Source organism: Bradyrhizobium sp. 132, assembly GCF_023074185.1.
In the GTDB taxonomy this organism is placed as follows: Bacteria; Pseudomonadota; Alphaproteobacteria; order Rhizobiales; family Xanthobacteraceae; genus Bradyrhizobium.
Map to the genome: position 1 here is coordinate 1 of NZ_JADPKY010000006.1, position 55,582 is coordinate 55,582.

Genomic DNA, 55,582 nt, shown 5'->3' on the forward strand with positions numbered 1-55,582 from the left:
GGGGGGGGGGGTTGCGTCGAGGGGTGGGTGGGCAGGATGCGCCTACAGGCGTCATGGCCGGGCTTGTCCCGGCCATCCACGTTCTTGCCACACGGAAGCGAAGACGTGGATGGCCGGGACAAGCCCGGGCATGACGAGTGTGGAGCTATCGCCCCTTCAACGCTCCGCGCATTCGCGGAGACCCCCTACTCCGTCACCGGCTTGTCGGACACGGCCCAATCCTTGCCGTTGAAGGTCGAGATATAGAGCGTCTTCATCGGTGTGTAGTCGCCGGGCGTGTAGTTGTAATTGACGCCGTCGAGGAAGAACGGCGAGTGGAAGCCGTTGAGGTTCGCGGCCTGCTTGAGCACGCTTTCGCGCGTGAGCTCATCGCCGCAGCGGCGCAGAATCTCGCCCATGGTCACCGCCTGGCCGTAACCGGCATAAGCGATGGTGTTGTCGGGATCGACGCTCGGCAGGTAATTCTTGCGCAGCGTGTCGAACGCGATCACATCTTTATCGTTCTCCCAGGGGCCGGGGCCGGCATCCTTGGAATAACGGATCGCGACGATGCCGGTGGCGTTCTCCAGCCCCGCGGCATTGAGGATCGAGCGGCCGGTCGATCCGGCCGACAGCAACTGCAGCGGCTTCCAGCCGAGTTCGGCGACCTTGCGGATCGACTGCGACGACGCCTTGCCGGTGGAGATGTTGTAGAAGACGTCGGCGCCCGATTTCGAGAGATTGATGAGCTGGGAATCGACGGTCGGATCGGTGAGATCGTAGGTCTGCTCCATGATCACCTTTGCGGTGCCGCCGGAGTCTTCCAAAACCTTCTTGAAGGGCCCGAGGAAGTCGCGGCCAAAATCGTCGTTCTGGTAGAGGATGCCGACCTTGGCATTCGGCTTCACGCTGAGGACGTGCCGCGCCAGGATGCGCGCTTCCGTCGGATAGAGCGGCAGGCCCGCCATCGTCCATTTGAACTCTTTCGGATTGTTCCACTTGGAGGCGCCAGTGTTGAGCAAAAGCTGCGGCACGCCCTTTGAATTCAGGTATTTGTGCACAGCCGTCTGCGGCGCGGTACCGAGCGAGCCGTAGAGCGCCAGCACCTCCTCCTGCTCGACCAGGCGCCGCGTCGCCTCGACACATTTCGGTGCGCTGTAGGCATCGTCCATGGTCAGGAATTTGACCTTGCGTCCGTTGATGCCGCCCTTCTCGTTCAGCATCTGGAAATAGGCCTCGCCGATGCGCCCGAGCACGCCGTAGAGCGAGCCGGGGCCGGAATGCGGCACGGTCTGCCCGATCTTGATCTCGGTGTCGCTGGCACCGGCATCGTATTTCTTCTCCGCGGCCCAGACGTAGGGCGCGGGCAAGGTGGATGCCGCGATGGTCGCAAGCGCGGCGGCGCTGAAATCGCGCCGCGATGGATTCCTGGTCATTGTTTGTTTCTCCCTTGGCGCGCGCATTGTGCTGGCATCGCCGCACGGCTCGCAAGCGGGAAGTCGCCGCTTTGCGACGCAATGACGTCCAAAGCGTCGCGTATAGCGCCTAGACTCAAGTTTTCTCGGCGACCACGACGAGGCCACGCACCGGCTCGTTATTCTCGATGCGTGGCGAGGCCGGCTCCAGGGTGAGGAGCTTGAGGCCGGCCTTCGCCAGCGCATCGCGCGCATATTCCGCCGAATGGGCATAGCGCAGGCCTTCGCCGAGAACGATGCCACTGCCGTCATGCGTCTCCAGCGTGAAGGCGAGCACGCCACCGGGCGCGAGCAGGCGCCTGGCTTCGCCGAGCACCGGCGCGAGATCGGGCAGATAGACGAACGCATCGGCAGCGACGACGAGGTTTGCACTCGCGTCACTCTTGGCGCGCAGGCCTTCGATCATGTCGGCGACTTCGAGCTCGGCATAGAGGGCGGTGGCTCGCGCCTCCTTGATCATGCCGGGCGACAGATCGATGCCGATGAAATGATCGACCTGCTTTGCGAAGGCCGCGGCCGCCAGCCCCGTACCGCATCCGAGATCGATGGCGCGCTTGAACAGGGCGGGCTTCTTCGCGGCCACGCGGGCAGCCACCACTGCCTTGAAGATCAGCGACGGTGCGCGATAGTCGAGATCGTTGATCAGGACATGCTCGAAACGCGGCGCGTATTGATCGAACAAGGCCTGCACGTAGGCCTTGGGCATCTCGGACAATTGCGCGGCGCCGAGGCGTATCAGATGCAGATGAGCACCATGCTGATCGCTCGCATCGCACTCGCGCGATTTTCGAAAGGCCGCAATGGCCTTGTCGCGCTCACCGAGCTGCACGCGGATTTCGCCGAGCGTGAACCAGGCCGAGGTGAAATTCGGCGCAAGCTCGATCGTCTGCTCGAGCAGGTCGGCGGCGGCCGGCAGATCGCCCTTGAGCTGGAGGTCGCGCGCGAACTCGAAGCGGCGGTCGGCCATGAGATCGCCGGAGGTCAGGAACAGGCGCAGGGGCATTGGGGGAACCAGAAAGCGAAGCGGGCGGGTGACTCGAACACGCGGTGGCGCAACCTATATAACAGGCATGCGTCCGCAAGACATCCTGCTGCCCGTCGCGAGCGGCCTGTGCTGCAAGCCCGGCGGCTTCCACATCGACCCCATCCGGCCGGTCGAACGCGCCGTGATCACCCACGGCCATTCCGACCATGCCCGCGCCGGTCACGGCGCGGTGCTGGCGACGCAGGAAACACTGGACATGATGCGGCTGCGCTATGGCGAGAATTTCGCCGGCTCGACGCAGGCGATCCGCTATGGCGAGGAGATCTGGCTCGGCGAGACCAGCGTGAAGTTTCATCCGGCCGGCCATGTGCTCGGTTCGGCGCAGGTCGCGGTCACCTGCAAGGACACCTGCATCGTCGCCTCCGGCGACTACAAGGACGCGCCCGACCCGACCTGCACGCCGTTCGAGCTCGTCCCCTGCGACGTCTTTATCACCGAGGCGACGTTCGGGCTGCCGGTGTTTCGGCATGGCGACGCCGCCGACGAGGTGAAGAAGCTGCTGGCGTCGGTGGCGCTGTTTCCGGAGCGCGCGCATCTCGTCGGCGCCTATTCGCTCGGCAAGGCGCAACGCGTGATCGCGCTGCTGCGCCAAGCGGGCTACGACGCGCCGATCTATCTGCATGGCGCGATGGAGAACATCACACATTACTATCAGAGCCGCGGGATCGCGCTCGGCGAGTTGCGGCCGGTGAAGGGCGTGAAAAAGGCGGCGCTTGCCGGCACCATCACGCTGGCGCCGCCTTCGGCGACCTCGGATATCTGGACGCGGCGGTTTCCCGATCCGGTCACGGCATTCGCCTCGGGGTGGATGCGGGTGCGCGCTCGCGCCCGGCAGCGTGGCATCGAGCTGCCGCTGGTGATCTCGGATCACGCCGATTGGGATGGCCTCACCGCCACGATCGCGGCGACCGGCGCCGGCGAGATCTGGGTCACGCATGGTCAGGAAGATGCGCTGGTGCATTGGTGCCAAAGCAAAGGTTTGCGGGCAAAGCCGCTCGATCTCGTCGGCTATGGCGACGAGGAGGAGACCGAGACACCGCTCGCTGACGAGGCCGAAGCATGAACCGCTTCGCCGAACTTCTCGACCGCCTCGCCTACGAGCCCGGCCGCAACAACAAGCTGCGGCTGATCACCGGCTATTTTCGCGAGGTCGCCGATCCCGACCGCGGCTATGCACTGGCCGCGCTGACCGGCGCGCTCAGCTTCAAGCACGCCAAGCCCGCGCTGATCCGCGACCTGATCGCGTCGCGCACCGATCCGGTGCTGTTTGGATTGTCCTACGACTATGTCGGCGACCTCTCGGAGACGGTGGCGCTGATGTGGCCGAAAGCGGCCATGGCCGCCCACAACAACCCACCGCCGCCGACACTGACCGAGGTCGTCACCACGCTGCGCACGCTCGGCAAGACCGAGCTGCCAAAGCAGCTCGAGCGCTGGCTCGACGAATTGGATGAGACCGGCCGCTGGGCGCTGCTGAAGCTCGTCACGGGCGCGTTGCGCATCGGCATCTCTGCGCGCCTGGCAAAGACCGCGGCTGCCGCGCTCGGCAACAAGGATCCGCATGAGGTCGAGCTGATGTGGCCCGGTCTCGCGCCGCCCTATCTCGACCTGTTCGCCTGGCTGGAAGGCCGCGGCGACAAGCCGGTCAACCGCGATCCCGCGCCGTTCCGCCCCGTGATGCTGGCGCATGCGATCGAGGACACCGATTTCGCACCACTCGATCCGGCCGACTACATCGCCGAATGGAAATGGGACGGCATCCGCGTTCAGGCAGTCGCCGGCCGCGACGAGCACGGCCACATCACAGCCCGGCTCTATTCGCGCACCGGCGAGGACATCACGGGCAGCTTCCCGGATCTGGTGCCCGCGCTGCGCCTGCCGGGCGCCATCGACGGCGAGCTTCTGGTCCTGCGCGAAGGACGGGTGCAGAGCTTTAACGTTCTGCAGCAGCGGCTCAACCGCAAGGTTGTGTCTCCGAAGCTGATCAAGGAATTTCCGATTCATCTGCGCGCCTACGATCTGCTCGGCGACGACGAGAACGATCTGCGCGAGTTGCCGTTCGCGGAGCGGCGCGAGCGGCTTGAGACATTCATCGGGAAGCTCGGCGATCCCCGCATCGATCTCTCGCCCACCGTCCCGTTTGCGAGCTGGGAGGCGCTCACCGCCGCACGCGCCGATCCCGCCGGCGCCGGTGCCGGGGACGACGCGGACGCCGTCGAAGGCGTGATGCTGAAGCGGCGCGATGCGCCCTATTTGCCGGGACGGCCGAAGGGCCAATGGTGGAAGTGGAAGCGCGACCCGCACATCATCGACGCCGTGCTGATGTATGCGCAGCGCGGTCACGGCAAGCGCTCGTCCTATTATTCCGACTACACCTTTGGCGTCTGGACCGCAGGCGCGGGCGGCGACGAGCTGGTGCCGGTCGGAAAGGCCTATTTCGGCTTCACCGACGAGGAGCTGTTGCAGATCGACCGCTTCGTGCGTCGTCATACCACCGAAAAATTCGGCCCCGTCCGCCACGTCGTGCACGAGGGCGACAAGGGGCTGGTGCTGGAGGTTGCCTTCGAGGGGCTGCAGCGCTCGCCGCGGCACAAATCCGGCGTCGCGATGCGCTTTCCCCGCATCAGCCGCCTGCGCTGGGACAAGCCGCCGCGGGAGGCCGACCGGCTGGAAACGCTGGAAAAGATGCTGAAAGCGGAGGCGGCAGAGCTTGATGCGTGAGGGGAGACGGAAGACGGTGCGCCCCCTCGCCCGCTTGCGGGAGAGGGCTGGGGAGAGGGTAGCTCCGCAGTGGGATTCCCCAAGAGGCGAGAGCCCTCACCCGCGCCTTCGGCGCGACCTCTCCCGCAAGCGGGAGAGGTTGCAGCGAGCCTGCGGCACGATCATCCCACAACCAAGGCGAACCCGCCCGCCCGAATTAAAATCCCGTAAACCGATTGACGCGCCGTTGCGGGTTCCCCATGTCCCCCGCCGTGCCCTATGATACGGTCGAATCCGCCCAAGGAGTTTGAGATGGCTCACGACGTCAGAGATTTGCCGGCCGGCCGCAGTGACGGCCTGAACCGCTTTCTCGGCGGCTCGCCGCTGGCGGTCGCGTTTCGCCTGGTCCTGCTCTCGATCCTCGTCGGCGTCGTGCTGGCGGCGATCGGTTTCGATCCCTGGAATATCATCACCAGCATTCGTCTCTTGTTCCAGCGTTTGTGGGATCTCGGCTTCGACACCGTGAACTGGCTGTGGCGCTACTTCCTGCTCGGCGCGGTCATCGTGATCCCGATCTGGCTGCTGATGCGCGTCTTCGGCACGCCGCGCAGGTAAGTCGTTGTTTTGAGCATGATCTTGTCGGAAACCCGCTTCACACTTTTCCGGATCACGCTCTAGGGAGCTAGCGGCCGATGCAACTGCGCTTTGTCGGCTGCGGCGACGCCTTCGGATCCGGCGGCAGGCTCAACACCTGCTTCCACGTCTCGGGGCGCGAGGTCAACTTCCTGATCGATTGCGGCGCGTCGGCTCTGCCGGCGCTGAAGCGACTCGAGATCGACCGCAACGATATCGATCTCATCCTGATCACGCATTTCCACGGCGACCATTTTGCCGGGCTGCCGTTTGTCCTGCTCGACGCGCAATTCTCGCGGCGGACGCGGCCGCTCACCATCGCGGGCCCCAAGGGCATCGAGACGCGGCTGCGTGCGGTGATGGAGGCTCTGTTCGAGCACTCATCGAAGATGCAACAGCGCTTCGAGCTGTCCGTCGTCGAGCTCGCGCCCGAGCAGCGCCGGAGCTTCGGCGCGGTGACGGTGACGCCCTACCCCGTCGTGCACGGCGAATCCGGCGGCCCCTTCCTCGCCTATCGCGTCGAGGCCGAGGGCCGCACGCTGGCCTACAGCGCCGATACCGAATGGACGGAGACGCTCATTCCGCTGGCGCATGGCGCGGACCTTTTCATCGCCGAAGCCTATATGTACGAGAAGGTGGTCAAGAATCACCTCAGCCTGAAGACCTTGGAACAGCATCTGCCGGATATCGGCGCAAAACGCCTCGTCCTCACCCATATGAGCGAGGACGTGCTGTCGCGCCTCGACGACATCGCCCATCTCGCCGCCGAAGACGGCATGGTGCTCGTGTTCTGACATGCACGCCCCCGTTCACTTAGGGATCGGCTCCCGCCAGGTCTTCGCCATCGCAGGTCCCGCGATGGTCGCGAACCTCACCACGCCGCTGATCGGCGTGGTCTCGACCACCGCGATCGGACGGCTGGACGATGCCGCGCTGCTCGGCGGCGTGGCCATCGCGTCCGTCATCTTCGATTGCCTGTTCTGGCTGTTCGGATTCCTGCGCATGAGCACGCTCGCCTTCACGGCGCAGGCGCTGGGCGCCGGCGAGACGCGCGAGCTGACCGCTATCCTGGTGCGCGGCTTCATCGTGGCCGGCCTGATCGGCGTAACGCTGATCGTGCTGCAACTGCCACTGGCCGCCGTGCTGTTCAACCTGATGGGCGGCAGCGAAGGCGTCACGCGCGCGGCGAAAACCTACTTCGTAATCCGGATCTGGTCGGCGCCGCTGGCGCTCGCGAACTACGTCATCCTCGGCTGGCTGGTCGGCCAGGCCCGTGCCAATCCGGCGCTCGCGCTCCAGGTCGTCATCAATCTCGTCAATGCGGCGGCGACGATCCTGCTGGTGCTGGTCTACGACACCGGCATCGCGGGCGCTGCGATCGCGGCGCTGCTGTCCGAAGCGGCCGGATTCGGGCTCGGCCTGATCGTCTGCCGCCGCCATGCGGACAGTGGGTTCGCGGTGCCATACGCGGCCCTGTTCGACCGGGCCAAGCTGATGCGGCTGCTGGCGGTGAATTCCGACATCCTGATCCGCACCGCGGCGCTGATCGCCGTGTTCCTGTTTTTCACCGCCAAGGGCGCGCGGGCCGGCGACGTCACGCTGGCCGCCAATTCCGTGCTCAACAACTTTCTGCTGGTCAGCGCCTTCTTCCTCGACGGTCTTGCGAACGCAGCCCAGCAGCTTTGCGGCCGCACGCTTGGCGCACGCGACGCCAAGGGATTTACGGATTCGACCCGGCTGGTGCTGCTATGGGGGCTCGGCTTCGCGTTGGTCGTGTCCGCGCTGTTCGCGCTGTTTGGGCCGAGCTTGATCGATTTCATGACGGCGAGCGAAGCCGTCCGTCGCGGCGCGCGGGAATTCCTGCCGTTCGTCGTGCTTGCACCCATTCCCGGCGTGTTCGCCTTCGGCTTCGACGGCATCTATATCGGCGCGACCTGGGCGCGCGAGATGCGCAATCTGATGCTGGCCTCGCTCGCGATCTTCTTCGCCGCATGGTGGGCGCTGCAATCGTTCGGCAATGCCGGACTGTGGAGCGCGCTGATTGCCTCCTACGTCTCGCGCGGTGGCTTGCAGGCCGCGCGCTATCCGGCGCAGTTCAGGAAGACGTTTCCGAAGCCGTAGCCCGATTGGCTACATCCCCGGCCAGTCTTCCGCCGTCAGCGTCGCGGCGTCGGCGCCGACGATCTCGGAGAGAGAATCCCTCCCGGTGCGCAAGAGCGTCGAGGTGAGGTCGCGCTTGATCTCGTCGACGAGGCCGAGGCCCTTGTAGATCAGCGACGAATAGAGCTGGATCAGGCTCGCGCCGGCGCGGATTTTCGTCAGCGCGGCGCCGCCCGAATCGACACCACCGACACCGATCAAGGGGAATGCGCCCTCGACCCGCACATAGGTCTCCGCGACCATCCGCGTCGACAGCCGGAACAGCGGCCGGCCGGACAGCCCGCCCTGCTCCTTTGCGCGCATCTCCTCGCGCAACGTGCTCGGCCGCGCGATCGTGGTGTTCGACACGATCATGCCGTCAACCCGGCGCGAGCGCGCGACCTGCACGACGTCGTCGAGCTGGGCGAGGCTGAGGTCCGGCGCGATCTTGAGCAGCACCGGCGTGTCGCCGGCCTTCTGGCGCACCCGCTCGCGCGCGTCGATCACCCTGGCGAGGAGATCGTCGAGCAGCGCGCCTTCCTGCAAATTGCGCAGGCCTGGCGTGTTCGGCGAAGAGACGTTGACGGTGAAATAGCTCGCCACCGGCGCAAAAGTCTCGATCAGCTTCACGTAATCATTGACGCGGTCCGGCGAGTCCTTGTTGGCGCCGACATTGACGCCGACGATACCGCCATGCTGCGCGCGCGCCGCGAGCCGGCGCAACGCGACTTCCGCGCCGTCATTGTTGAAGCCCATGCGGTTGATGACGGCCTCGTCGCGCTCCAGACGAAACAGCCGCGGCCGCGGATTGCCGCTCTGCGGTTTCGGCGTCACCGAGCCGATCTCGACGAAGCCGAAACCGAGCCGCAGCAGCGCATCCGGCACTTCGGCGCTCTTGTCAAAGCCCGCGGCCATGCCGATCGGATTGGAAAAATTGAGCCCGAAAGCGCGCACCGCGAGCTTGGGATCGTCAGCGCGCGGCTTGACCGGCGGCAGGAAACGCAGGCCCTGGATGGCGAGTCGATGGGCATCCTCCGGATCGAGCCAGCGCAACACCGGCAGCGAGAAAGCGTCGAAAGCGCGGATCACGGGGCAAGCTCCGGGACGTCGTGGCCGCCATCGGAGCGCGTGTTGAGGTTGATCACCGCAATCACCGCGCCGAAATCGAGCTCGCCATAAAGATGCGGAAACAGCTCCTCATTGCGCGATCGCTCCCAGCGCAATTCGCTGCCGAGCGCATCGCCGTCAACCTCGACCAGGAACAGCGCGCGCTGCCCAAAATAATGCTTGCGCAAGGTCTCGGGAACCTGGGCCGCGGTGGAGAAATGGATGAATCCGTCGCGCGCATCGTCCGCGCTGCCGCGGTAGACACCCTGCCGTTCCGCCTCGCGCCAGGCCGAGGCCGGACAGATTTTGTAGATCTTGACCACCGCTTACGGAGCCCTTTGAGTTGCTTGGGTTTTTTCGTCTCTTGCGGGTCTTAAAACCCGGGCGCGACCGTAATGGCGCCCCCGTCCGAACTCAAGAGTTAGAGCCATTTCCGGTCCGATGAAATCGAACCGGGACTCTAAATTCTTGTTTGACGCGTTTTCTTTGCGCGAACCGGCATCTACTTCGCTTGAAAACGCTTTCCCGCCCCTTGCGCGAAAAACGGAAAACCGGTTGATTTGAGGATAGTTTTCCTGAGTTGCGACGGGCTGGACCTTCCATGGTCAGGCAGGCCAATGCGCAGAGGATGCTCACTCACGACCAGATCTGGGTCGCACTGGATCGGCTGGCGGCGCGCGCCGGCTTGTCGCCGTCCGGCCTCGCCAAGCGCGCCGGGCTCGACCCCACCACCTTCAACAAGTCCAAGCGCGTCACCGCCGACGGCCGCGAGCGCTGGCCCTCGACCGAATCGATCGCGAAAGCGCTGGCGGCGGCGGATTCGTCGATCGACATTTTTGCCAGGCTGGTCGGCGACGAGACCGGCGACGGCCGCTCGGTACCGCTGCTCGGCTTCGCGCTGGCCGGCGCGAGCGGCGCCTTCGACGAGGCCGGCTTTCCCATCGGCAAGGGCTGGACCGAATTTGCGCTTCCCACCGCCGAGGACAGCCGCAGCTTCGCGCTGCACATTTCCGGCGAAGCGCTGCAGCCCGCCTATCGCGACGGCGACGTCATCCTGGTCTCGCCGGGCGCGCCGATCCGCAAAGGGGATCGCGTGGTGGTGAAGACAAGAGCGGGCGAGGTGACGGTCGCGACGCTGAAGCGCCGCACGGCAAAGACGCTGGACTTGCAGCCGCTCGATGCCTCACAGGCCGAGCGCACGATGGCGGCGAGCGACGTGGCATGGGTCGCAAGGATCGTATGGGCAAGCCAGTGAGGGAGCGTTATGCGCCGCACACTCGGCGTCGTCCTGGCGAAAGCCAGGACCCATTACCCCAGGGAGCAGTAGTCACGAGAGGTGGTCACTCCGAATCCCCGTAACCACATCCGACGGTGGTTATGGGTCCTGGCTTTCGCCAGGACGACATTGTGGAGAGATCACGCAAACAACAAATTGGACACCCTCACGCACTCCGCGCCAGCGCGCCGTCGATCATGTTCATCGCGTTCTGCACGCCATACACCGCGACAAAGGAGCCGAAGCGCGGGCCCTTTTCCTGGCCGAGCAGCACCTGGTAGAGCATGTTGAACCAGTCGAGTGTCACGCCCGGACGACCGTCCTTGCCCTTCTTGACCTGGTCGAGGAACGGCTCGCGGCGGCCGATCTCGTAGACGACGTTCTGGATGTCCTCCGGCGTTGCGTCCTGGGAAAGCTGCGATAGCGCGTCGCGCAGATCCTGGAGCGCTGCGCGCTCCGTCTCGGTCGGTTCGCGGAACGTCTTCGTCGGCGCCACGAAGTCGCGATAATAGTTGATGGCATAGCCGACCATCGCATCGAGCTTGGGATGCGTCTGCGGCGACACGCCCGGACGATAGCGGCCAATAAAACCCCACAGCGTCTCGGCATTCTCCGCGTTCGACGACGACACCAGCGTCAGCAAGAGCTGGAACGTGACGGGCATATCGAACTTCGGCGGGTTGCCACTGTGGACATGCCAGACCGGATTGCCGAGCTGCTGCTTGGCGTCCTGCTTGGCAAAGCCGTCGATGAACTGCTGGTAGTCGTCGACGTTGCGCGGGATGACGTCGAAATACAGCCGCTTGGCCGCCTTCGGCTCGCGATACATGAACAACGACAGCGATTCCGGCGAGGCGTAGCGGAGCCATTCGTCGATGGTGAGGCCGTTGCCCTTCGACTTCGAGATCTTCTGGCCCTTGTCGTCGAGGAAGAGCTCGTAGTTGAAGCCTTCCGGCGGCGTGGCGCCGAGCGCCCTCGCGATCGCGCCGGAGAGTTTTACGGAATCGATCAGGTCCTTGCCGGCCATCTCGTAATCGACGCCGAGCGCGACCCAGCGCATCGCCCAATCGGCCTTCCATTGGCACTTGACGTTGCCGCCGGTCACGGGCGTCTCGACTTCCTGGCTGGTATCGGGGTCGACATAGGTCACCGTGCCGGCCGCAACGTCGCGGCGGATCATCGGCACCTGCAGCACGACACCCGTGGTCTTGCTGATCGGGAGGAACGGCGAATAGGTCGCGCGGCGGTCGGGTCCGAGCGTCGGCAAGATGATCGCCATCACCTTGTCGTAGGCCGCCAGCATCTTGAGCAGCGTCGCGTCGAAACGGCCGGACGTATAATATTCGGTCGAGCTCGCGAATTCGTAGTCGAAGCCGAAATGATCGAGGAAGGCGCGCAGCCGCGCATTGTTGTGGTGCCCGAACGACGGGTACTCGTTGGAGAACGGATCCGGCACGCGCGTCAGCGGCTTGCCGAGATGCGCGGCCAGCATCTCCTTGTTGGGGACGTTGTCGGGCACTTTCCGAAACCCGTCCATGTCGTCGGAGAACGCGAGCAGGCGCGTCTTGATCTTGTTTTCGGTCAGCACATGGAAGGCATGCCGCACCATCGATGTGCGCGCGACCTCGCCGAAGGTGCCGATATGCGGCAGGCCGGACGGGCCGTAGCCGGTTTCGAACAGCACCTCGTCCTTCGGGCTTTTCTTCAGCCGCGCGACAATGGCCTTCGCCTGCTCGAACGGCCAGGCATTGGATTGTTCGGCGAGCGCACGCAGATCGCTCGGATTCGCGGCAAGATCGATAACGGACATCTAGGAGCCTCCGGGCCGCGGAAAATAGCGATTTCCGGGCAGAATGCAATTTTGTGAGACCCTCACCCTGAGGAGCGCGCTCTTCGCGCGCGTCTCGAAGGGCGAGGCCACCAGCGGGGCCTTCATCCTTCGAGACGCTTGCTGCGCAAGCTCCTCAGGATGAGGAATTGGTAACGACGCGTGGGACTAAAACGGGCTCACCGAGAAATACCGCAGCCACAGATCCGTGTAGCGGCCTTTTTCCCAGACACGGAACATCGCCCAGTTCAGGGCCTGGCGCAGCACGTCGTTGCCCTTGCGCACGGCGATGCCGATGCCCTCGCCGAAGAAGCGGCTCTCGACGAAGGGGCCGCCGGAGAAGGCGCAGCAATCGCCGGAATCGGAGCCGTTGATCCAGAACGCGAGCGAGATGGCGTCCCCGAAGATGAAATCGACCTCACCCTTGCGTAAAGCACTCCGCATAACGTCGTCGTTGGGATACGGGTGCAGCTCGGCATCGGTGAACATCGCCTTGAGATAGGCTTCATGCGCGGAGCCGGCGATGACGCCGACCTTCTTGCCCTCGAGATATTCGGGCCGGATCTCCGGCATCACCGCGTCCTTGCGCGAGGCGAAGCGCGCCGGCACGCGGTAATAGGGATCGGTGAAGTCGACGCGGGCGCGGAGCTGCGGGCTCACCGCCATCGAGGCGATGATGGCATCGCCCCGGTTGGAGGCGAGCGCGTCCACCAGCGTCTCGAAGCGGCGCATCTGCACCGTGCAGGTGACCTTGATCTCCTCGCACAGCGCGCGGGCGAGATCGACGTTGAAGCCGGCCGGATTGCCGTCGGCGCCGGTGTAGTTGAAGGGCGGATAGTCGGTCTCGGTCAGGAAACGGATCACGGTCAGACGCGACAGGTCCGGCCGCTCCGGCCGCCGCCGCGGGTCCCAGAAGCCGGGCACGGCCTGCGGGGCCGCCTGGGGTCTCACCTGCGGTGTGGCTTCGGGCACCGCGGAAGGCTGCTTGGCCGGAGTCTGGGCTTTTGCGCCGGGCAGGCTTGCGAGCAGACAAACGCCGGCCGCCAGCCCAAGCAGGACACGGCGCACGGTCTGAAGCGGTTTTACCTGTCGCGATGCGGCCATCGGCGGGAAATGAACGAATTTCGTTGAGATCGGAGGGCCTTATAGACCATCCGGCCGGGAACGCGAGCGCCGATTGCGTTTAGACGGGGGACCTTCAGAGATACCGCTTCAGCTCCACCGCGGCCTCTTCCGGCGTGCGCTTCAGGTTGAACGGCGAGACGAAGCGGCCGTCGCGGTCCATCAGATAGATCAGCGCGGTGTGGTCCATGGTGTAGTCGCCGTCCTTGGTCGGGACCTTCTTGGCGTAGACCCGGTAGGAGGTGATCACCTTGGCGGTCTCGGCGGGATCGCCAGAGAGGCCTTCGAGGTGCGGGTCGAAGCTCGACAGATAGTCCTTCATCGCCGCGATCGTATCGCGCTCGGGATCGACCGAGATGAAGACCGCGTTGACCTTGTCGGCATCCTTGCCCAGCGCGCGCAGCACTTCCGAGATCTCGAACAGCGAGGTCGGGCAGACATCGGGGCAATGGGTGTAGCCGAAGAAGATCAGGGTCGGCTTGCCCTTCAGGTTCTTGTCCGTGAAGGCCTTGCCGTTCTGGTCGGTGAGCTGGAACGGGCCGCCGATCGCGGCCGGCTGCGCCACCTTGCTGACTCCGCCCATGGCCCAGAATACGATCAGGAGTCCGAGAACGAGGCTTGCAGCGAAGGCGGTCGCGATTACCAGCGGACGGGCGGCTGAACTCATGGGCGGAAAACTTCCTGTCGCGGGTCAGAAGCAGGCGGCAAAGCCAGTCCTGATCATTTCGAAGAACACCTGGCTGCCATAGTGGAACCAGAGCGCGAGCACGCCGAGCACGACCAGGCCGCCGACGCCAGCACCTGCCAACAGCAACACGAACGGCGTCCGGCCGGCAGTGGGCGAATTGTCCGATACAGGATGGGTAGGGTGCAGTGGTTGAGCCATGACAACGATCGGGGCGAAGGCCCTGGTTCCCAGGCTTTCAGATAGGCTTTGGGCCGCCTGGGGGCAAGGCGCCGCTGGCGACCCAAAAGGATCCCGTCATGCTGAGGGTCTCAGTGAAAGACCTGGCCCCGAGCGGACTCGAGCTGTTCCGCTTCCGGCAGAGACCGGCGCGACGGCGGCTTGATCGCCGACGCCTGCGCGTCCAGGTAGCAGGGCTTGTACATGGCCTGGAGCTGTCTGCCCCTCAGGAACAGCATATGCGGGGTGAGGCCGCCGCGCTGATTGATCCAGCGTTTCACCTGCGACGGATACATCGCATAGAGCATCTGGGTCGCTTCGGAATTGGTGACGGCGCGGCCATTGGTGCCGAAATCCCAGGCGGCGTGGAAGCCCAGCGTCGCATGCGAGGTCACACAGATACGGTCATGCGGGATGGCGCCGAGGACGATGGTGCAGGCCGAGGCGCAGAGGCCGTCGATGATGACGGTATCACCGGACTGGCGCAGGTCCTGGTATTTGTCGACGTAGGTCCCGATCCGGCCGCCGCGGTCATCCGCGATCCGGACCACCGCGTGAGAAGCCCCCATGCTCGCGATCAGGAGAACCGCCGCGAGCAACCCCGTCAGAAATTTCATTATCCCCCGCCCCAGTCGAATTCGAATCTGTGTGTCAGGTGGTGATGCCCTGCTAGGGTCCGTCGTAACCGCGGTTTTGTCTAGGCATGCCGGCTCGCTCAAAACAAATTCAAATCCAGTGTTGCGCCCGCGCTGCACTCGGGCGGTCTTTTCCCGAAGTGGAACAAGTTAACGATGGCTTCCGCGCCATACTCTTGATCTCAGTTGCAACCGCTGGCTTCAATCCGGGCAACTACAGGGGGAACCGATGGAGGGGGAACACTTGGCTAAACACTTGGCTGAAGAGACAGACGTCATCGTCGTCGGCGCAGGATTGTCGGGCCTCGTGGCCGCAACCGAGATCGCCGATGCGGGCAAGCGAGTGATCGTGGTCGACCAGGAGGGCGAGCAGTCGCTCGGCGGCCAGGCGTTCTGGTCGTTCGGCGGATTGTTTCTGGTCGATTCGCCGGAGCAGCGCCGGCTCGGCATCAAGGATTCCTACGAGCTTGCGCTGCAGGACTGGCTTGGCACCGCCGGCTTCGACCGCGACGAGGATTTCTGGCCGCGCCAATGGGCCGAGGCTTATGTGGGATTCGCGGCCGGCGAGAAGCGCGACTGGCTGCGTGCGATGGGCCATCGCATCTTCCCCGTGGTCGGATGGGCCGAGCGCGGCGGCTATGACGCGATGGGCCACGGCAATTCGGTGCCGCGCTTTCATGTCACCTGGGGCACCGGCCCCGGCATCGTCGAGCCGTTCGAGCGTCGCGCGCGCGAGGCCGTCAGAAGCGGCCGGCTGAGCTTCAGGTTCCGCCACCGCGTCGATGCGCTGTCGGTCACCAACGGCACGGTGGATGGCGTCAGCGGCGCCATTCTCGCCGCCGACAATGTCGAGCGCGGCAAGAGTTCGTCGCGCAGCGTCGTCGGCGAGTTTGCGTTGAAGGCGCAAGCCGTGATCGTGGCGTCCGGCGGCATCGGCGGCAATCACGAGCTGGTGCGGCAGAACTGGCCGAAGCGGCTCGGTACACCGCCGAAATTCATGATCTCCGGCGTGCCCGAGCATGTCGACGGCCGCATGATCGGCATCACCGAGACATCGGGCGCGCGGCTGATCAACCGCGACCGCATGTGGCATTATGTCGAAGGCATCCAGAACTGGAATCCCATCTGGCCGCGCCACGGCATCCGCATCCTGCCCGGCCCGTCCTCGATGTGGTTCGACGCCACCGGCACGCGATTGCCGGCGCCGCTCTTCCCCGGCTCCGACACGCTCGGCCAGCTCCAATACATCATGTCCACCGGTTATGATTATTCCTGGTTCATCCTGACCCAGAGCATCATCAAGAAGGAGTTTGCGCTGTCGGGCTCGGAGCAGAACCCCGATCTCACCGGCAAGAGCTGGCGGATGACCTTGCGCCGCGCCATCAACAAGGGCGCGCCGGCGCCGGTGGAAGCGTTCAAAAGCCATGGTGTCGACTTCATCGTGCGCGACAAGATCGAGGATCTCGTTACGGCGATGAACAAGCTCGCTGGCAGCGACCTCCTCAAGCTCGAGCACATCAGGATGCAGATCGAGGCGCGCGACCGCGAGATCGCCAATCCTTACGTCAAGGATGCGCAGGTGATGAACATCCACAATGCGCGGCGCTATATCGGCGACAGGCTGATCCGCACGGCTCCCCCGCACCGCATCCTCGATCCCGCGCAGGGACCGCTGATCGCGGTCAAGCTCAACATCCTCACCCGCAAGACGCTGGGCGGTTTCGAGACCGACCTCTCCTCGCGCGTGTTCGGCGAGGAGGGCAGCGTCATTCCGGGCCTCTACGCAGTGGGCGAAGCCGCCGGCTTCGGCGGCGGCGGCGTGCACGGTTATCGCTCGCTGGAAGGCACGTTCCTCGGCGGCTGCCTGTTCTCGGGCCGCAATGCCGGACGCGCGGCGGCGAAGGCGGTGAGCTAGATCATGCGGCGGTGGATGCGCATCGCGGCGCTTGTTGCGGCATTGGCCGCCGCCTCGGCTGCGTCCGCCGATATGATCGACATCGACGGCGTGAAGCGGTCCTACACCGCGCAACTGCCGGCGAAGCGGCTTGTGCCGCTCGTGGTCGTGCTGCATGGCAAGACCCAGCGCGGCGCCGACATGATGACGCGGACGGCATGGCCGCAGGTCGCAAAGCGCGAAGGGTTTGCCGTGGTCTTTCCCGATGGCCTCAACCACGCATGGGCCGACGCGAGGACCAAGGCGGGACCCGCGCTCCGTGGCCCGCCCAAAGGCACCGACGACGTCGCCTTCATCGCAAAGCTCGTCGAGAAGCTGGTGGCGAACGGCACCGCGGACCCTCGCCGCGTCTATGTCACCGGCATCTCCAATGGCGGCGCCATGGCGATGACGCTGGTCTGCGCCCGCGCCGATCTGTTTGCTGCCGGCGCGAGCGTGATCATGAATCTCACCGACGAGGCCGCCGTCACGTGCCATCCGTCGCGACCGCTGCCGATGCTGTTGATGAACGGTACGGCCGACCCGCTGGTCCCCTACGAGGGCGGCCGCGGATCGAGCTATTATGCCGCAGACGGGTTCTGGTCCACCGACGAGACGCTGGCGTTCTGGCGCAAGCTCAACGGCTGCGAGACCGACAACGCCGACATGACCGATTTGCCCGACAGGGCGCCCGCAGACCAGTCCACTGTCACACGGATCTCCTCGCGCTGTCCTGATGGGCACGACGTCGTGCTTTATCGCATCAATCGAGGCGGTCACCGCATGCCCGGATTTTCTCCGGATGCCCGCTTTCCGAAGGTCGCAGCCGGCCTGCTCGGGCCGCAGAACGGCGACATCGACGGTGCCGAGACGATCTGGACTTTTTTCAGCCAGTTTCCGTAGGGAGTGCATGCATCGCCGGGCACGCATGCGCCGCGGGCAACGCATGCGTGCCCGGCAACACATGCGTGCTCGGGGTGGCAGGGAGCAAGCCGCTGCGCTAGACAGGGCCGCCATTCAAAGGAGATCCCCCAATGAGCATTCAGCGTCTTGAAGCCGGCCCGCGCATGAGCCAGGTCGTCGTGCACGGCAACACCGTCTATCTCGCCGGTGTCGTCGCCAACAACGCCGCCGGCGAAAGCGTGACCAAGCAGACCCAGGACATCCTGGCGACCATCGACAGCCATCTCGCCAAGGCCGGCACCGACAAGTCGAAACTGCTCTCGGCCACGATCTACATCACCGACATGAAGACGTTCGGCGAGATGAACGCGGTGTGGGACGCCTGGGTCTCGCCCGGCAATACCCCGGCGCGCGCCACCGTCGAAGCCAAGCTCGCAGCGGCGCAATACACCGTCGAGATCATGGTCACCGCGGCGAAGTAAGCTTACGACAACATTTACGCGCGGCTGAAGCGCGATGAAATATCATCGCGCTTCAGAGCGACCGCCGCAATCACGCCAACCGATACGCAGCCTTCGCATTCACGCCGAACGCCTTGTCGCGCACATGCGCGCCGAGCCTTATCAGGCACGCCTCCAGCGCCCCCTTGATCTCGCCGTAGCTGCCCGCAAGCAGGCACACCGGCCAATCCGAGCCAAAAATCAGGCGATCCTCGCCAAAGCATTTCGCGGCGTGCGCGACGAACGGAAACAGCCGCTCCGCATCCCAATCGTTCCACACCGCTTCCGTCGCCAGCCCCGAGACTTTGCACCAGACATTGCCGCAGACCCCGATTGCGGCGATGCGATCGGACCATTCGTTGCTTCCACCGTCCGCGATCGGCGGCTTGGCGGCGTGGTCGAGCACGAAGCGCGCCTGCGGGAAGGCCTGTGCGGTTGCGATCGCCGCCGGCAACTCGCGGGCTCGGACGAGGAAATCGTAGGCGAGATCGTGTGCGAACACCGCCGTGAGGCCACGCTGAACGTCCTCGCGCAGCAGCCAGTCCGGATCGGCCTCGTCATGCACCTGGTGGCGGATGCCGACCAGCTTGTCGCCGCCGGGCGAAGCGCGCAGCCGGTCCAGCGTTTCACCAAGTGCAGCATCGGTCAGATCAGCCCAGCCGACGACGCCAACGACAAATGGGTTTTCATGCGCGATCCGCAAAAAATCCTCGGTCTCCTCCAGCGCCGAGCGGCATTGCACCACGATGCTGGCGTCGATGCCGTTCGCTTCCAACAACGGCGCGAGATCGGCCGGACCGAGGGCGCGGCGAATCGGCGTGAGCTCGGGCGCGTCCATCCAGGGATAGTCGGCGCGCGCCGGGTCCCAGAAATGCTGATGTCCGTCGATGATCATGCCTTTACGCTCCGCCCGGCAATGGTGCGTGGACGTCGACGAGGTTTCGCGCACGCAGCTCCTGCCAGAACGCCGCCGGCACCGCCTTTTCCGACATCGCGATGTTGTCGGCAACTTCCGCGGCATTGCGGGCGCCCATCACGGCGACCGTCACGGCCGGATGGGCCATGCAGAACTGCAGCGCGGCGGCTTTCAGCTCGGTGCCGTGCTTGCGGCAGAGCTCGTCGAGTGCGAGCGCACGGGCAACGAGTGCCGCATCGGCGTCCTGATAGTCGAACTTCGCGCTCGAGTGCGGATTGGCCAAAATGCCGCTGTTGTAGATGCCGCCGAGCAGGATGCCGATGTTCTTGGCGGCGCAGACCGGGAACAGCGCATCCAGCGCGCCCTGATCGAGCAGCGTGTAGCGGCCGGCGAGCAGGAAACAGTCGACCGGAACGGCCTCTGCAAACCGCACCAGCATTTCCGACTGGTTCATGCCGGCGCCGATTGCCTTGACCGTGCCGTCGGCGCGCAGGCGCTGGAGCGCGCCAAAGGCACCGGCCACGGCGTCGTCATAGTGATCGTCGGGATCATGCACCAGCAAGACGTCGACGCGGTCGAGCCCAAGACGCGCCAGGCTCTCCTCCACCGATCGCATCACGCCGTCATAACTGAAATCGAACACCGGCCGCTCGCGCGACGTGCCCTTGTAATGCGCGTCCTCGGCGGCAGCGCCATCGGGCGCACGCAGCAGACGGCCGACCTTGGTGGAGATGGCGTAGGAGTCACGCGGCTGTTGTCGCAGGAATGCGCCAAGGCGTCGCTCCGCGAGGCCAAAGCCGTACAGCGGCGCGGTGTCGAAGAAGCGGATTCCGAGCGACCAGGCGCGGGCGATCGTCGCTTCCGCATCGGCATCGCTGACGGGGGTGAACAATCCGCCGAGCGGGGCGGAACCGAGGCCGAGTGACGTGACGTCGAGAGAGCCGAGCCGCGACCTTTTCATTCCCATTGCCTTCCAAGAGCCTGCTTTCGAAAGTCCCGCTTCCGAAAGTATCGGTTCCAACAGCCAAGATCATCTCTCCCGCTTGCGAAAACCGCAAGCGGGAGAGGCACGCAGGAGCGCGGGGCTGGGGCCGCTCCTATTTCAACATCTGCGCAACGTTGTCCTTGGTCACGAGATCGAGGCCGGTATAGACGATCTCCGGCACCTTCTCGCCTTTCTTGATGGCGAGCAGCGTATCCATCGCCTTCTCGCCCATCTCCAGGGGACGCTGGCCAACCAGCGCATTGGCATAGCCATCGCGCAACAGCTCGAGCTGCATCTTCAGCGTATCGGCGACGACAAGCGTGAACTTGCCGGAATCGATATCCTTCTTGTACCTGGAGGCGAAGGCCTTGAAGCCTTCGGGGGCGAACATCGGCCAGCCGCCGATGGGAACGATCGCGGCGAGGTCGGGCGTTGCAGTGCGCATGTCGGTCATCTGCTGAACCGCCAGCGCGGGATCGTCGTTGCAGAACGTCGGAGAGCCGGCGACTTCGATCCATTTCGAGCCCTTCAGCGCCTCGCGGACGCCGTCGACGCGTTCGGCGAGGTTCTTGGCGCCGGGACCACCCGAGACCATGGCGTATTTGCCGCCGTCGGGCCGCAGCTTCAACAGTTGCTTGCCGAGTGCGACGCCGAACTCCTTGTTGTTGGTGCCGATATAGGCGATTCGCTTGGAGCCAGGTGCATCGGCATCGAAGGTGATGACCGGGATGCCGGCCGCGGTCGCCGCCTCGATCGACTTCGACATGGCCGCGACGTCGGCGACCGAGATCGCGAGGCCGTCGACCTTCTGAGTGACGAAGTCCTGAATGATCTGGGCCTGCGTCGCCGGCTCGTGCTCCACGGGCCCCTTGTAGATACACTCGATATTGCCGAGCTCCTTGGCACGCTTCAGGCAGCCGTCGCGCGCGAAGTCGAAGAACGGATTGTTCATCGCCTTGGGCACGATCACGAAACGGTAGTTCGCAGCAAACATCGGCGTTGCCATCATCGCGACGGCGATGCCGGCAAGAAGAAATTTCTTCATCGTCTCCTCCACCCTTCTTTGGCGCCCATCCTCTTAAGATTGTCCGGGAAGCGGACAGGCGGCATTTTCGTTGGCTTCCCGGAACGACGTCATTTCAGATCATCCGCGAACGGATGCGGTCGACCAGCACGGCCAGGATGATGATCACGCCCACCAGCGTCTGCTGCCAGTAGGAGCTCACCTGGGCGAGCACGAGGCCGTTGCGGATCACCTCGAGCAGCACGCAGCCGACGATGGCCCCTAACGGACCGCCGATGCCGCCGGCGAGATTGGCACCGCCGATGACGGCCGCGGCGATCACGTTGAGCTCGTAGGACGTCGCCATGTTGGCCGGCGCCGACCCAAGCCAGCCGGAGATGATGATGCCCTGGAGGCCCGCGGCGAGCGCGCAGGTCACATAGACCTCGATCTTCACCCGCACGACAGGGATGCCGGTGAGTTCGGCCGCCTTCTCGTTGCCGCCGAGCGCGAACACGTGGCGGCCGAAGCCCGTGTGGTGCAGCACCACAGCCATCGCCAGCGCGAGGACCACGAGATAGATGAAAGGCACGGGCACGCCGAGCACGTCGCCCGAGGTGAGCGCATAGAAATAATCGGCATCCGGTCCACCAGGAAAGCTGCCGCGGCCGTTGGAGACGACATAGCCGAGCCCGCGCACGATCGAGAGCATGCCCAGCGTGGTGACGAAGGGCGACAGGCCGAGCACGGCGATACAGAAGCCGTTGACGAGACCGGCGAGCAGCGCGACGCCGAGGCCGGCGAGGATCGAGAGCAGCAGGATCAGGCCGGGGACATTGGCCAGCACAGTCTTGCCGTCGGCCGCCATGTGGACGAACAGGGAGCCTGCGGCCGAGCCGGGTGACGACAGCTCGGTCATCACCATCGAGGTGATCATGGCGGAGAAGCACATCATCGAGCCGACCGACAGATCGATGCCGCCGGTGATGATCACGAAGGTGACGCCCAGGGTGGCGATGGCGATGAAGGAAAAGTTCTTCGCCACGTTCTGGATGTTGCCTTCGGTAAAGAAATACGGGCTGGCGAAATGCATGACCACCAGCAGCACCGCCAGCGCCAGCAGGACATAGCCGGTCTGGGAGGCAAAGATGCCGCGCTGCCACCATCTGATCCGGCCGACATTGGTGAAGCTGATCGGAGATTCCATGGGCATGGCCATCATGCCGCCTCCTTCGCGCCGGTGATCAGGGCGGTGACCTCCTCGGGGGAGGTTTGGTGGATCGGCTTGTCGGCCCGTTTCTCGCCGCGGCGCATGACGACGACGCGATCGCACACCGCGAACACGTCGGGCATGCGGTGCGAGATCAGCATCACGGCAACGCCCTGCTCCTTCAGCCGGTGGATCAGGCCGAGCACCTGCTCGACCTGGCGGACCGAGATCGCGGCCGTAGGCTCGTCCATCATCACCAGCCTGGCGTTGGAGAGCCGCGTCCGCGCGATCGCAACCGCCTGGCGCTGTCCGCCCGACATCTGCTTGACGAGATCGTCGGGGCGCGTCTCCGAGCGCAGCTCGCCGAACAGCTCCAGCGCACGCGCCGCCATCGCATTGTGATCGAGCAACGCGAGCGGGCCGAACCTGCGCTTCAGCTCGCGGCCGAGGAAGACGTTGGCGGCAGCCGTCAGATTGTCGGCGAGCGCAAGGTCTTGGTAGACGACCTCGATGCCGACGCCGCGGGCATCGACGGGCCGGTTGAAATGGACCGCGCTGCCGGCGAAGCGGATTTCGCCGTGGCTGGGGCGGAAATTTCCGGCGATGATCTTGACCAGCGTCGACTTGCCCGCACCGTTGTCGCCCATCAGGCCGACGACCTCGCCGGGGAGGACCTGCAGGTCGACGCTGTGAAGCGCGCGGATTGCGCCGAACTCCTTGCCGATGCCGGTCAGCTCGAGGACCGGTGTCGCTTCAGTATTTGTCATCAGCGGCCTTCCTCAGACGTAGCGGTTGACCAGGGATTCCAGATATTCCTGCCGGCCCGAGCGCGGCTGCGGGTCGAAGCCCGGGCCGAGCGCGCGGTCGGCAAGTTCGGCGAGCGAGCGCTGGCCGCCAAGAATGGCGCGGCCCTCGGGCCCGGCCCATCCCTCGTAGCGTTTCGCAAGCGGCGCAGTGAGGGCGCCGGCGTCGAGCATGTCCGCGGCAGCGAGGAGGGCGCGCGCGCAGGCATCCATCGAGCCGACATGGGCATGGATCAAATCATCAGGGTCGATCGACTGGCGGCGGATCTTGGCGTCGAAATTCAGGCCCCCCGAGGTGAAGCCGCCACGGTTCAGCAGCTCGTGGAACACCAAAGCGAGCTCCGGCACGTTCATCGCGAACTGGTCAGTGTCCCAGCCGAGCAAATCGTCGCCACGGTTGATGTCGAGCGAGCCGAACACACCCAGCGCCTCGGCAAGCGCGACCTCGTGATGGAAGGAGTGACCGGCGAGGATCGCGTGGTTCTGCTCGATGTTGAGCTTGACGTCCTTCAGCAAATCGTAGCGCGCGAGGAAGCCGTAGCAGGTGGCGACGTCGAAATCATATTGATGCTTGGTCGGCTCCTTCGGCTTCGGCTCGATCAGGATCGGGCCCTTGAAGCCGATCTTGTGCTTGTGCTCGACGACGAGCGAGACGAAGCGGCCGAGTTGGTCGAGCTCGCGCTTGAGATCGGTGTTGAGCAGCGTCTCATAGCCCTCGCGCCCGCCCCACAGCACGTAGTTCTGGCCGCCGAGCCGGTGCGTCACCTCCAGCGCGGCGCGGACCTGGCCGGCGGCATAGCTGAATATCTCCGGGTCCGGATTGGTGGCCGCGCCCGCCATGTAGCGGCGATGCGTGAACAAATTGGCGGTGCCCCAGAGCAGGCGCACTTTGCTTGAGGCCATCTTTGCTTCGAACAGGTCGGCGATCGCGTTGAGGTTGGCGGCGGACTCGCGGAGCGAAGCGCCTTCCGGCGCCGCATCGACGTCGTGGAAGGTGAAGAAGGGCACGTCGAGGAGGCGGAACAGCTCGAAAGCGACGTCGGCCTTGGCGCGCGCCTGCGCCATCGCATCGGTGCCCTGGTGCCAGGGCCGCAGGAACGTCTCGCCGCCAAAGGGATCGCCGCCCGGCCAGCACAACGAGTGCCAGTAGCAGACCGCAAAGCGCAGATGGTCCTCCATCCTGCGGCCATGGACGAGGCGGTCCTTGTCGTACCAGCGGAAGGCGGGCGTGTTTCCCGCATCCTTGCCGGCGAAGGCGACAGGCGCGCTTGCATCGAAGAATTTCACTGACGCGTTCACTCAGGCACACTCCTTCAACGCCGGATAAAGCTCCCGCCAGCGGCGATAGGCCTCGTCATAGGCTGCGCTGACGGATGCGCGAGGCGTAAAGCTCGCAAGCCGCCGCGGACGGGTGCAAACCGCAGCAGCGTCTTCGCCGGTGGCGGCGAGCCGGCCGAGCCTGGAGGCGCCGAGCGCCGCGCCGACCTCGCCTTCCTCGACGCGGTGGACGGGAATGCCGAGCACATCGGCGCAGATCTGCGCCCACAGCGGCGAGCGCGAGCCGCCGCCGACGAGATCGACCTCGGAAAGCGGCCCGCTGGCCGCGCTCAGCGCCGCCAGATTGTCGCGCGCGGCGAAGGCGACGCCTTCGAGCACGGCCTGGACGATCTGGGAGCGGCCGGTCGCACCGCGCAGGCCGACGAGGGCGCCGCTGGCGGCGGCATCGTTGTGCGGCGTGCGCTCGCCGTCGAGATAGGGCAGGAATTTGACCGGGCTCGGTCCATCGACACGCTCGCCGAGCGGCGCCAGCAGCGCAGGCGCAGGCGTCTCCATCACGCCCGCGAGCCAGGCCAGCGACGCCGCAGCCGACAGCATCACGCCCATCTGATGCCAGCGGCCGGGCAGCGCGTGACAGAACGCATGCACCGCCGAGGCCGGCGCCGGCGCGAACCGATCGGTAACGCGGAACACCACACCTGAGGTTCCCAGAGACAGGAACGCATCGCCCGGCGCGATTGCGCCGAGCCCGATCGCGCTCGCGGCGTTGTCGCCGGCTCCTCCGGCCACCACGACCTCGCGAGCCATGCCCCAGCGTTGCGCGTAGTCCGGCGCGAGCACCGCGCTGACATCGCTGCCGTCGACGAGGCGCGGCATATGGTGCAGATCGAGCCCCGTGGCATGCAGCAGCAGGGCCGACCAGCGGCGCAGACCGACGTCGAGCCACAGCGTGCCAGCCGCGTCCGACATGTCCTCGGCCATCTCGCCGGTCAGGCGATAGCGCACATAGGCCTTCGGCAGCAGCACCTTTGCTATCCGCGCGAAGATTTTCGGCTCGTGCCTGGCGACCCAGAGCAGCTTCGGCGCGGTGAAGCCGGGCATGGCCAGATTGCCTGATATCGTGTGCAGCGACGGGCAGCGACGCTCCAGCGCAACGCATTCGGCGTGCGAGCGGCCATCGTTCCAGAGGATCGCGGGACGCAGCGGCCGTCCATCCTCATCCAGCAGCGTCGCGCCGTGCATCTGGCCCGATAGCCCGATGCCGCGCACCTGCGCGACCTCACGCGGATGGCGGGCGGCAAGATCGTCGACCGCGCCGACCGCCGCATCGACCCAGGCATCGGGATCCTGCTCGGACCACAGCGGCGCAGGATGCGACAGCGACAGCTCGCGCGCCGCCGTCGCGAGGACCGCGCCGGCTTCGCTCACGAGCACCGCTTTCACACCGGATGTGCCGATGTCGATTCCGAGATCCACGCCATCCTCCCTGTCGCCTGTTGCGGTGCGCGAGCTCAGAGTCGCCTTGCCACAACGGGTCGTTTTGAATCCACTTGCCGCTAAGGCAGATTGTCCCGCATCACGATGTCGATCCTGATCTTCTCCTGTTCGCGCAAGATCGGCTCACCACGGGCGAGCGCAAGCAGCACGCGCACGGCGGCGCGCGCTTCGTGTCCGGGGTTTTGCGAGATCGCGGCATCCATCAGGCCTTGCAGCAGCAGCCGGCGCGTCAGCGCGGTGACGTCGTGTCCGACGAATACCACCTGCCTGTCGCGGCCGGCATCGCTCAGCGCCTTCTCGCTCAACGCGTTGGCCACGCCCTGCGTGCCGGCGCCGACATTATAAAGGCCGACAATGTCAGCATGCCTGCCCAACAGCCGCGCCAAGACCTGTTCCGAACGCGCATCCTCGTCGCGCCCTTCCAATACCGGCAGCACGCTCAGCCCAGGGAATTCCGATGCCATCACCTGGATGAAGCCAAAAATGCGCTCGGCATGGTCGCGCAGGCCCTGCGATCCCGCGATGATCGCGACCTTGCCCGACCTTTGTCCGACCAGCCGCCCGACCAGCGCGCCTGCGGTGCGCCCCGCGGCGATGTTGTCGATGCCGATATAATGGTGGCGGCGCGACGACGGCACGTCCGAGACCAGCGTCACGACCTTGGTCCCGGCATCAACGAGATCGTCGATCGCGGCGCGGACGCCAGGATGATCCAGCGCCACCACGGCAATGCCGTCATAATCGTCCGAGAGCCCTTCCAGGGAAGCAGCGAGCACCGACGGATCGAACACGTCGGTTGCGACCATCTCGACGCTCAGCCGCCGGGATGAGAGCCAGGCCGACATCTCGCCGAGATAGGCCTCGATCTGCTGCATGAACGGGTTCGGTCCCGACGGCATCACGAAGGCGAAACGGCGGGCGCGGCCGCGGGCGAGCTCGGCGGCGGCCACATGCGGCTGGAAGGCGTTGCGCTCAATCGCTTCCTTGACGCGCCGGACCGTATCCGGCCGCACACCCGGACGATTGTGCAGAACGCGGTCGACCGTCGCGAGGCTGACGCCCGCCTGGCGGGCGATGTCCTTCAGCGTCAGCGCGGTCGTGGTGAGCGTCTCGGCCATGGCTGAAGGCTAGCAGAGGTTTTTTGAGGTACGCAACTCATTTTGAGGGGCAGCAGGCATTTTTCAGTCGCTGTTGCTAGGAACGGCCTCTTCGGTCGGTCGTTGCCGCCGCGTGCATAACGACATCACCCATGATCCCGGCGAGGGATTAAGCCCGACGCTCGAGCGCAACATCCAGGCGTTGGTCGAGCGCCGCCTCCGGGAGCGGCGCGCGGCCAGGGGTCAGGAAAAGGTCGCGGATGCGATCACGGCCTTCACGGGCAGCATGGTCTTCGTCTACCTCCATGTCGCCGTGTTCGGCTTCTGGATTATCGCCAATCTGCATTGGCTGCCGGGAATCCCGGCCTGGGACGAGAGCTTCGTGGTGCTGGCGATGGTTGCTTCGGTCGAGGCGATCTTCCTGTCGACATTCGTGCTGATCTCGCAGAACCGCATGACCGCGGCAGCGGACAAGCGCGCCGATCTCGATCTCCAGATCAGCCTGCTCGCCGAGCACGAGTTGACCAAGGTCGCTCGCCTCCTCACGCAAATCGCCGAGCGGCTCGACGTCCAGCCCGACTCGAAGCGCGATCTGGAGGAGGCAAGCCGCGACATCGCCCCCGAGCGCGTGCTCGACAGGATCGAGGAGACGCGCTCCTGAGCTATCGGCCCGCCGACAGATCCAGGGTCAGGAACAGGCTGTTGGGATCCTCGATATAGCCATCGAACGGGCCGCAGAGGACAAAGCCATGCGCCCGGTAGAGCGCGAGCGCCGGCTTGAAATAGTCACCACGAGCCGGTCTCGAGGCTGAGCCGCGTCATGCCGCGCGCGCGGGCTTCCGTGATGATGTGGCGAAGCATCTCACCGCCAAAGCCGCGCCGGCGCGTGGTCTGGAGCGTGTGCATCGACTTCACCTCGCCGTGCTCGGCCGAGAGCGTCTTCAGCGCACCGACGGAGGCCAGCGTCTCGCCGTCCCAGCCGGTCCAGAACGCGACGTCGGACGCGCGGAGCCCGGAGAGATCGAGCGCATGGGCGCTGCCCGGCGCGGTCTGCGCTCGCGCGGCCGTGACGTGATGATCGAGCAGCGCGATGACGCGCGGATCAAAGGTGTCGCCGGTGCGGATCTGCATTGTCAGGTTCACTCCAGGATTTCATATCGCATCAGCACCATTACATCTTCCCGTAGGAAGCGCCGCGGCGCGTGATGATGACGTAGCGATGTGCACGGCGATCGCGCCCTCCAGCATCAGGAGCTGCTGGGTGAAGGCATTGCGGCCCCACGGGCTGTACGGCACCCGCGTGCCGGCCGGCAGGTCGACGGCACGGCTGACGCCGGAGCGCGCCGCGAGTTCATTCAGCGTCATGCCGGCCTGCGTCCGAAGCGGCTTCAAGCGACGACCGATCGCGCGATCGCGCTTTTGCTGGTCCATTTTTTGTAGGTCCTGGCTTTCATCCGAACATGCCCCGGCGCGGTGACCGCAAGCCACTAGGCGAGAGAAGCTTAGCCGAAAGAGCAGCGGGTGCAGGTCACGATGGGCTAATATATTGGAAACTCACGCACTGCGCGATGTGCGCTTGCGCCTGTCAGGTCGATCGGAAGGAAAATCTCAATCGGAGAAGCCTGGAGCGGGCGAAGGGAATCGAACCCTCGTATGCAGCTTGGGAAGCTGCCGTTCTACCATTGAACTACGCCCGCTGATGCGCAAGCCTGCGCGCCTCTGATTAGCCGAGACGGCGCTTCCCGCCAAGCGCTTTGGCGCGTCCGGCCGGACGCTTGTTAACGTCTCGGTAAGATTTTGGGTGCGCCGGATTGTGGCGGTGTTATGATCGCCTGTCTGGGGAGAGACGTGCACTGAGTGGGGCGTGTGCATGGTGGGGCGTGGCTACGCGATATTCGACACGACCATAGGGTGCTGCGCCATTATCTGGAGCAGCACCGGCGTGGTCGCTGTGCAATTGCCGGAGGCGCGGGAGATCGACACCCGCCGCCGGATGTTCCAGGTCCATCCCGAGGCGCGCGAACAGCGGCCGTCCGCGAACGCCGAGCTTGCGATCGAGGGCATCGTGGGCCTGCTGCAAGGCAACGATCCTGATTTTTCCGAGGTCAGCCTGGATGCGGGCGGCGTGCCCGACTTCAACCGGCGGGTCTACGAGTTCGCCTGCACGATTCCGCGCGGGGAGACGCGCACCTATCACGAGATCGCCAAGGCGCTGGGCGTCTCCGGCGCCGCGCATTCGGTGGCGCAGGCGATCGCGAAAAATCCCTACATGCTGATCGTGCCCTGCCACCGGGTGCTGGAGGCGGGCAATTACACCGACCGGCTCTCGCCCTATGGCGGGGTGATCTCCAAGCGGCGGCTGCTGTCGCTCGAGGGCGCTCATCCGGTCGCCAGCAAGACGCTATTCGAGGTGCTGCTGCCCGTTGCCCTGCCGAGACCCTCCACCTAGATAGGGCGGCATGGATGCGACCACGCTGCTGACGACGCCCTCGATGACGGTCTCCGAGTTTCGCTGCGATGCGGGACCGGACGACGCGTCGTTTGCGGAGTGCCGCACCGGCCATTCCATCGCCTATGTCCGCGCGGGCAGCTTCGGCTGCCACTGCCGCGCCGGGTTCTTCGAGCTGGTGGCGGGCTCGATGCTGGTCGGCGCACCGGGCGAGGAATACACCTGCACGCATGAGCATGTCTCCGGCGACGTCTGCCTGTCCTTTTTCCTGGGCGAGGATCTGGTTGACGCCCTCGGGGGACGTCGCGACATCTGGCAGGTCGGCGCGACGCCGCCGCTGCCCGAGCTGATGGTGCTGGGCGAGCTCGCCCAGACGGCGGCAGATGGCAACAGCGATCTCGGTCTCGACGAGGTCGGTCAAATCCTCGCCGGCCGCTTCATTGACGTCGTCTCGGGCAAGGCGCGCAAGCCGACAACGCCCACTGCGCGCGATCGCCGCCGCGCCGTGGAAGCCGCGCTGTGGATCGACGCCAACTCGCATGCCGAGGTCGACCTCGAACAGGCGGCGCGGCAGGCAGGCCTCAGCCCGTTCCATTTCCTGCGGGTGTTTTCGAGCGTGCTCGGCGTCACCCCCCATCAATATCTGGTGCGCTCACGGCTGCGGCATGCGGCGCGGCTGCTCACTGACGATGACATCGCGGTCACCGACATCGCCTACGACGTCGGCTTCGGCGACCTCTCCAACTTCGTCCGCACCTTCCGCCGCGCCGCCGGCGTGTCGCCGACCAAGTTCCGTCAGGCCTCGAAGGGGAAGCGCAAGATTCTCCAAGAGCAGCTTGCCCTCAACTGACTAGGTTCGTCTCCGGCGCGCGCCAGTTGCGGCGCGCTTTGGAAATGGAGACGAACATGTACGACCATATCGGACTGCGCGTTGCCGACCTCGACGCCGCCGCGCGCTTCTACACCGCGGTGCTGGCGCCGCTCGGCTACGTCCTGTGCTCGAGCGGCGACGGCTACGCCGGCTTCGGGCCGAAGGGCGAGCCGGCGTTGTGGCTGCACCTGAACAAGGGACGGAAAGCCGATGGCGCGCATATCGCGTTTCGCGCCGGGAATCATGACGCGGTCAAGGCGTTCCACGGCGAAGGCCTGAAGAGCGGCGGCCGCGACAATGGCGGTGCTGGCCCGCGCAAGGATTACAGCCCGACTTACTACGCGGCATTTTTGATCGATCCCGATGGCAACAATGTCGAGGCGGTCTGCACGTGAGTTCTCTCCGTCATTGCGAGGAGCTCTTGCGACGAAGCAATCCAGACCGTAGCCGCGGAAGCATTTCTGGATTGCTTCGCTGCGCTCGCGATGACGGAGTCCACGGCCAACACCTAACATATTCAAGGACACTCTCATGGCCTCCATCCACAATGACATTCCCCTCCCCGCCTCGGCGCACGACGTCTGGGACGCGGTGCGCGATTTCGGCGCGCTGCATCAGCGGCTGGCGCCGGGCTTCGTCACCGCCTGCACGATCGACGGCGATGCGCGCGTCGTCACCTTTGCCAATGGCTCGGTAGCGCGCGAAGTGCTGGTCGATTGCGACGATGCGCGGCAACGGCTGGTCTACGCCATCAACAGCGAGCGTCTGAAGCATTACAGCGCCTCGGTGCAGGTGATCGCCGAGGGTGATGCGAGATGCCGCCTGGTCTGGATCATCGACATGCTGCCGAACGAGCTTGCAGCTTACGTACAGGGCCAAACCGGGGATGCCGTGATCGCCATCCACAAGGCGTTTCCGGCTTAGTTTACTTATTTGAGCATGATCCTTTCGGAAAACCGCTGCACATTTTTCCGGATCACGCCCGCAGCTGCGTGATCTTTTTCACAGACCCAGCCCTCGTCCGCTGTAACCATGGCGGCGTGCGTCCGGTTGGCGCCGCTCTCCCGGCGGCGCCACGCACGCGAGGAGCAGGCCATGAGAGGTGCGGACAAGGTGATCTGCCAGGCGGTCGCCGTGCTGCTGATGTTTTCGATTTCGAGCGCACCGGCAAACGCGCAATTCCTCGGCGGCGGAGGTGCCGGCGGCGAGGACATGATGACCCAGATGGCGCCGATGCTGGAGATGATGAAGGCCAAGATGGGCAAGCGCCGCTTCGCCATGATGATGCAGACCATGGGCCCGATGATGAGCCGCATGATAGAGAATGGCGGCGGCGGACTTGGTGGGAGTCTTGGCGGCCCCGGTGGCGGCAATCTCGGCGGCGGTTTCGGTGCGCCCAATTACGGCGGCTACATGCCGATGGCCGGCGGCGGCTACATGCCGACCGGTATGGGCAGCATAGGCGGCGGCGATATCATGGGCATGCTCGGTGGCGCCGGCGGCGGCGACATGATGGCAATGATCCGCAATTGATGCGGCTCGCCAATGTCGGCGGCGGAGGCCATCGCCGCCACAGGCATCGTTAGTCCGCGACGCCGGAGAGAACCGGCCTGATCGCAGCCTTGCTCTCGCGCGGTCCCCAGCGGGTCAGCACCACGCTGGAGCACGAGAGCAGGCCGAGCACGACCATCGAGCTGGCGGCCAGCCAGAAGAAGTTCTGCGCAGTGGCATCGTGCGTCGACAGCCACCAGCCGACCGCCGCGATGTAGATCAGCCGCGCGGTCTGCGCCAGCACCGGGCCGATCACCTTCGCAGCCCCCTGCGACGAGAAATACATCGTCGAGGCGAGGCCAATGAACGCGTAGAACGGCGCCACCGTCGACAAATATTGATGGCTGGTGGCGCGCACGATCTCGCTGTCCGTGAAGATATTGACCCAGAGATCAGGGAAGAGCGCGACCAGGCACGCAGGTGCGCCGACGGCGACGAAGGCGCTCGCGCCCGCGATCCAGGCGATGCGCCGGGCGCGGGCGATGCGGCCGGCGCCGACCGCCATGCCGATCATCGGCACCGAGGCGATGCCGAACGCGAACGCGATAGAGGTCAGCAAAAATTCCAGCCGCGCACCGATGCCGTAGCCGGCGAGGATCGCGGTGCCGAATTTCGCCAGCATGTGGGTGAAGATCGAGATCGTCAGCACCGATTGCAGCGGCGAGAAGCAGGCAATGGCGCCGACTTTGAGGATGTCGAAAAACATCGCCCACTGGATGCGCAGGCCGCGCAGCTTCGGCGTAACGCGGGCGCGGCCGGAAAACAGGTACCAGCCCATCACGCAGATGTTCATGGAATAGGCGATCAGCGCGCCGGCCGCGACGCCACGCATGCCGAGCTGTGGCACGGGGCCGAGGCCGAGGCCGAGCGTGCCGCCGAGCAATATCTGCCAGACCGCGGAATTGAGGATCAACAGCGACGGCAGCTTCATGTTGCCGGTGCCGCGCAGGACGCCCGCCATGGTGTTGAGCAGCCAGGGCAGCACGGCGCCCCCGAAAAACACCTGGGTGTAGGCAATCGCATGTGTCAGCACATCGCCGCGGCCGCCGAGCATTTCCAGAACGCGCGGCCCGAAGATCAGCATGCCCAGCATGAAGACGAGGCCGAAGCTGATGCCGATCAGCAGCGCATGCGCGGCGAGCGTGCCGGCGCGATCGCGATCGCCGGCGCCGAGCGCACGCGCGATGGCGGAGGCCACCGCGCCGCCCATCGCGCCGCCCGACATCGTCATGGTCAGGATCACGGTCGGAAACACCAGCGCCATCGCGGCAAGCGCTTCCACACCGAGACGTCCGATATAGGAGGTCTCCGCAATCACGGTGCAGGTGCCGGCGGAGAGCGCGACCACGTTGGGCCAGGCCAGCCCGAGCAGCGTGCGCAGAATCGGGCCGTCCAACAGCGCGCTCTTCACGGGGCGTGGAGGCGGCGGCAGCGGACGCTCTTGTTCATCGACCGGGATTTCGGCGATGTCGGACATGTCCTCTCCGGGGCACGAGCGCCAGTTGCGGCGCCGCAATGAGTAGGTGTGTCAATAAATTTATTCGCGCACAGGGCGCAACGAGAGGCTTGTTAGCACATCACGCAGCGATTCCTCCTGCGTCAGATGCAGGCGTGCCCTGCGGCGTCGCGTTCCATGGTGGAATTACCCGACGCGCCAGAGCAATGGCGGGCGGCCGCCTGCGGGCGCCCGCAGGTGAACGCCGATGTGCCGCCCGCATCCTGCAGCGAGGCCCTCGAACAATCCCTCCAGCACCTTGGCGCAGGCGGGGTGACAGTCGGCGACGTCGTCCATCAACTTCCAGCTCTGCTGACGGATTTCGAAGGTGCCTTCGGATGGCGTTACCTCGGCCGCATCGCCCTGCGCGGCAAACAGCGCGTTGAGGAACGTCGCGAATTCGCTCGCCCCGCCACGGCCCATCGACAGCGCCGCAGCGACCTCATCGAAATATTGCATCCCTATCAGCTTACCCGCGAGATGCAGGAGATAGCCGGCATCCTCCGGACCGAACAGCTGCACCATCACGGGCGCGGCGGTGCGCACATATTCCATCGCATAGTTGCGGTAGGCTTTTTCGAGCCGCGGCTTTGGCCAGCTCGCGACAGGAAGAGCCGGCGCGGACTTCGCATCGAACAATGGCGCTTCGAGATGCCGCGCGAACACGAGGCGCTGGTCGAGCTCGAGCGGTTGGTCGTATTGATGGTAATAGCCTTCGAGCCCATCCTGGCCATCGACGCTCTGCTTGGTGCAGACGAAGCCCAGGCGGAGATCACCGAGCGCGACACCGTTGTTGGCGTGCCAGCCGCGCAGCATCGCGCGCGAAACTTCGCCCGGCACGCCGCAGATCGCGGTGCCCTTCCAGATCCAGCGCGGCGGCGGATAGCGGATCCAGGCCTTGGTGTCGCTCTCATACATGTATTCGACGTGCACGCCGCCGATCCAGTTCGAGAGGTAGTGATATTGCGCAGCGGCGACGGCGGGCGGCAGATGGCTCAGCCCGAGCTTTTCCAGCCCCGGCAGGAAGCGCTCCTGCTGCTGGCGGCGGAACACGCGGAAGACGAACTCCGCCGCATCCGCCGTGCCGCGACGCGTGACGACGGTGAGGATCAGGCCGGTGAAGTAGGCGTGATAGAGATCGGCAACCGCGCGCCAGCGTTTCCATTGGGCTTCCTGCGCGGGGTCTGATGCGGCGGACATGTTCGCTCCCGATCGTTATTTTGATCGAGTGTGTCACTGCATTGGGTGACGGACAACCTGAACCGCACGCAGGGCGCCCTGCACGGCGGCCCGCCAATTCCGCATCACGAATTGTGAGTGGCTTTGGCGGCGCGCTCGCGCTCGACGCGCTCGGTTACGTCGCGCGCCATGGCGACCGATCCCTGCACCGCGCCGCCGGCGTCCCGCACCAGCGCGAATGTCATCTCGATGTAGAGCTTGCGTCCGCTCTTGTGCAGCGCGCGGGTCAGTGTCGGCTTGCCCGCAAGCTTCATCGCGCCGCTGGCAAACGCGGCCTCGAAGCCCTTCCAATGCGCGGCGCGCAGATGTTCGGGAATGATCAGGTCGAGATTCTGGCCCAGCGCCTCGTCGGCGGCGAAGCCGAACAGCGCGGCCGATGCACGATTCCAGCGCGTGATCGTGCCCGACGGATCGGAATAGATCAGCGCGTCGGCGACGTCGTTGACAATATGTGCGTCCAGTTGGGATGAATTGGTCATGTCAACACCTTGTGGCCCGGATGATCACTACACCCGAAAGTGCTTGCTCAGCTTCAGGCCCTGTGCCTGGTAGTTCGAGCCGATGCGCTGACCGTACATGGCGTCGGGGCGGGCCAGCATCTTCTCGTAGACGAGCCGGCCGACGATCTGGCCGTGCTCGAGGATGAAAGGCACTTCGCGCGAGCGGACCTCGAGCACGGCGCGCGATCCCAGCCCGCCCGCACCGGCATAGCCGAAGCCAGGATCGAAAAATCCGGCGTAATGCACGCGGAACTCGCCGACGAGCGGATCGAACGGCACCATCTCTGCGGCGTAATCGGGCGGCACCTGCACGGCCTCTTTCGACGCGAGGATGTAGAACTCGCCGGGATCGAGGATCAAATTGCCGTCGGGACGCGCCGCGATCGGCTCCCAGAAATCGTCAACCGCGTAGCCGGCGCGGCGATCGACGTCGATGACGCCGGTGTGGCGCTTGGCGCGGTAGCCGACGAAGCCGCCGCTCTTTTGACCGGAGAGATCAACCGACACCGCGACTCCGCCGGTGAGATCGGCATCGTCGACGTCGACGAGACGCTCGGTCGCGTGCAGCGCCTCGAGCTCGTCGATGTTGAGGATGGCATCGCCGGTGCGGAAGCGTACTTGCGACAGGCGCGAGCCCTCGCTGACCAGCACCGGGAACGTCTTCGGGCTGATCTCGGCATAGAGCGGACCGTGATAGCCGGCGCCGATCATGTCGAAGCGGCGGGTGCCGTCGGCGATCACGCGGGTGAAAACGTCGAGCCGGCCGGTCGAGCTCTTCGGGTTGGCGGCCGCGACGATTTCCGGCGGCAGCGCGAGGCTTTCGAGCAGCGGCACGATGTAGACGCAGTTGGTCTCCAGCACCGCGCCGTCGGCAAGGCTGAACTCGTGCAGCTTCAACTCGTCGATGCGCTCGGCGACGGTGGCGCCGGGGCCGGGCAGGAAGCTGGCGCGAACGCGATAGGCGATGTCGCCGAGGCGAAGGTCGAGGCTTGCCGGCTGGATCTGGCTTTCGACGAAGTCGTATGCGGGCAGGATGAGACCGCCCTCCGCCATTGCCGCGATCATGCGGTCCGGCAGGATACCATTGGCGTCGGCGGCAACCGTGAACGTCAACCGAGGGTCCTCATCAGGGGGGCAAATGCATCCCGACATGCGGGAAATACTAGCGTTTTACGGCTATCCGATGGACGTCTTGACGGAAAGGGCATTGCGGAATATGAGCATGACTTATCCCGTGGTGATTTGAGCCGGCCGGCTTGCAGCCACGTTAAATAAGTCGCTAAACAGGCCGGGGACCTCTGTGATCCCGGCCCGTGGAGATATTCCAGGCCGGTTTTTTTGTGACCATTTTCGATGTTCACGCAGAGGAGGTCCTATGTCGAAGTCCCCGGCGCCAACCGCGCAATACCGTCCCGAAACCCGTCTGGTCCATTCCGGCACCCTGCGCTCGCAATATGGCGAGACGTCGGAGTCGCTGTTCCTGACCCAGGGCTACGTCTACAACAGCGCCGAGGAGTGTGAGGCGCGGTTCAAGGGCGAGGACCCCGGCTTCATCTATTCGCGCTACTCCAACCCGACCATCCAGATGTTCGAGCGCCGCATGATCGAGCTCGAAGGCGCCGAAGCAGCGCGTTCGGCCGCGACCGGCATGGCCGCAGTGACGACCGCGATCCTGGCGCCGCTCAAGGCCGGCGATCACGTGGTGGCCTCGCGCGCGCTGTTCGGCTCGTGTCTCTACGTCGTGCAGGATTTGCTGCCGCGCTATGGCATCGAGACGACGCTGGTCGATGGGCTCGATCTCGACCAGTGGCAGCGCGCGGTGAAGCCGAACACCAAGACGTTCTTCCTGGAGAGCCCGACCAATCCGACGCTCGACGTGCTCGACATTCCCGGGATTGCCGAGATCGCGCACAAGGGCGGCGCGCGGCTCGTCGTCGACAACGTGTTCGCCACGCCGATCTGGCAGAGCCCGCTCGCGCTCGGCGCCGACGTCGTGGTCTATTCCGCGACCAAGCACATCGACGGCCAGGGCCGCTGTCTCGGCGGCATCATCCTGTCCTCGGAAGCGTTCATCGCCGAGCACATCCACAATTTCATGCGCCAGACCGGGCCGTCGATCTCGCCGTTCAACGCCTGGGTCCTGCTCAAGGGCCTGGAGACGCTGGGCGTGCGCGTGCGCGCGCAGACCGAGACGGCGGCGCGCATCGCGGACGTGCTGGCGAGCCATCCGAAGATTTCGCGGCTGGTGTTTCCCGGCCGCGCCGATCATCCGCAGGCGGCGCTGGTGAAGAAGCAGATGCGCGGCGGCTCGACGCTGGTCGGCTTCGAGGTCAAGGGCGGCAAGCAGGGTGCGTTCCGCGTGCTCAACGAGCTCAAGCTGGCGAAGATCTCGAACAATCTCGGCGACGCCAAGAGCCTCGTCACGCATCCCGCCACGACGACGCATCAGCGCCTGAAGCCGGAGGATCGTGCCGCCCTCGGCATCAGCGAGGGTTTTATCCGCTTCTCGGCGGGGCTCGAGCATCCGGATGATCTGATCGAAGATCTGACCGCGGCGCTGGAGAAGGCGTGAGGTGCTGGTCGTCCCGGCCCCCGTGCGCAATTGCGCACTAGGCCGGGACGACAATTACATCGGCCGGTACGTCCGCACGTCCGCCGGCACGTTCACACCGAGCTTGATCTGGCCGACGGAACGGATGATGTCGTCGCCGAGGAGCTGGGCGAAGCAGGCGTAGCCCCAATCGTTCATGTGCAGGCCGTCGGCGATCACAAAACTCTCGACCGGAAGCGATTGCTTTTCGTGCCAGTCGCGCATCACCTCGAAGCGCGGGAAGATGCCGACGTGACGGAGCTCGGCGACCTTGCCCAGCAGCTTCACCATCTTGCCGGCGCTCTCCGCGCGCTGGTTGACGGCGGGCGAATATTGCGGATCGACCAGCACGACGTCGGCATCGCCGGCGGCCTGGATGCGGCCGATGCCGTCCTCGACCATCTTCGCGGTCTCGCCGGGATCGAGATTGCGCAGCACGGCATTGGTGCCGACCTGCCAGATCACCAGATCCGGATGCACGTCGATCACCGCCTTCTGGAGCCGCTTCATCATCTCGGGCGCGTCCTCGCCGCCGACGCCGGCATTGACGACCGTGATGTCGGCGGTCGGATAGTGCCGGTGCAGCTGCGCGGCAAGGCGATTGGGATAGTTGAACTCCGGCGAGCTCGCGCCGAATCCTGCGGTCGACGACGAGCCGAACGCGACGATGACGACGGGCTGGCCGGCGACGAGCTTGCCCGCGACATGCGGCAGCGTGCCCATCGCCTTCGCGCCGCCCTTCGGCGACAGGCAGGGGACGCGGCTGAAGATGTCGCCGGCGGATTTCGCGACCTGCTTCACCTTGTCGATGGCGCGCGCCGTGATGCCGCGCTGGTCGGGGGACGTCGCGGCGACGGTGGTCTGGGACGGTGAAGCGGAAGCGGGATTAGCCGATTGCTGCGGGGCCGGCGTTGCCTGCGCGGCCGGCTCCTGCGCGCGCGACTGCGATACAGGCGTTAGCAACAGCAACGCCGCCGCAGCGGGCGCAGCCAGCCATGCCGTCAGGCAAAAAGGGCGGAGAGAACTCATTAACGCTAGACCTCAATTTTGCTGCTGGGCCGGCTCCAGATGGGCAGCGTCGATGACGAACTGTGCCAACGCCCGGCCAAGGCAATCATGGACCTGTTTCGCCAGCTCAAGCCCGCGCGACGGGCTGAACAGGTCGAACTGGCCCTGATCATTCCACTGCCGCATGATCGCGAAACGATCGAACAGCGGGATATCGTGCTCCTGCGCCACCACCCGCATATTGTCGAGGTATGGCGGCACCGAGATCATGGTTTCGGTGCGCGGGCTGTACTGCAAATTCATCAAGACGACGTCAGCCCCTGCCTTTTGCAGCGCAGCAACCCCTTCGGTTACTGCGCCACGAAAATCATCGGGATCGATTGCTCGGATAGCATCGACAGTCCCGGTCTGCCAGATGACCAAAGTAGGCGTTTTTGCTTCCATCAGCTTAACGAAGCTGGCGGCCGCTTCCTCTGCCGTCTTCTTGCTCTGTATTTCTACGGAGACGTGCACGGTCTCGGACGGCGGCAGCTTGTCCTTCAGGATGGCCTGCATCCGCGCCGGATAGGAGGCGTCCTCGGAGGCTGGAATCGTGGTCGAGCGGCTGCCGATCACCAGGATTTCGAGCGGCTTGCCGGCCTTGACGGCATCGGCGACCTTGGGAAGCTGGCTTTCGCTGGTGAGCAGGTAGGACGGCAATTCGCAGGCTGGAGGCGCGGCTGAAGCAGCAGGCGCAGCATCGCCCGCGCGCGCCGAAGGCGCGGCGAGACCACCGCACAGCAGGATCAGGCTCAGGAAAACCTTCGCCTTCATCAGCCCCCTCCCGCCATATCGGCGCTGCCGACGGCGCTTTTGGTTTTCGAACCGCTTTTGTCAGCCACGCGCTTGTACCACGAAATCACCCAGGCCATGGCCCACATGATCAGGATTCCCGAGAGGCTAATCAGCGCATGCAGGGCCGGCCCCCCCCCGACCTCGGCCAGGATGAAATGGCCGGCAAAGGCAAGGAAGACGCCGAGACAGAATATCTCCAGGGAATGCGAGCCGCACAGGATCAGCGGCCGCAGCCAGCGCGATTTCAGGCCCGGCCAGTCCCGCGGCAGGACGCGCACGGTGATCGCGGCCAGCGCCAGGAAATGCGTGAAGCGCAGCACGTCGAGATCGGCCTTGTCGATCGGATACATCCACTGCTCGAGCAGCTTCGGCATGAATTGGGACAGCTGCGGCACATACCAGGTCAGCGTCACGTAGAATGCCGCGACCAGATAGGCGATCGAGATCCACATCGTCACCCGCGAAGCCAGAATGCGCGACATGCGTCGCGCTCCCCCGAGCGCACACCAGGCACCGAACACGAACAGCAATTGCCATGCGAAGGGATTGAACGCCCAGAAGCCGTTCGGATAGGCCGACAGATAGAGGTCGTATTCCCAGGTCACCGCGTAGAGCAGGACCGAGAGGCCGAGCGTCACGTCGGGGCGCCATTTCATCAGCCACAGGATCAACGGCAGCGCCAGCATCAGCACGATGTAGAGCGGCAGCACGTCCATGTTGACGGGACGAAAGCGCAGCAGCAGCGCCTGCACGATCGTGACGTCGGGCTGCTTGAGGAAATCCATGATGCCCATCTCTTCGGTGTAGAGCGGGTTCTCGAACCTGGTCGCGACGTAGGAGATTTCGGCAAGGAAGATCGTGAACAGGAAGACGTGGGCGACATAGATCTGCCAGACGCGCCGCAGGATGCGCGCGGTGGCGACGACGACGCCAGACTCCAGCATCGCCCGACCGTAGACGAAGGCGGCGGTATAGCCTGAGATGAAGATGAAGATCTCGGTGGCGTCGCTGAAGCCGTAATTGCGGATCGTGAACCAGGTCAGAAGACTCGGCGGCAAATGGTCGATAAAAATCAGCCACAGCGCGAGGCCGCGGAACAGATCGAGTCGGAGCTCGCGCTCGCCGATGGCCGGCAGCGAAATAGCCGGCGAGGCCGTGCGCGGCCTGGCACCTGCAGGGTTGGCCTGCAGAGGCTTGGCGGTTCCCGCGACCGTCGATCCCGTTACTTGGTCGGCAATGGTCATCGGGGCCTAAAAACCCTTCCGCAAAATCGCGACTTGGTAAGGAGTGTACCGGTCCGGCCGTCATCTCGCAAAGCGACCGGATCACATGCAAGTACACTTGCAAATACACCTGGCAAATACACCTGGATGTGTACTTCCTTTCGAATTCTGGCGGGACGATGTCACCAAGGCCGCCTCCGGCGTTTGGTTCCCCGGCGGATTTCGGTATGATGGCAATCATGTACCGCGCCGTGACCCACCAGATCGAAGTGACCGTCGAGCCGAACTTTGTTCCGGAGCAGTCGTCGGCCGACCGCTCCCGCTATTTCTGGTCCTACACCATTGTCATCATCAATTCCGGCGACGAGACCGTGCAGCTCAAGACGCGACACTGGATCATCACCGATGCCACGGGCCGGCAGCAGGAAGTGAAGGGCGAGGGTGTCGTCGGCGAGCAGCCGACGCTCGCCCCCGGCGAACGCTTCGAATACACCTCCGGCGTGCCACTCACGACCGCCTCGGGCTTCATGACCGGCCGTTACCAGATGGTCAGCGCCAGCGGCGAACGCTTCGAGGTCGAGGTGCCGACATTCTCGCTGGACAGCCCGGACAACAAGCGGGTGTTGAACTGAGGTAGGCGGCGGCGCGGCCTTTTGGGGCGCGGCTTCCCCGACGGCGTCATTACTCTCGTGTCCCGGACGCGCTGCAACGCGCGAGCGTTGCTGCGCGGAGCCGGGACCCGGATGGCGACACGGTCCAATGCCTCAAGCGTCTTCCACGCCCGCCTCGGCCGGCGTGAAATCGTACACCGAACTGCAGAACTCGCAGGTCACGACAACCTTGTCGTCCTTGACCATGGCGGCGCGGTCGCCGGGCGAAAAACTCTTCAGCATCGATGCGACCGCATCGCGCGAGCAGGAGCATTGTGCCTTCAGGACCAGCGGATTGAACACGCGCACGCCGCGTTCGTGGAACAGGCGGAACAAGAGCCGCTCGCCGGAGAGCTCGGGATCGATCAACTCGACGTCTTCGACGGTTTCGATCAGCGAGCGCGCCTCGACCCAGGCATCGTCTTCAGCGACGCTATGCACCTCGACGCCTTCGGGCGCATCGCCGGGATGCAGATCGGCCTGCCGCGCGCGCTCAGGCGCCTTCGGCAGGAACTGCATCAGCATGCCGCCGGCGCGCCAGCGATGCTTGCCGCCATCGTTCGAACGCCACTCCTCGCCAACGGCGAGACGCACGCGCGTCGGGATCTGCTCGGAGCGCAGGAAATATTCGTGAGCGGCGTCTTCCAGGCTGCCGCCGTCGAGCGCGACCAGACCCTGGTAGCGGCTCATCTCGGGCCCCTGGTCGACGGTCATGGCGAGATGGCCGTGGCCCAGCAGCGCGCCGGAATCTTTGGCATCGCCGAGACGCGCGGCGTCGAAACGTGCGTAGGCTCGCAGGCGATCCGGCGCCATGTAATCGACGACCAAAAACGACACCGGACCGTCGGTCTGGGCCTGGAGGATGAAGCGGCCTTCAAACTTCAGCGCCGAGCCGAGCAGCGTGGTCAGCACGATGGCCTCGCCGAGCAGCTTGCCGACAGGCGCCGGATAATCGTGCCTGGTCAGGATATCGTCGAGCGCCGGACCAAGCCGCACCAGGCGACCGCGCACGTCGAGCGCGTCGACCTCGTAGGGCAGCACGGCGTCGTCGACCGGAACCGCGGATGGTGCGCGAACCGGGCCTTCGGGCCCGGTTTTCATGTCGGGGGATTGGGAAATCATGGCGCTTTATCTGGGGTCCGAGGGCGGAAATGGAAGGGGGCGCGGGCCGCGTGTTCCGGGCGCAGTTATGGTTACACACGATGCTGCAAGTTCGGTGCCGTCCTGGCGAAAGCCAGGACGGCGAAACAAACCGACTTCGCCTTCACCGCGCGCCCCGCGCCTACTTCACCGCGTCGAAGCACCAGGCCAGAATGCCCTTCTGCGCGTGCAGGCGGTTTTCGGCCTCGTCGAACACGACGGATTGCGGACCGTCGATCACCTCGTCGGTGACCTCCTCGCCGCGATGGGCGGGCAGGCAGTGCATGAACAGCGCATCGGGCTTGGCCAGCGACATCAGCTGGGCGTTGACCTGATAGGGCTTGAGCACGTTGTGGCGATGCTCGCCTTCCTTGTCGCCCATCGACACCCAGGTGTCGGTGACGACACAATCGGCGCCGCGCACGGCGGCTTCGGCATCGCTGCCGAGCATGATCGGCGCTCCGGTCGCCTTGATGAAATCGCGCATCGCCTTTTTCGGCGCGAGCTCCGGGGGCGTCGCGACGTTGAGCTGGAACTTGAAGCGCTCGGCGGCGTGCGCCCAGGAGGCGAGCACGTTGTTGTCGTCGCCGGTCCAGGCCACAGTCCTGCCCTCGATCGGGCCGCGATGCTCCTCATAGGTCATGAGATCGGCCATCACCTGGCAGGGATGCGAACGCCGCGTCAGGCCGTTGATGACAGGAACGGTGGCGTTCGCCGCGAGCTCGAGCAGGGCATCGTGATTGAGAATGCGGATCATGATGGCGTCGACATAGCGCGACAGCACGCGCGCGGTGTCGGCGATGGTCTCGCCGCGGCCGAGCTGCATCTCCGCGCCGGTGAGCATGATGGGTTCGCCGCCGAGCTGGCGCATGGCGACATCGAACGACACCCGCGTCCTCGTCGAGGGGCGCTCGAAGATCATCGCCAGCGTCTTGCCTTCAAGCGGCCTGACCGGCTGATGCGCCTTCTGCTTCGCCTTCATCGCGGAGGACGCGGCCAGCATGCTCTTGAGCTCCGACAGCGGCAGCGCGTCGATATCGAGGAAGTGCTTCGGTGCTTTATTGGGCGACTTGCTCATCAGCTTGCCGCCCGCTTGTTGCCGGACAACGCGGTGCAGGCGCGTTCGAGCCGCCCAACGCTGTCCTCGATCTCGGCTTCGGTGACGATCAAAGGCGGCAGGAAACGTACGACATTGTCGCCGGCGCCGACGGTGAGCAGCTTTTCGTCGCGCAAGGCTGCAACGAGATCGCCTGAAGGCACCACGGCCTTGATGCCGATCAGCAGGCCCTCACCGCGCACTTCGCTGACGACATCGCTATGACGGTCGATCACAGAGGCGAGCTTCTGCTTGAGCAGCAGCGACATCCTCTGCACGTGGTCGAAGAAGCCGGGCTTGAGCATGACGTCGAGCACGGCGTTCGCAGCCGAAATCGCGAGCGGATTGCCGCCGAAGGTCGAGCCGTGCGAGCCGGGCCCCATGCCAGCCGCCGCATCCGCGGTCGCCAGCACCGCGCCGATCGGAAAGCCGCCGCCGAGCGCCTTCGCCAGCGACATCACATCGGGCGTCACGCCGAGACGGCGGTGTGCGAACAGATCGCCGGTGCGGCCCATGCCGGTCTGCACCTCGTCGAACGCGAGCAGCAAGCCCTTGTCGTCACAGAGCTGGCGCAGCGCCTTGAGGAAGGCCGGGGTTGCCGAGCGCACGCCGCCCTCGCCCTGGATCGGCTCGATCAGGATGCCGGCGGTCTGCGGACCGATCGCTTTCTTCACGGCCTCGATATCGCCATGCGGGATTTGGTCGAAGCCATCCATCGGCGGACCAAAACCTTCCAGATATTTTGCAGATCCCGTCGCGGCCAGCGTCGCCAGCGTGCGGCCGTGGAACGCGCCTTCGAAGGTGATGATGCGGTAACGTTCCGGATGTCCTTGGGAGAAGTGATGATGGCGGACCAGCTTGATCACGCCCTCCAGCGCCTCGGCGCCGGAATTGCAGAAGAACACGAAGTCCGCAAAACTCTCATGGCAGAGGCGGTTGGCGAGCTTCTCGCCATCCGGGCTCTGGAACAGGTTCGACATGTGCCAGAGCTTCGTGGCCTGCTCCTGCAACGCTTTGACCAGCGCGGGATGGGCATGGCCGAGCGCGTTCACCGCGACACCCGAGGTGAAATCGAGATAGCGCTCGCCATTGGTCGCAATCAGCCAGCAGCCTTCGCCGCGCTCGAAACCGAGGTCGGTTCTGGCGAAAACGGGGAGCAAATGCGGCGCTGCGCTGTTGGTCATGATGTCACTTGGATGTTGCGGACGGTGTGACGCGTGCATTGCGCAACGCACCATTGACCGGCCCGGAAAACGAAACGTGCCGCCTTTTCGGGGCGGCACGTGTCACTATCTTATGCTTGGGAAGACGGGTGTCAATGCCGCCCGGAAAGCCTCGCGAAACGCTGAATCCGTAGTCTTGCGGTGCCGATTTCGCGGGATTTCACCACGGAACATGTGGAAGCGAGTCGGCGGACTCTTGCGCGGGAGTCACGCCATATTGTAGCGTTTGGATTGTCAGATACGACATCTCGTGCAGTGGTTCTGATCTCTAAGTCCTTATGTACCGGCGTAAACGTTCGGGCGTTCTAGTCACGCCCGGCGAGCCTTAAGGGATTCTGGCGGCACGGGTTTTTAAAGGCTTAGGCATTCGCTGCGAGGCGCCAGGATGGCAGGCCGGCAGCGAGGGAAAGGGTGCAATGACAGTTTTGACCTGGTCCGATGATCGCGTCGAGCAGCTTAAAAAGCTCTGGGAGGCCGGACTTTCGGCCAGCAAGATCGCGGCTGAGCTCGGTAATGTGACCCGCAATGCCGTGATCGGCAAAGTGCACAGGCTCGGCCTGTCGGGTCGCGCCAAGAGCCCTTCATCGGCAGCGCCCCGGCCGCGCAAGGCGCGCCCCGCGCAGCATATGATGCGGGTGACCCGTCCGATCTCGCGCGGCAACACCGCGCTGGCACAGGCTTTCGAGGTCGAAGTGGAGGCCGAACCGGTCACCTACGACAACGTGGTGCCGATGAGCCAGCGGCTATCGCTGCTCGAGCTGAACGAGGCGACCTGCCACTGGCCGGTCGGCGATCCCTCGACGCCGGATTTCTTCTTCTGCGGCGGCAAGGCGCTTTCCGGGCTGCCCTATTGCGCCCAGCACTCGCGCGTCGCATATCAGCCGGCGTCGGATCGGCGCCGCGCACCAGTGAAGCCGGGCCCGCGCTGAGCTAGCGGATTTAGCTGACTGCAAGGGCGGCGCCGTCACACGATGACGCCTCGGCCCACTTGATGTCGTCCCGGACAAGCGTGCCAAAAGCGCGTGCCGATCCGGAACGACGGCGGCGCTTGAAGCGAGTTACGCCTGCTGCTCCGCCTTGGCAAAACGATCATCCAGCGCGTAGCCGGCGCCGCGGACGGTGCGGATCGGGTCCTGCTCGCGGCCCAGATTGAGCAGCTTGCGCAGGCGGCCGATATGCACGTCGACGGTACGCTCGTCGATGTAGATGTCGCGGCCCCAGACGCTGTCGAGCAGTTGCTCGCGCGAGAACACCCGCCCCGGATGCTCCAGGAAGAACTCCAGCAGGCGATATTCGGTCGGGCCGAGATCGATCGGCCGGCCCGAGCGCGCCACGCGGCGCTTGTCGCGGTCGAGCTCGATGTCGCCAAAGGCGAGCACGGCGGCGAGCCGCTCCGGGCTTGCGCGCCGCAGCAGGCCCTTCACGCGCGCCAGGAGCTCCGGCACCGAGAACGGCTTGACGATGTAATCGTCGGCGCCGGTCGCAAGACCCCGCACCCGCTCGCTTTCCTCGCCGCGCGCGGTGAGCATGATGATCGGGAGCTGCTTGGTCTCGGGACGGGTGCGAAGCCGCCGGCACAATTCGATGCCTGACAGGCCCGGCAGCATCCAGTCGAGCACGATCAAATCGGGGATGTGCTCCTTGAGACGGGTGTCGGCGTCGTCGCCGCGCATGACCGTCTCGACGTCATAGCCGTCGCCTTCGAGGTTGTAGCGGAGAAGCTCGGTCAGGGCTTCCTCGTCCTCAACCACCATAATGCGTGCGCCCATCTGGGTCGTTGCTCCCTAGGTGTTCGGTATCGAGCTGGCGAAGGTCGTCATATCGCCCTTCGGCCGCTTGTCGGTGATTGCCTGGCCCTCGATCATGTAGAACACGGTCTCGGCGATGTTGGTGGCGTGGTCGCCGATCCGCTCGATGTTCTTGGCGCAGAACATCAAATGGATGCAGAACGAGATGTTGCGCGGATCCTCCATCATGTAGGTGAGGAGCTCGCGGAACAGCGAAGTGCAGATGGCGTCGACTTCCTCGTCGCCCTTCCACACCGCCATCGCCGCCGGCAAATCATGCGCGGCATAGGCGTCCAGCACCGACTTGACCTGCTGCTGCACGAGGTCGGTCATGTGCTCCAGGCCGCGGAACAGCTTGAGCGGATGGAAATCCGTCTCCAGCGCCGCGACACGCTTGCCCATGTTCTTGGCGAGGTCGCCGATGCGCTCGAGATCGGTCGCGACGCGCATGGCGCCGACGATCTCGCGCAGATCGACCGCCATCGGCTGACGGCGGGCGATAGTGAGCACGGCGCGCTCCTCGATCTTCTTCTGGAGCGCGTCGAGCTCGATGTCGATGGTGACGACGCGCTGGCCGAGCGGAACGTCACGGCGGATCAGCGCGTCGACGGAATCGACGATCATGCGCTCGGCGATGCCGCCCATCTCGGCAACCAGCCGGGTGAGTTCCTGGAGGTCGGTGTCGAAGGCCTTTGCGGTATGTTCAGAACCCATGTCGCGTCTCCTCAGCCGAACCGGCCGGTGATGTAATCCTGCGTGCGCCGGTCGGTCGGCGACGTGAAGATCTTGTTGGTGTCGTCGAACTCGATCAGCTCGCCGAGATACATGAAGGCGGTCTTGTCGGAGACGCGCGCCGCCTGCTGCATGTTGTGGGTGACGATCGCGATCGTGTAGTCCTCGGCGAGCTCCTGGATCAGCTCCTCGACCTTGGCGGTCGAGATCGGGTCGAGCGCCGAGCAGGGCTCGTCGAACAGGATCACCTCGGGCCGCACCGCGACGGTGCGGGCGATGCAGAGGCGCTGCTGCTGGCCGCCGGAGAGCGACAGGCCGGAGGCGTTGAGCTTGTCCTTGACCTCGTTCCACAGCGCGCCGCCGCGCAGCGCCTTCTCGACCCGGCCGTCCATCTCGGACTTCGAGATCTTCTCGTAGAGACGGATGCCGAACGCGATGTTTTCGTAGATCGTCATCGGGAACGGTGTCGGCTTCTGGAACACCATGCCGACGCGGGCGCGCAGCAAATTGAGGTCCAGCCTGGGATCGAGGATGTTGGTCTGGTCGAGCATCAGCTGACCGGTGGCGCGCTGACCCGGATAGAGGTCGTACATCCGGTTGAAGATGCGCAGCAGGGTCGACTTGCCGCAGCCCGACGGGCCGATGAACGCCGTGACGCGGTTGGCGCCGAGCGTCAGGTTGATGTTCTTCAGCGCGTGATGCTCGCCGTAATAGAAGTTCAGGTTGCGCACGGTCACCTTGGGGGGCGCCTCGGGCAGCACCGGCGCGTGGGGCAGTCCGCCGGACGCGCTCATCGATACGGAAAGATCACTCATTTTGCGGTCCTCTCGGCGCCAAGGATGCGCGCGCCAATATTCAGGGCAAGAACGGTCAGGGTGATGAGCAGCGCGCCGCTCCAGGCGAGCTGCTTCCAATAGGCGTAGGGGCTCTGCACGAAGTTGTTGATGGTGACCGGCAGGTTCGCCATCGTCTTGTTCAGGCCGAGGCTGAAGAACTGGTTCGACAGCGCGGTGAACAGCAGCGGCGCGGTCTCGCCGGCGACGCGGGCAGTCGCAAGCAGCACGCCGGTGATGAGGCCCGATCGGGCAGCACGATAAGCGATGCGCTTGATCACCAGCGAGCGCGGCAGGCCAAGCGCCGAGGCCGCCTCGCGCAGCGCGTTCGGCACCAGCAGCAGCATGTCCTCGGTCGTGCGCAGCACCACCGGGATGACGATGACCGCGAGCGCGAGACTGCCGGCGATCGCCGAGAAGCCGCGCATCGGCACCACCACCGCGCCGTAGATGAACAGGCCAATGATGATCGAGGGCGCCGACAGCAGGATGTCGTTGATGAAGCGGATCACCGAGGTCAGCCGGTCGTTGCGGCCGTATTCGGCGAGATAGGTGCCGGCGAACATGCCGAGCGGCGCGCCGATGCCGACGCCGATCACGGTCATGATCAGCGAGCCGACGATTGCGTTGAGCAGGCCGCCCTCGTTCGATCCGGGTGGCGGCGTGTTCTCGGTGAACAGCTGGACATTGAGGCCAGCCAGGCCGTTGTAGAGCAGCGTGATCAGGATCAGCGCAAGCCAGGTGACGCCGAATGCGGTCGCGGCGATGCAGAGCCCGCGGATGACGAAGTCCTTGCGGCGGCGACGTGAATAGATCGGGTTCATGGCGTTAGTTTCCCGCCTTCTTTTCCAAACGCATCAGCATCAGCCGCGCGCCCGCGAGCACGAAGAACGTCAGCACGAACAGCAGCAGGCCGAGCAGGATCAGGCCGGACTGGTGCAGGCCGTCGCTCTCGGCGAACTCGGATGCGATCGCCGCCGAGATCGTGGTGCCCGGCGAAAAGATCGACGTCGAGATGCGGAACGAGTTGCCGATGATGAAGGTCACCGCCATGGTCTCGCCGAGCGCGCGGCCCAGCGCCAGCATGACGCCGCCGATGACGCCGACGCGGGTGTAGGGGATCACCACGCTGCGGACGACTTCCCAGGTGGTGCAGCCGACGCCGTAGGCGGCTTCCTTCAGCACCGGAGGCACCGTCTTGAACACGTCGACGGAGATCGAGGTGATGAAGGGCAGCACCATGATGGCGAGGATCAGCGCGGCATTGAACAGGCTGAGATAGGACGGGGGACCTGCGAAGATCGCGCCCAGCACCGGCACGCCGTCGAATATCTTGATCATGAAGGGCTGGAATGTGTTGGCGAGGAACGGACCCAACACGAAGAAGCCCCACATGCCGTAGATGATCGAGGGGATGCCGGCGAGCAGCTCGATCGCCATGCCGATCGGGCGGCGCAGCCATTGCGGGCAGAGCTCGGTGAGGAAGATCGCAATGCCGAGACCGACCGGGATGGCGATCAGCATCGCGATGAAGGAGGTGACGAGCGTGCCGTACATCGGCCCGAGCGCGCCGAGCACCGGCGGATCGGCGGACGGCGCCCAGCGCTGCGTCCACAGGAAGGAGAGACCGTATTCCTTCATCGCCGGAAAGGCGCCGACGATCAGCGACAGGATGATGCCGCCGAGGATCAGAAGCACCGAGATCGCGGAGAGCCGCGTGATCCAGTAGAAGGTGACGTCCCCGACTTTGAACGCGCTCAAGGCCTTGGCGCGATCATACGGTCCGGCGTCGTCGATTATATCGCTCTGAACGGCCATCTCTGCCACGCCGATCCCCTGTACCAAATAGTATACGTTTTTTGTTGGTCCGCGCCCCGGATGCGACGCTGATCCGGGGCACAGTTGTGGGTCCCGGCTCTGCGCGGCAGCGTTTCAGGCTGCAGCGCGTCCGGGACACGAGCATCGCGAGCTTAGCTCTTGATCTCGGCAGCCCAGGTCTTCTCAACCAGGGTCACGACGCCCTCGGGCATCGGGATGTAGTCGAGCTCTTCAGCCGCCTTGCCGCCGTTCTTGAAGGCCCAGCGGAAGAACTTGATGGCTTCCTGCGAGGCCGCCTTGTCGGTGGCGTCCTTGTGCATGAGGATGAAGGTCGCCGCCGTGATCGGCCAGGACTTCTCGCCGGGCTGGTCGGTCAGGATGACGTAGTAGCCGGGAGCCTTGGCCCAGTCGGCGTTGGAGGCGGCTGCCTGGAAGGCTTCGACGGTCGGCTGCACCGGCTTGCCGGCCTTGTTGACGAGACCGGTGTAGGTCAGCTTGTTCTGCTTGGCATAGGCGTACTCGACGTAACCGATCGAGTTCTTGGTCTGGCTGATGTTGCCCGACACGCCTTCGTTGCCCTTGGCGCCGACGCCGACCGGCCACTCGACGGCGGTACCTTCACCGACCTTGCTCTTCCAGTCAGCGCTGGCCTTGGCGAGATAGTTGGTGAAGTTGAAGGTGGTGCCCGAACCGTCCGAACGGCGGACCACGGTGATCGCCTCCGACGGCAGCTTCAGGTTCGGATTGAGCTTCTTGATCGCGGCGTCGTCCCACTTGGTAATCTTGCCGAGATAGATGCCGGCGAGGGTCTCGCCGTCGAACACCATCTCACCGGGCTTCACGCCCTCGATGTTGACGACGGGAACGATGGCACCCATCACCATCGGCCACTGGACGAGGCCGTCCTTTTCGAGCTGCTCGGCCTTGAGCGGCGCGTCGCTGGCGCCGAAGGTCACGGTCTTGGCCTGGATCTGCTTGATACCGCCGCCGGAACCGATCGACTGGTAGTTCAGACCGTTGCCAGTCTCTTTCTTGTAGGTGTCAGCCCATTTCGAATAGATCGGGAACGGGAACGTCGCACCGGCACCGGTGATATCGGCGGCAAAGGCCGCCGTCGTCGATGCGGCGACCAAGCCAGCAGCGACGATCGTTTTGAGGAAATTCATGTTGGTCTCCATGCAGGGGAGCGAAGCGCCATCCGCGCCCGATCGCGCTCCCCGTGCCGCTCCTTTAGGAGCGGACAGCTGAGCTTTTACGAAGCTTTCGTGACAGCTGGATGACGGAGACAAGCAATTGGAATCGCTTGTATTTCAGCTCTGGATCAAGGCCTTCACCTGGGGAAAACAGGCGGTAAAAGTGGCGCCCTGCTTGGGCACGCTTTCGATCAAAAGCCGGCCGCGATGGCGGTTAAGAATATGTTTCACCAGCGATAATCCGAGGCCGGTGCCGCCCTGCGAGCGGCTGTCACCGATATCGACCCGGTAGAAGCGCTCGGTCAGCCGCGGCAAATGCTCCGGCGCGATGCCGGGGCCGAAATCCCGGACCAGGACCCGGATTTCCTGAGTTCCATCAATGGCAGGACTGGACGTCAGCGACACGACGACACGGCCGCCCGAGGCGCCGTACTTGAGCGCGTTCTCGATCAAATTCTCGAACAGGCGGAGCAGCTCCTCGCGGTCGCCCGCGATCATCACCGGCGTCTCCGGCAGATGGGTCTCGACCTCGACCCGGCGTTCCCGCGCCAGCGGCTCGAGCCCGTCGGCGACCTGGAAGATGATCGGCAGCAGGTCGACCAGGGTATCGGGCCGCACATGGGCCGACAGTTCCACCCGCGACAGCGACAGCAGATCGTCGATCAGGCGCGCCATGCGGGTGGCCTGGTTGTGCATGATGCCGAGGAAGCGCTCGCGCGCCTTGGGATCGTCCTTGGCCTGGCCCTGGAGCGTGTCGATGAAGCCGGACAGTGCGGCCAGCGGCGTGCGGAGCTCGTGGCTGGCATTGGCGACGAAGTCGGCGCGCATTTCCTCGACCCGGCGCAGCGGCGTCTGGTCGTGGAAGGTCATCAGCATGCATTTGTCGGCGCCGCCGAAGGTGGTCGGCACCGGCACCGGCGTGATGGTCAGCTCCATCCAGCGATCGACCGGGACATGGTCGAGATAGGTCGCGCGCCGCGGCTCGGTGGTCGCGATCGACTCGCGCAGAGCGGTGATGATCTCCGGTGAACGCAGCGCGAACTGGGCCAGCTCGTTCCGGCGCAGCGCCGGCGCAAGCTGGGCGGCCGCAGCGTTGAGATGGATGACGCGGCCGGCACGGTCGAGCAGCACCGCAGGATCGGGCATTCCGGCAACAACCGCGGCCACCGCCGCGCTCTCGACGGGGTTGACGCGGCGGGTGTCTTCGCGCGAGGCGGCAGTATCGTGCAGGCGCCACGGGATCAGCGCTGCGGCCGCGATGCAGAGGAACACTGTCGCCGCCCGCATCATCGACAATTCGCCGAGCGAGACCACCACCGACAGCGCCAGCGCTGCGGCGATCAGGATGATGGTCGAGTGCCGCAGCCGGTCGGACCAGGGCCGGGCGGTGGGAGACGATGGGGCGTCGATCGCCATCGGGGCGGGCTTCTCCAAGGGGCTTTTAGGCTCAAGACTTGCGCCGGTCAGGCACCGCTGTCGCTGCGCTTTCTCACATAAGCGGCTTCAGGCGCGGGGCCGGGGTCGAGCTTGAGCGCGGCCTGCTGCAAACGTTTCGATCGTGCGCCGATGATAACCTCGCGAAACGTCAGCAAGACTACAGATATGACGAAGGGGGACAGATAATAGAGCACGCGGAACAGCAGCATGCCGCCCAGCAGTTCCTCGCGGTCCATCTGCCAGAGGCCGACCAGCATGGCGGCGTCGAACACGCCAAGGCCCCCGGGCGAATGGCTCGCAAAGCCGAGCAAGGTGGCCGAGACGAAGATCACCGCGACCACCACGAAGCCGAGATTGGGCTCGTCCGGAACCAGCACGTACATCGCGAGCGCGCAGAAGCCGAGATCGATGATGCCGATCGTGATCTGGAGCAGCGTCAGCGGGCCGCCCGGCAGCATCACGGTCCAGGGTCCGCGACCGACCATCCGCGGCTGGGTCCAGACCCAGACCACATAGGCGACCAGCCCGACGATGATCATCATCGCCAGCGTCCGGTTCAGCCAGGGCGGCAGCTGGTCGATCGCCGCGGCGGCCTCCGGATGATAGGAGATGCCGAGGCCCAGCACGGCGGCATTGCCGAGCCAGAAAGTCAGGCCGGCGAGGAAACAGATTTTTGCGACGTCGATCGCGTTCAGGCCGTAGGCCGAATAGATGCGGTAGCGCACTGCGCCGCCGGTGAAGACGCTGGCGCCGACATTGTGGCCGATCGAATAGCTGGTAAAGGCGGCGAGCGCGTTGATGCGATAGGGCACGTGCGCGTGGCCGATCGCGCGCACGGCGAACAAATCGTAGAAGGTCAGCGTGAAATAGCCCGCGGCGACGAACAGCCCCGCCATCGCAATCTGGCTCGGCTCGGTGCTCTTGATCGCTTCAAGGACCTCGTTGACATCGATGCCGCGCAGCATGTGGTAGAGCACGTAGCAAGCGATGCCGATGACCGCGACGCTGATCACAACTCCAAGCTTATGCAGGATTTGCTTCTGGCGCAGAAACGACATCGCTCTGCGTATGGCTTCCAGCATCTAAACCTCGAACAACGCTTCAGCGGCCAGGAAGGCCGGCGAACAGGCGGACGACACGCAGGCGCTCAACGAACCTTCGCCGCCGGCTCCGGCATCGCGCAGGCCCCCTTCCTCTCCCCTAGCGCGTTTTCGGGCGGAGTGGAATTCGGCAATTCGAACAAAAACTCGTGCCTTCAGTATTTTAGGCAGGGTTATGGGCTCCTGGTGCACGGTTTGGCGCTTTCGGCGGCAAGACTGACGCGAATCTCCATGGCGATCCTGCGCAGTCGCCATGAAGTTTTGATGATTTCGACCGCACAATGTTCCGTCACGGCTTAAGCCGACGTCAATCTATGGGCCGCACCCACCTCTTGAAAGAGGGGTGACTTGAGCGCTTGATCGCGGTTTTCCGATGTGCCGAACGGCCGCGCAGCCCGACCCTGACTCCCGTGGTCAAGGGGGCACGGCAACATCACAGAGCGGCCGGCGGCGCGGTGCGCGAGACCACGCGGTCGCGCAGCCAGGCGCCGATGGTGCAGCCGACAAGGTAGCAGGCGAACATGATCAGGGCGAGGTCGAGCCAGTAGCCGAAACGGCCGGGGACCACATGCGCGAACGAGACGGCGACCAGGGCGGCCGCAAGCACGGCGAGCCAGCGCGCGGTCACTTTCGAGGTGCCGTTGCCGCGCTGGACCACCGAGATCCAGCCCATGCAAAAGCCGAGCAGTAGCGAGCCGATCAACCAGCCGAGATGAAACGAGACGAGATAGGGCATCGTTACCTCACCAGAAATTCGATGCGGCGGTTCTGCGCCTTGGCGTCTTCGGTGGCGTTACCGGCGACGGGCTGCGTGCTGCCATAGCCGACCGCGGTGAAGCGGCTGGCGGGCAGCCCGGCCTTGACCAGATAATCGATCACCGCCTGCGCGCGCTTCTGCGAGAGAGCCTGGTTGAAGGCGTCCTCACCGTCGGCATCGGTATGCCCGGCGACCTCGATATTGGTGGTGGGGCATCGCAGCGCCGTCTCGATCAGATGATCGAGAATGCCGGCGGAATCCGGATCGATGTCGGCGCGCTTCGCCCCGAAGCGGATCTTGGCCTTGGCCAGCAGCTCCGAGAACAATTGCTGGCACACGGTGCCGTCGACCGGGCCGGCCGCAGGTTTCACCGTGATTTCCGGCTTGTACTGCCAGTTTTTCGGGAAATCCTTGCCGAGGCCTGCCCGGATGTCGTTGGCGGCCCCTTCATAGAGCGCATCGCCCGACAGCTTTACCTCGCGGTCGGATACGACAAGCGTGCCGGTCGACAGTCGCGACAGCGCGCCGAGCGCTGCGACCACGGCGGGATTGAAGGCGCCGGGCGCGCCGAGGCTGGCCTTGAGATTGTCGACGACCTTTTCGTTGAAGAATTTCCGCGACGCGCTGGTGACGATTGCCGTGTGGACATTGTTGTCGGGAACATAACCGGTCAGCGTCACCGTCGCGGCCACCGGATCCTTGTAGGCCTGGAAGACGTAGGGCGGCGCCTTGACGTCGTTGGCAGCAATCGAGAAGCCCTCGGGCAGGTTCTTGAGCGCGGCTGCGACCGCTTCGCGGCCGCCGAGGTCGCGCGCCATGCCCGACAGATTGACCTTGGTGTCCGTTATCGTGATCTTGCCGTCCTTGAGCTTGCCGATCTGGTCGAGCAGCAGCGTCGCAGCCGCCTCGAACCGCGGCGGCGCGCCGCGCGCCAGCCCCATTTGATCGGCCACCTCGACGCCGCCGAGCTCCTTGCGGGCCGCCTCGGTCAGACGGCCCTTGATCGACGGCAAGGGCGCGGAGCCTGACAGCGTCACCCGCACCACGTCGCGTTCGGCGTTCCAGACGAAGGGTTTGGCCTCGGGAAC

General features: G+C 65.0%; 55 protein-coding genes, 1 tRNA gene, 2 pseudogenes and 1 riboswitch (1 of these 59 cut by a window edge). Of the genes and pseudogenes, 18 read left to right on the plus strand and 40 right to left on the minus strand.

What is annotated here, in order from left to right; translation table 11 throughout:
• Positions 1-185: 185 nt before the first annotated feature.
• Together IVA74_RS00045 and IVA74_RS00050 are read right to left on the minus strand one after the other, a co-directional pair.
• A complete protein-coding gene (locus IVA74_RS00045) occupies positions 186-1,415 on the minus strand; it encodes an ABC transporter substrate-binding protein (protein WP_247338625.1) in 1,230 nt (409 codons plus the stop codon).
• Between the two features lie 115 nt (positions 1,416-1,530).
• The gene (locus IVA74_RS00050; RefSeq protein WP_247338626.1) at positions 1,531-2,457 is read right to left on the minus strand and encodes a methyltransferase domain-containing protein; all 927 of its coding nucleotides are present in this window, start codon (positions 2,455-2,457) and stop codon (positions 1,531-1,533) included.
• Positions 2,458-2,524: 67 nt separating this feature from the next.
• Here IVA74_RS00050 and IVA74_RS00055 point away from each other — a divergent pair, with 67 nt between their 5' ends.
• The 5 genes from IVA74_RS00055 to IVA74_RS00075 all read left to right on the plus strand — a co-directional run bounded on the left by IVA74_RS00055 (position 2,525) and on the right by IVA74_RS00075 (position 7,953).
• Positions 2,525-3,562: a ligase-associated DNA damage response exonuclease gene (locus IVA74_RS00055; protein ID WP_247338628.1), complete on the plus strand. Its 1,038-nt coding sequence runs from the start codon at positions 2,525-2,527 to the stop codon at positions 3,560-3,562.
• Complete coding sequence (locus tag IVA74_RS00060) at positions 3,559-5,220, plus strand: ATP-dependent DNA ligase (protein ID WP_247338629.1); 1,662 nt, start codon at positions 3,559-3,561, stop codon at positions 5,218-5,220. Before IVA74_RS00055 ends, IVA74_RS00060 begins: the two co-directional genes overlap by 4 nt.
• A gap of 291 nt (positions 5,221-5,511) precedes the next feature.
• Positions 5,512-5,814, plus strand: a complete 303-nt coding sequence (locus IVA74_RS00065; protein ID WP_247338631.1) for a DUF6460 domain-containing protein — start codon at positions 5,512-5,514, stop codon at positions 5,812-5,814.
• Between the two features lie 77 nt (positions 5,815-5,891).
• Positions 5,892-6,626 carry an MBL fold metallo-hydrolase gene (locus IVA74_RS00070; RefSeq protein WP_247338633.1) on the plus strand — a complete coding sequence of 245 codons (735 nt, stop codon included), beginning with the start codon at positions 5,892-5,894 and terminating at the stop codon, positions 6,624-6,626.
• Position 6,627: 1 nt separating this feature from the next.
• The gene (locus tag IVA74_RS00075) at positions 6,628-7,953 is read left to right on the plus strand and encodes an MATE family efflux transporter (protein ID WP_247338635.1); all 1,326 of its coding nucleotides are present in this window, start codon (positions 6,628-6,630) and stop codon (positions 7,951-7,953) included.
• A gap of 9 nt (positions 7,954-7,962) precedes the next feature.
• Here the strand turns inward: IVA74_RS00075 and IVA74_RS00080 are convergent, their stop codons facing one another.
• Positions 7,963-9,060 (minus strand): quinone-dependent dihydroorotate dehydrogenase, encoded by a 1,098-nt coding sequence (locus IVA74_RS00080; protein WP_247338637.1) that lies wholly within the window; start codon positions 9,058-9,060, stop codon positions 7,963-7,965.
• Positions 9,057-9,401, minus strand: a complete 345-nt coding sequence (locus IVA74_RS00085) for a DUF952 domain-containing protein (RefSeq protein WP_247338639.1) — start codon at positions 9,399-9,401, stop codon at positions 9,057-9,059. The genes IVA74_RS00080 and IVA74_RS00085 overlap by 4 nt, the downstream gene beginning before the upstream one ends.
• A gap of 278 nt (positions 9,402-9,679) precedes the next feature.
• On the opposite strand from IVA74_RS00085, the gene IVA74_RS00090 reads away from it, so the two are divergent.
• Positions 9,680-10,333, plus strand: coding sequence for a helix-turn-helix transcriptional regulator (locus IVA74_RS00090; protein WP_247338641.1), 654 nt, complete (start codon positions 9,680-9,682; stop codon positions 10,331-10,333).
• Positions 10,334-10,520: 187 nt separating this feature from the next.
• Here IVA74_RS00090 and IVA74_RS00095 read toward each other — a convergent pair whose 3' ends face one another.
• The 5 genes from IVA74_RS00095 to IVA74_RS00115 all read right to left on the minus strand — a co-directional run bounded on the left by IVA74_RS00095 (position 10,521) and on the right by IVA74_RS00115 (position 14,825).
• A complete protein-coding gene (locus IVA74_RS00095; protein WP_247338642.1) occupies positions 10,521-12,164 on the minus strand; it encodes a lysine--tRNA ligase in 1,644 nt (547 codons plus the stop codon).
• Between the two features lie 186 nt (positions 12,165-12,350).
• Positions 12,351-13,286, minus strand: coding sequence for a transporter substrate-binding domain-containing protein (locus tag IVA74_RS00100; RefSeq protein WP_247338644.1), 936 nt, complete (start codon positions 13,284-13,286; stop codon positions 12,351-12,353).
• Between the two features lie 94 nt (positions 13,287-13,380).
• Positions 13,381-13,971, minus strand: coding sequence for an SCO family protein (locus IVA74_RS00105; RefSeq protein ID WP_247338646.1), 591 nt, complete (start codon positions 13,969-13,971; stop codon positions 13,381-13,383).
• A gap of 24 nt (positions 13,972-13,995) precedes the next feature.
• Positions 13,996-14,190, minus strand: a complete 195-nt coding sequence (locus tag IVA74_RS00110) for a hypothetical protein (protein ID WP_247338648.1) — start codon at positions 14,188-14,190, stop codon at positions 13,996-13,998.
• A gap of 110 nt (positions 14,191-14,300) precedes the next feature.
• On the minus strand, positions 14,301-14,825 hold the full coding sequence (locus IVA74_RS00115) for a hypothetical protein (RefSeq protein ID WP_247338649.1): 525 nt from the start codon (positions 14,823-14,825) through the stop codon (positions 14,301-14,303).
• 274 nt (positions 14,826-15,099) lie between these two features.
• Here IVA74_RS00115 and IVA74_RS00120 point away from each other — a divergent pair, with 274 nt between their 5' ends.
• The 3 genes from IVA74_RS00120 (at position 15,100) to IVA74_RS00130 (ending at position 18,161) form a co-directional block, all read left to right on the plus strand.
• Complete coding sequence (locus IVA74_RS00120) at positions 15,100-16,758, plus strand: FAD-binding dehydrogenase (protein WP_247338651.1); 1,659 nt, start codon at positions 15,100-15,102, stop codon at positions 16,756-16,758.
• 3 nt (positions 16,759-16,761) lie between these two features.
• Positions 16,762-17,679: a PHB depolymerase family esterase gene (locus IVA74_RS00125; RefSeq protein WP_247338653.1), complete on the plus strand. Its 918-nt coding sequence runs from the start codon at positions 16,762-16,764 to the stop codon at positions 17,677-17,679.
• Positions 17,680-17,810: 131 nt separating this feature from the next.
• Positions 17,811-18,161 carry a RidA family protein gene (locus IVA74_RS00130; protein ID WP_247338655.1) on the plus strand — a complete coding sequence of 117 codons (351 nt, stop codon included), beginning with the start codon at positions 17,811-17,813 and terminating at the stop codon, positions 18,159-18,161.
• 70 nt (positions 18,162-18,231) lie between these two features.
• Here IVA74_RS00130 and IVA74_RS00135 read toward each other — a convergent pair whose 3' ends face one another.
• The 8 genes from IVA74_RS00135 to IVA74_RS00170 form a co-directional block, all read right to left on the minus strand.
• A complete protein-coding gene (locus tag IVA74_RS00135; protein WP_247338657.1) occupies positions 18,232-19,074 on the minus strand; it encodes an amidohydrolase family protein in 843 nt (280 codons plus the stop codon).
• 4 nt (positions 19,075-19,078) lie between these two features.
• Positions 19,079-20,056, minus strand: a complete 978-nt coding sequence (locus tag IVA74_RS00140) for an aldo/keto reductase (RefSeq protein WP_247338658.1) — start codon at positions 20,054-20,056, stop codon at positions 19,079-19,081.
• A 136-nt stretch (positions 20,057-20,192) separates the two neighbouring features.
• On the minus strand, positions 20,193-21,125 hold the full coding sequence (locus tag IVA74_RS00145) for a sugar-binding protein (protein WP_247338660.1): 933 nt from the start codon (positions 21,123-21,125) through the stop codon (positions 20,193-20,195).
• 94 nt (positions 21,126-21,219) lie between these two features.
• Positions 21,220-22,302, minus strand: a complete 1,083-nt coding sequence (locus tag IVA74_RS00150; protein WP_247338765.1) for an ABC transporter permease — start codon at positions 22,300-22,302, stop codon at positions 21,220-21,222.
• The gene (locus tag IVA74_RS00155) at positions 22,302-23,060 is read right to left on the minus strand and encodes an ATP-binding cassette domain-containing protein (RefSeq protein ID WP_247338662.1); all 759 of its coding nucleotides are present in this window, start codon (positions 23,058-23,060) and stop codon (positions 22,302-22,304) included. The genes IVA74_RS00150 and IVA74_RS00155 overlap by 1 nt, the downstream gene beginning before the upstream one ends.
• Positions 23,061-23,072: 12 nt before the next feature.
• The gene (xylA, locus tag IVA74_RS00160) at positions 23,073-24,395 is read right to left on the minus strand and encodes a xylose isomerase (protein ID WP_247338665.1); all 1,323 of its coding nucleotides are present in this window, start codon (positions 24,393-24,395) and stop codon (positions 23,073-23,075) included.
• Positions 24,396-25,850: a xylulokinase gene (gene xylB, locus IVA74_RS00165; protein WP_247338667.1), complete on the minus strand. Its 1,455-nt coding sequence runs from the start codon at positions 25,848-25,850 to the stop codon at positions 24,396-24,398. It lies immediately after the preceding gene.
• 80 nt (positions 25,851-25,930) lie between these two features.
• Positions 25,931-26,989 carry a LacI family DNA-binding transcriptional regulator gene (locus IVA74_RS00170; RefSeq protein ID WP_247338668.1) on the minus strand — a complete coding sequence of 353 codons (1,059 nt, stop codon included), beginning with the start codon at positions 26,987-26,989 and terminating at the stop codon, positions 25,931-25,933.
• Between the two features lie 112 nt (positions 26,990-27,101).
• On the opposite strand from IVA74_RS00170, the gene IVA74_RS00175 reads away from it, so the two are divergent.
• Positions 27,102-27,629, plus strand: coding sequence for a DUF1003 domain-containing protein (locus IVA74_RS00175; protein ID WP_247338670.1), 528 nt, complete (start codon positions 27,102-27,104; stop codon positions 27,627-27,629).
• 1 nt (position 27,630) lies between these two features.
• On the opposite strand, the pseudogene IVA74_RS00180 reads toward IVA74_RS00175, so the two are convergent.
• The 3 genes and pseudogenes from IVA74_RS00180 to IVA74_RS00190 form a co-directional block, all read right to left on the minus strand.
• Positions 27,631-28,099, minus strand: a pseudogene (locus IVA74_RS00180) (GNAT family N-acetyltransferase).
• Between the two features lie 21 nt (positions 28,100-28,120).
• Positions 28,121-28,399, minus strand: a complete 279-nt coding sequence (locus IVA74_RS00185) for a helix-turn-helix domain-containing protein (protein ID WP_247338672.1) — start codon at positions 28,397-28,399, stop codon at positions 28,121-28,123.
• 192 nt (positions 28,400-28,591) lie between these two features.
• Positions 28,592-28,665, minus strand: a tRNA-Gly gene (locus tag IVA74_RS00190).
• A 173-nt stretch (positions 28,666-28,838) separates the two neighbouring features.
• Between IVA74_RS00190 and IVA74_RS00195 the strand changes: the two genes are divergently transcribed.
• The 5 genes and pseudogenes from IVA74_RS00195 to IVA74_RS00215 all read left to right on the plus strand — a co-directional run bounded on the left by IVA74_RS00195 (position 28,839) and on the right by IVA74_RS00215 (position 31,874).
• The gene (locus IVA74_RS00195; RefSeq protein WP_247338674.1) at positions 28,839-29,417 is read left to right on the plus strand and encodes a methylated-DNA--[protein]-cysteine S-methyltransferase; all 579 of its coding nucleotides are present in this window, start codon (positions 28,839-28,841) and stop codon (positions 29,415-29,417) included.
• Positions 29,418-29,427: 10 nt separating this feature from the next.
• Positions 29,428-30,267 carry an AraC family transcriptional regulator gene (locus tag IVA74_RS00200; RefSeq protein ID WP_247338676.1) on the plus strand — a complete coding sequence of 280 codons (840 nt, stop codon included), beginning with the start codon at positions 29,428-29,430 and terminating at the stop codon, positions 30,265-30,267.
• Between the two features lie 56 nt (positions 30,268-30,323).
• Entirely contained in the window at positions 30,324-30,683 is a 360-nt protein-coding gene (locus IVA74_RS00205; RefSeq protein ID WP_247338678.1) for a VOC family protein, read from the plus strand.
• 136 nt (positions 30,684-30,819) lie between these two features.
• Positions 30,820-31,212 carry an SRPBCC family protein gene (locus tag IVA74_RS00210; RefSeq protein WP_247338680.1) on the plus strand — a complete coding sequence of 131 codons (393 nt, stop codon included), beginning with the start codon at positions 30,820-30,822 and terminating at the stop codon, positions 31,210-31,212.
• A 171-nt stretch (positions 31,213-31,383) separates the two neighbouring features.
• A pseudogene (locus IVA74_RS00215) lies at positions 31,384-31,874 on the plus strand (hypothetical protein).
• On the opposite strand, the gene IVA74_RS00220 reads toward IVA74_RS00215, so the two are convergent.
• The 4 genes from IVA74_RS00220 to IVA74_RS00235 form a co-directional block, all read right to left on the minus strand.
• The gene (locus tag IVA74_RS00220; protein WP_247338682.1) at positions 31,871-33,316 is read right to left on the minus strand and encodes an MATE family efflux transporter; all 1,446 of its coding nucleotides are present in this window, start codon (positions 33,314-33,316) and stop codon (positions 31,871-31,873) included. The pseudogene IVA74_RS00215 and the gene IVA74_RS00220 sit on opposite strands and share 4 nt — an antisense overlap.
• A gap of 165 nt (positions 33,317-33,481) precedes the next feature.
• Entirely contained in the window at positions 33,482-34,534 is a 1,053-nt protein-coding gene (locus IVA74_RS00225; protein ID WP_247338684.1) for a hypothetical protein, read from the minus strand.
• A gap of 104 nt (positions 34,535-34,638) precedes the next feature.
• Positions 34,639-35,052: a PAS domain S-box protein gene (locus IVA74_RS00230; RefSeq protein ID WP_247338686.1), complete on the minus strand. Its 414-nt coding sequence runs from the start codon at positions 35,050-35,052 to the stop codon at positions 34,639-34,641.
• Between the two features lie 27 nt (positions 35,053-35,079).
• Entirely contained in the window at positions 35,080-36,186 is a 1,107-nt protein-coding gene (locus IVA74_RS00235; RefSeq protein WP_247338688.1) for a 2'-deoxycytidine 5'-triphosphate deaminase, read from the minus strand.
• A gap of 111 nt (positions 36,187-36,297) precedes the next feature.
• Positions 36,298-36,377, plus strand: a riboswitch (SAM riboswitch).
• A 71-nt stretch (positions 36,378-36,448) separates the two neighbouring features.
• Between IVA74_RS00235 and IVA74_RS00240 the strand changes: the two genes are divergently transcribed.
• Positions 36,449-37,645 carry an O-succinylhomoserine sulfhydrylase gene (locus IVA74_RS00240; RefSeq protein WP_247338689.1) on the plus strand — a complete coding sequence of 399 codons (1,197 nt, stop codon included), beginning with the start codon at positions 36,449-36,451 and terminating at the stop codon, positions 37,643-37,645.
• A gap of 54 nt (positions 37,646-37,699) precedes the next feature.
• On the opposite strand, the gene IVA74_RS00245 is transcribed toward IVA74_RS00240, so the two are convergent.
• From IVA74_RS00245 to IVA74_RS00255, 3 genes are read right to left on the minus strand one after another with little or no spacing between them, the layout of a single operon-like run.
• Positions 37,700-38,692, minus strand: a complete 993-nt coding sequence (locus IVA74_RS00245; RefSeq protein WP_247338691.1) for an SGNH/GDSL hydrolase family protein — start codon at positions 38,690-38,692, stop codon at positions 37,700-37,702.
• 12 nt (positions 38,693-38,704) lie between these two features.
• A complete protein-coding gene (locus IVA74_RS00250; protein ID WP_247338693.1) occupies positions 38,705-39,484 on the minus strand; it encodes an SGNH/GDSL hydrolase family protein in 780 nt (259 codons plus the stop codon).
• Complete coding sequence (locus tag IVA74_RS00255) at positions 39,484-40,749, minus strand: OpgC domain-containing protein (RefSeq protein ID WP_247338694.1); 1,266 nt, start codon at positions 40,747-40,749, stop codon at positions 39,484-39,486. Before IVA74_RS00255 ends, IVA74_RS00250 begins: the two co-directional genes overlap by 1 nt.
• A 206-nt stretch (positions 40,750-40,955) precedes the next feature.
• Here IVA74_RS00255 and apaG point away from each other — a divergent pair, with 206 nt between their 5' ends.
• Positions 40,956-41,360 (plus strand): Co2+/Mg2+ efflux protein ApaG, encoded by a 405-nt coding sequence (gene apaG / locus IVA74_RS00260; RefSeq protein ID WP_247338696.1) that lies wholly within the window; start codon positions 40,956-40,958, stop codon positions 41,358-41,360.
• 132 nt (positions 41,361-41,492) lie between these two features.
• On the opposite strand, the gene IVA74_RS00265 is transcribed toward apaG, so the two are convergent.
• From IVA74_RS00265 to IVA74_RS00275, 3 genes are all read right to left on the minus strand, one after another.
• Positions 41,493-42,500 carry an Hsp33 family molecular chaperone gene (locus IVA74_RS00265; protein WP_247338698.1) on the minus strand — a complete coding sequence of 336 codons (1,008 nt, stop codon included), beginning with the start codon at positions 42,498-42,500 and terminating at the stop codon, positions 41,493-41,495.
• 160 nt (positions 42,501-42,660) lie between these two features.
• The gene (argF, locus tag IVA74_RS00270; protein ID WP_247338700.1) at positions 42,661-43,596 is read right to left on the minus strand and encodes an ornithine carbamoyltransferase; all 936 of its coding nucleotides are present in this window, start codon (positions 43,594-43,596) and stop codon (positions 42,661-42,663) included.
• Positions 43,596-44,798: an aspartate aminotransferase family protein gene (locus IVA74_RS00275; protein ID WP_247338702.1), complete on the minus strand. Its 1,203-nt coding sequence runs from the start codon at positions 44,796-44,798 to the stop codon at positions 43,596-43,598. Before IVA74_RS00275 ends, argF begins: the two co-directional genes overlap by 1 nt.
• Positions 44,799-45,253: 455 nt before the next feature.
• Here IVA74_RS00275 and IVA74_RS00280 point away from each other — a divergent pair, with 455 nt between their 5' ends.
• Positions 45,254-45,766 carry a GcrA family cell cycle regulator gene (locus IVA74_RS00280; RefSeq protein ID WP_247338703.1) on the plus strand — a complete coding sequence of 171 codons (513 nt, stop codon included), beginning with the start codon at positions 45,254-45,256 and terminating at the stop codon, positions 45,764-45,766.
• Positions 45,767-45,895: 129 nt separating this feature from the next.
• Here IVA74_RS00280 and phoB read toward each other — a convergent pair whose 3' ends face one another.
• From phoB to IVA74_RS00330, 10 genes are all read right to left on the minus strand, one after another.
• Complete coding sequence (gene phoB / locus IVA74_RS00285) at positions 45,896-46,606, minus strand: phosphate regulon transcriptional regulator PhoB (RefSeq protein ID WP_247338705.1); 711 nt, start codon at positions 46,604-46,606, stop codon at positions 45,896-45,898.
• Between the two features lie 15 nt (positions 46,607-46,621).
• Entirely contained in the window at positions 46,622-47,338 is a 717-nt protein-coding gene (gene phoU / locus IVA74_RS00290; RefSeq protein WP_247338707.1) for a phosphate signaling complex protein PhoU, read from the minus strand.
• 11 nt (positions 47,339-47,349) lie between these two features.
• Positions 47,350-48,171 (minus strand): phosphate ABC transporter ATP-binding protein PstB, encoded by an 822-nt coding sequence (pstB, locus tag IVA74_RS00295; protein ID WP_247338709.1) that lies wholly within the window; start codon positions 48,169-48,171, stop codon positions 47,350-47,352.
• Positions 48,168-49,013, minus strand: a complete 846-nt coding sequence (gene pstA / locus IVA74_RS00300) for a phosphate ABC transporter permease PstA (protein ID WP_247338711.1) — start codon at positions 49,011-49,013, stop codon at positions 48,168-48,170. The genes pstB and pstA overlap by 4 nt, the downstream gene beginning before the upstream one ends.
• Positions 49,014-49,017: 4 nt before the next feature.
• A complete protein-coding gene (gene pstC, locus IVA74_RS00305; RefSeq protein WP_247338767.1) occupies positions 49,018-50,007 on the minus strand; it encodes a phosphate ABC transporter permease subunit PstC in 990 nt (329 codons plus the stop codon).
• Between the two features lie 152 nt (positions 50,008-50,159).
• The gene (pstS, locus tag IVA74_RS00310; RefSeq protein WP_247338713.1) at positions 50,160-51,173 is read right to left on the minus strand and encodes a phosphate ABC transporter substrate-binding protein PstS; all 1,014 of its coding nucleotides are present in this window, start codon (positions 51,171-51,173) and stop codon (positions 50,160-50,162) included.
• Positions 51,174-51,317: 144 nt separating this feature from the next.
• Complete coding sequence (locus IVA74_RS00315) at positions 51,318-52,616, minus strand: ATP-binding protein (RefSeq protein WP_247338715.1); 1,299 nt, start codon at positions 52,614-52,616, stop codon at positions 51,318-51,320.
• A 47-nt stretch (positions 52,617-52,663) separates the two neighbouring features.
• Positions 52,664-53,719 (minus strand): lysylphosphatidylglycerol synthase domain-containing protein, encoded by a 1,056-nt coding sequence (locus IVA74_RS00320; RefSeq protein ID WP_247338717.1) that lies wholly within the window; start codon positions 53,717-53,719, stop codon positions 52,664-52,666.
• A gap of 451 nt (positions 53,720-54,170) precedes the next feature.
• Positions 54,171-54,473 (minus strand): hypothetical protein, encoded by a 303-nt coding sequence (locus tag IVA74_RS00325; protein WP_247338718.1) that lies wholly within the window; start codon positions 54,471-54,473, stop codon positions 54,171-54,173.
• A gap of 2 nt (positions 54,474-54,475) precedes the next feature.
• Positions 54,476-55,582 carry the 3' portion of an OmpA family protein gene (locus IVA74_RS00330; RefSeq protein WP_247338720.1) on the minus strand. 288 nt of this gene lie beyond the right edge of the window, so only the last 1,107 of its 1,395 coding nucleotides appear in the window; its start codon lies beyond the right edge, outside the window; its stop codon occupies positions 54,476-54,478.

Excerpts from the sequence above, each read along its gene's own strand:
- IVA74_RS00230 (WP_247338686.1), bottom strand. The coding sequence starts at position 35,052 with ATGACCAATTCATCCCAACTGGACGCACATATTGTCAACGACGTCGCC.
- phoB (WP_247338705.1), bottom strand. The coding sequence starts at position 46,606 with ATGGGCGCACGCATTATGGTGGTTGAGGACGAGGAAGCCCTGACCGAG.
- IVA74_RS00125 (WP_247338653.1), top strand. The coding sequence starts at position 16,762 with ATGCGGCGGTGGATGCGCATCGCGGCGCTTGTTGCGGCATTGGCCGCC.
- apaG (WP_247338696.1), top strand. The coding sequence starts at position 40,956 with ATGATGGCAATCATGTACCGCGCCGTGACCCACCAGATCGAAGTGACC.
- IVA74_RS00045 (WP_247338625.1), bottom strand. The coding sequence starts at position 1,415 with ATGACCAGGAATCCATCGCGGCGCGATTTCAGCGCCGCCGCGCTTGCG.
- IVA74_RS00105 (WP_247338646.1), bottom strand. The coding sequence starts at position 13,971 with ATGAGTTCAGCCGCCCGTCCGCTGGTAATCGCGACCGCCTTCGCTGCA.
- IVA74_RS00090 (WP_247338641.1), top strand. The coding sequence starts at position 9,680 with ATGGTCAGGCAGGCCAATGCGCAGAGGATGCTCACTCACGACCAGATC.
- IVA74_RS00315 (WP_247338715.1), bottom strand. The coding sequence starts at position 52,616 with ATGGCGATCGACGCCCCATCGTCTCCCACCGCCCGGCCCTGGTCCGAC.
- IVA74_RS00280 (WP_247338703.1), top strand. The coding sequence starts at position 45,254 with ATGACAGTTTTGACCTGGTCCGATGATCGCGTCGAGCAGCTTAAAAAG.
- IVA74_RS00145 (WP_247338660.1), bottom strand. The coding sequence starts at position 21,125 with ATGAAGAAATTTCTTCTTGCCGGCATCGCCGTCGCGATGATGGCAACG.
- IVA74_RS00155 (WP_247338662.1), bottom strand. The coding sequence starts at position 23,060 with ATGACAAATACTGAAGCGACACCGGTCCTCGAGCTGACCGGCATCGGC.
- IVA74_RS00050 (WP_247338626.1), bottom strand. The coding sequence starts at position 2,457 with ATGCCCCTGCGCCTGTTCCTGACCTCCGGCGATCTCATGGCCGACCGC.
- IVA74_RS00185 (WP_247338672.1), bottom strand. The coding sequence starts at position 28,399 with ATGGACCAGCAAAAGCGCGATCGCGCGATCGGTCGTCGCTTGAAGCCG.
- IVA74_RS00255 (WP_247338694.1), bottom strand. The coding sequence starts at position 40,749 with ATGACCATTGCCGACCAAGTAACGGGATCGACGGTCGCGGGAACCGCC.
- IVA74_RS00200 (WP_247338676.1), top strand. The coding sequence starts at position 29,428 with ATGGATGCGACCACGCTGCTGACGACGCCCTCGATGACGGTCTCCGAG.
- IVA74_RS00070 (WP_247338633.1), top strand. The coding sequence starts at position 5,892 with ATGCAACTGCGCTTTGTCGGCTGCGGCGACGCCTTCGGATCCGGCGGC.
- IVA74_RS00065 (WP_247338631.1), top strand. The coding sequence starts at position 5,512 with ATGGCTCACGACGTCAGAGATTTGCCGGCCGGCCGCAGTGACGGCCTG.
- IVA74_RS00100 (WP_247338644.1), bottom strand. The coding sequence starts at position 13,286 with ATGGCCGCATCGCGACAGGTAAAACCGCTTCAGACCGTGCGCCGTGTC.
- IVA74_RS00130 (WP_247338655.1), top strand. The coding sequence starts at position 17,811 with ATGAGCATTCAGCGTCTTGAAGCCGGCCCGCGCATGAGCCAGGTCGTC.
- IVA74_RS00110 (WP_247338648.1), bottom strand. The coding sequence starts at position 14,190 with ATGGCTCAACCACTGCACCCTACCCATCCTGTATCGGACAATTCGCCC.
- IVA74_RS00115 (WP_247338649.1), bottom strand. The coding sequence starts at position 14,825 with ATGAAATTTCTGACGGGGTTGCTCGCGGCGGTTCTCCTGATCGCGAGC.
- IVA74_RS00240 (WP_247338689.1), top strand. The coding sequence starts at position 36,449 with ATGTCGAAGTCCCCGGCGCCAACCGCGCAATACCGTCCCGAAACCCGT.
- IVA74_RS00220 (WP_247338682.1), bottom strand. The coding sequence starts at position 33,316 with ATGTCCGACATCGCCGAAATCCCGGTCGATGAACAAGAGCGTCCGCTG.
- IVA74_RS00140 (WP_247338658.1), bottom strand. The coding sequence starts at position 20,056 with ATGAAAAGGTCGCGGCTCGGCTCTCTCGACGTCACGTCACTCGGCCTC.
- pstS (WP_247338713.1), bottom strand. The coding sequence starts at position 51,173 with ATGAATTTCCTCAAAACGATCGTCGCTGCTGGCTTGGTCGCCGCATCG.
- IVA74_RS00060 (WP_247338629.1), top strand. The coding sequence starts at position 3,559 with ATGAACCGCTTCGCCGAACTTCTCGACCGCCTCGCCTACGAGCCCGGC.
- IVA74_RS00205 (WP_247338678.1), top strand. The coding sequence starts at position 30,324 with ATGTACGACCATATCGGACTGCGCGTTGCCGACCTCGACGCCGCCGCG.
- IVA74_RS00075 (WP_247338635.1), top strand. The coding sequence starts at position 6,628 with ATGCACGCCCCCGTTCACTTAGGGATCGGCTCCCGCCAGGTCTTCGCC.
- IVA74_RS00250 (WP_247338693.1), bottom strand. The coding sequence starts at position 39,484 with ATGAAGGCGAAGGTTTTCCTGAGCCTGATCCTGCTGTGCGGTGGTCTC.
- pstB (WP_247338709.1), bottom strand. The coding sequence starts at position 48,171 with ATGAGTGATCTTTCCGTATCGATGAGCGCGTCCGGCGGACTGCCCCAC.
- IVA74_RS00320 (WP_247338717.1), bottom strand. The coding sequence starts at position 53,719 with ATGCTGGAAGCCATACGCAGAGCGATGTCGTTTCTGCGCCAGAAGCAA.
- pstC (WP_247338767.1), bottom strand. The coding sequence starts at position 50,007 with ATGGCCGTTCAGAGCGATATAATCGACGACGCCGGACCGTATGATCGC.
- IVA74_RS00150 (WP_247338765.1), bottom strand. The coding sequence starts at position 22,302 with ATGGCCATGCCCATGGAATCTCCGATCAGCTTCACCAATGTCGGCCGG.
- phoU (WP_247338707.1), bottom strand. The coding sequence starts at position 47,338 with ATGGGTTCTGAACATACCGCAAAGGCCTTCGACACCGACCTCCAGGAA.
- IVA74_RS00325 (WP_247338718.1), bottom strand. The coding sequence starts at position 54,473 with ATGCCCTATCTCGTCTCGTTTCATCTCGGCTGGTTGATCGGCTCGCTA.
- IVA74_RS00265 (WP_247338698.1), bottom strand. The coding sequence starts at position 42,500 with ATGATTTCCCAATCCCCCGACATGAAAACCGGGCCCGAAGGCCCGGTT.
- IVA74_RS00195 (WP_247338674.1), top strand. The coding sequence starts at position 28,839 with ATGGTGGGGCGTGGCTACGCGATATTCGACACGACCATAGGGTGCTGC.
- IVA74_RS00245 (WP_247338691.1), bottom strand. The coding sequence starts at position 38,692 with ATGAGTTCTCTCCGCCCTTTTTGCCTGACGGCATGGCTGGCTGCGCCC.
- IVA74_RS00055 (WP_247338628.1), top strand. The coding sequence starts at position 2,525 with ATGCGTCCGCAAGACATCCTGCTGCCCGTCGCGAGCGGCCTGTGCTGC.
- pstA (WP_247338711.1), bottom strand. The coding sequence starts at position 49,013 with ATGAACCCGATCTATTCACGTCGCCGCCGCAAGGACTTCGTCATCCGC.
- argF (WP_247338700.1), bottom strand. The coding sequence starts at position 43,596 with ATGAGCAAGTCGCCCAATAAAGCACCGAAGCACTTCCTCGATATCGAC.
- IVA74_RS00225 (WP_247338684.1), bottom strand. The coding sequence starts at position 34,534 with ATGTCCGCCGCATCAGACCCCGCGCAGGAAGCCCAATGGAAACGCTGG.
- IVA74_RS00135 (WP_247338657.1), bottom strand. The coding sequence starts at position 19,074 with ATGATCATCGACGGACATCAGCATTTCTGGGACCCGGCGCGCGCCGAC.
- IVA74_RS00095 (WP_247338642.1), bottom strand. The coding sequence starts at position 12,164 with ATGTCCGTTATCGATCTTGCCGCGAATCCGAGCGATCTGCGTGCGCTC.
- IVA74_RS00210 (WP_247338680.1), top strand. The coding sequence starts at position 30,820 with ATGGCCTCCATCCACAATGACATTCCCCTCCCCGCCTCGGCGCACGAC.
- IVA74_RS00170 (WP_247338668.1), bottom strand. The coding sequence starts at position 26,989 with ATGGCCGAGACGCTCACCACGACCGCGCTGACGCTGAAGGACATCGCC.
- IVA74_RS00275 (WP_247338702.1), bottom strand. The coding sequence starts at position 44,798 with ATGACCAACAGCGCAGCGCCGCATTTGCTCCCCGTTTTCGCCAGAACC.